The sequence below is a fragment of the Nocardia sp. NPDC005366 genome, from assembly GCF_040606855.1.
Classification (GTDB): Bacteria; Actinomycetota; Actinomycetes; order Mycobacteriales; family Mycobacteriaceae; genus Nocardia.
The window spans coordinates 1-46315 of sequence record NZ_JBEXFQ010000040.1 but is presented as its reverse complement, the minus strand read 5'-3'; the positions used below and the strand labels follow the sequence as shown (position 1 = coordinate 46315).

Genomic DNA, 46315 nt, shown 5'->3' with positions numbered 1-46315 from the left:
GCCGGCGGACTGCGGTTGGTTGGTGGGAGGTTGAGAAGATGTCATGGGGTGAGTAGATCACGCGCGCGCGCCACCTACCGATCCCAGGTTTCAGCGTCGGGTAGTCGGAGGGCACGCCTCGTCGGTCGATGGCGCGTGTCGGCCCCTGTTCCGACGTTCACGGGTGGATACCCACACGCCACGTCGGCAGGGTTCGAGTCGTCGCGTCCCCGTGTGCGCGTCGAGCCGAGACTCTCCGCGCATCGGTGCCTACACATCGACGTGTTGCCCAGTGACGCGGAACCAGACGGCGGCGAAGACGATCAGTACGGTTCCTACGGCCTCGAACAGGGCATCTCCGGGGCGATATGTTCCCGTTTTCGATTGAACGCGAAATCGGATTCGCGCCCGCAGAGCCTTTCGGCATCTGGGACTGGGCCGAAACGGCATCGAGGATGGGACATCAGAGGACGTTCTGCCCTTGGTTCAGCTGGGCGAGGAGGCCAGGCTTGATGGTGACGGATGCCGGATCCTTATGGATCAAACATTTCGAGAGGGAAGAACATGAAACCGTTGTCGGAATCGCTGATGGATCTCGCGGCCCGGGTGAAGCAGTTCGAAGAGTCGTCAACCGCGGCGCGGGAGAAGAACCGTGCCACGCTGCAGGCTCGGCGGGAAGAGTTGGGCGCGACCCTCGAGCACGAGGGGACCGAGTTCGAGAAGACCACGGCGGAACTGCGGGAGGCCGCGCAGAGTTGGTGGTCGGACACCAGGGAAGCCGTCGAACGTCAGATCGACGTGATGCGGGCCGACTTCGAGAAGTGGCAGGCCGAGATCAAAGCGCAGCGGGCGGAACGAACCGCCGAGGACGGCAAGACCGCTGAGCCGAAAACAGGGGTCGATCAAACACCGTGACATAGCCGTCGCGGCAGGCGATTTCGAAGCACTTCCCGCCGCGACCCAGGTGTCGGTTCGCAGGTATCTGTAGACCGACGACGACTTCTTTCGTCACGGTGAGCGCCGCCCCCGCCGGACCGGCGCTCACCCCGGGCCACCGCAGCGCGGTGGGGTGATCGAACTATGCCCGATCCGATAGCCAGGCGCGGGTTCGCTCAGCGTTGACGCCAGCTCAGCGGACCCGGCAGGTCGACACTGTTCTTCTTGCTGCGGGAGTTCCACGACCACGGGCCGATTTTGATGCCCCACGAGGACAGACCCGACTGGGTGAAATTGAACTTCAGCGGCCCGAAGGATTTGCGCTGACGAAATTTGATGGGCATGAGCAGCCTCCCTGACTCGGCCTTCAGAATAGCCGATCAGGTTATCCTCATGGCTTTCGCAGGTCAGGAGTGCCGCTACCGGATGTTCGATGAGGTGTTGTCCCGCAGGAGTTCTGGGTCGGCGAGGTCGAGCAGGATCCGCAGCAGGGCGTCGGGGGCGTCGCGCATGAGGTTGTGTCCCCCGTCGACGGCGTGGGTGGCCCAGCCGGTTTCGCCACGTAGGCGCTGGTAGACGGTGGTGAACGGGGACGGGGTTTCCCATCCGGCGGCGTAGACGTAGGTCCTGCGCCGAATGTGGGCGAGGTCGGTGGTGAGTTTCAACGGTTGCAGCAGCGAGGCCAGGGGGTGCGGTGTGGATCGCGGGTCGAAGAACGGCAGGGGGCGCACGGCGTCTCCGGTATCGACGACGTCGAGGTACCACTGTCTTTCGCGGTCGGATACGAGATCGAAGCAGGAGTCGCCGTGTCCGGGAACCATGGCGTCCACGTAGACAAGTGAGTCGACGCGGTCGGGCGCGCGATCGGCCGCGCCGGTGATGACCATGCCGCCGTAGCTGTGCCCGACGAGTACCGCGTCACGGATGTTCTCCGCTTCCAGCACGGCGGTGAGGTCCTGGATGTGTGTGTCGAGATTCACGAGCAGGTGCCGCAGGTGGCCGCGCTCAGCGATTCCGGTCAGCGTCAACGGCAGTACCCGATGATGGTGTCGGCGCAACTGCTCGGCGAGCTGGTCGAAGCACCAGCCGCCGTGGCACATTCCGGGAATCAGAACGAAGGTCGTCATCGAGAATCTCCTTGTCGGGATGGGTGATGCGGGCGTTCGTCGCGGCGATCAGTGCCGCGGCAGCACAGAGAATCGCCGTCCACGCCAACGTCGCGGCGGTATCGGTGCGGTCGGCGACGAGACCGGCCAGCCATGGACCCGCCGTTTGCCCGGCCGCGAACACGGTGGTGCATGCCGCGAGCGTTGGGGTCCAATCGGATTGGGCGGTGGTGTTCTTGACGAGGGCGGTGACGACGGCCGGGACGGTCATGAACGTCGCGCCGTACATGGCGGCGGAGACGACGATGACCGGCGGCGTTGGGGCCACCAGGGCCAGTGCCGCACTGCCGCCGAGGACGGACAACACCACGGCGAGCGTTCCGGCGCCGGACCAGTGGGCGATCGGCCACCTCCACAGCAGCGGAGCCGCGACCACCGCGAAACCCACTGTCAGCCATACGGTGACGACCTGCGCGATCGATGCGTCACGATCGGCGAGATAAGCGGACAGGAAGGTGATGTAGGTGATGTAGCCCGCCGCGAACAGCAGATACGCGAACATCGTCGCGCGCAACGGCCGCAGCCGCGTCCGACCGGCACCACCCGACACCGGCGACTCGCCGCCGCAACCGGCAGCACGCCAGCTCGCCACTGCCGCGAACCCCGCCGCGACCCCGAGCCCGAGCCACGCCGCTCGCCAGTGATCCCCCAGTATCGGCAGAGTCGCGCCGCTCGCGATGATTCCGAGCCCGGTGCCCGCGAAGTAGACGGTGATGGGCAGACCGGACCCGGCTTGAATGGCGAGATGCGATGCGATCACTCCGCCGCTGATGAATACGGCCGCGCCCGCCGCGCCCGCCACCGCCCTGGTGGCGAGGAGGAATAGATGGTCGGCGCAGGCAGCCGAGGAGGCGAGGGCCACAGCGGTCAGCGCCATCGCCGCCCGGAAGGTCGTCGCGGCGCCGAACCTGCGGGTGATCGCGGTGGTCACCACGGCGCCGAACAGGTAGCCGAATCCGTTGGCGGTTCCGAGCATTCCCGCCGCGGACAGGCTCCATCCGAGGTCGTCGCGCATGACCGGCAAGAGCAGACCGTAGGCGAATCGCGCGAACCCGAGCGCGGACGCGGTGCCGAACGCGAGGCGCGCCGCTTGCCATGTCGGCCCAAGCGATTCGGTCATCGCGAGAATTCGGGTGTCAGCCGATATTCGGTCTCTACCACGGGCTCATCCACACGAGACGGGCCGACTTCCGACATGACATCCCTTACTTAGAACCGATCAGTACGATCTCGCACGCTACCACCTCATCGAACTCATCGGTACCATCTAGGTCATGCCCGTTGCCAAAGGTTCGACTATCGACCCCGCTCGCACTCGCGCCACGATCATCCAAGCGGCCGGTCCGCTACTGTACGAGCGCGGACTGGATGGGCTCGGGGTGGCCGAACTGTGTACGCGGCTGGGAATTTCGAAGGAGACGCTGTATCGGCATTTCGGCACCAAAGACGGGCTTGTGCACGCCGTACTGCAAGCACGCAGCGACCAGGTGGTCACATGGCTGACCGAGGCGGCCGATTCCGCCGGTGAAGACCCTGCCGACCAGCTGACCGCGGTGTTCGATGCCCTCGGACAGTGGTATGGCGAACCGACATTTCGCGGTTGTGCGATGGTGAACGCCGCCACCCAGCACTACGACGACACCGTGCTGTCCATAACCGCACGGCATCTCACCCGGTATCTCGACCTGCTCACCGGGATCGCCGCCCGCGCGGGCGCCGCCGACCCGGCGACGCTGGGCCGACAGCTGCTCATGCTCGTCGAGGGCGCGACAATTCTCGCCGCACACCAAGGTTCGACAGGTGTCAGCGATCAGGCGCGCACCGCGGCGATCGCCCTGCTGTCCACGGCAGGCACGTAACTTTCTCGGCAGATCCCGCGCGAACGGTCACGATCGCCCACGAAGCCGGGCAGCGATCGGCGCGAATCCCGTTCGGTCGCACCACTGCCGACTTCCCCGAAGACGCGGGGCCGGACAGTCGATTCAGACGCGCTCTTTGGAACGCTCCCGCACCCGCAGCGCGATCGGCTTCTGCGTTTCGGCGAAGAAATCGTTGCCCTTATCGTCGACGACGATGAAGGCGGGGAAATCTTCGACCTCGATCTTCCAGACCGCTTCCATACCCAATTCGGGGTATTCGAGCACCTCGACCGATTTGATGCAGTCCAGGGCGAGCCGGGCCGCAGGACCGCCGATGGAGCCGAGATAGAACCCGCCGTGTTCTTTGCACGCCTTGGTCACCTGAGCCGAGCGATTGCCCTTGGCGAGCATGACGAACGAGCCGCCCGCCGCCTGGAATTGGTCGACGTAGGAATCCATGCGGCCGGCCGTCGTCGGGCCGAACGAACCGGAGGCGTAGCCTTCGGGGGTTTTGGCCGGACCGGCGTAGTAGACCGCCATCTCGCGCAGATATTCCGGCATGGGCTCACCCGCGTCGAGCCGCTCCTTGATCTTGGCGTGCGCGATATCGCGCGCGACAACGAGCGGACCGGTCAGCGAAAGCCGGGTCTTGACGGGGTATTTCGAGAGTTCACTACGAATCTCCGACATCGGCCGGTTCAGATCGATCTGCACCACGTCGCCGCCGAGGATGGAATCGGTCTGCTCGGGCAGATAGTGCGCGGGCTCGCGCTCGAGCTGTTCGAGGAACACACCCTCCGGGGTGATCTTGGCCAGCGCCTGACGGTCGGCCGAGCAGGAGACCGCGATGGCGACCGGGCAGCTGGCGCCGTGCCGCGGCAAGCGCACCACCCGCACATCGTGGCAGAAGTATTTGCCGCCGAACTGCGCGCCGATCCCGAAGGACTGGGTGAGTTCGAAGACTTCTTTCTCGAGTTCGATATCGCGGAAGGCGTGCGCGGCCAGCGAACCCTCGGTGGGCAGCGTGTCCAGGTAATGCGCGGAGGCGTATTTGGCCGTTTTGAGCGCGAATTCCGCACTCGTGCCACCGATCACGATCGCGAGGTGGTACGGCGGGCAGGCCGCGGTGCCGAGCGAACGGATCTTCTCGTCCAGGAATTCCAGCATCCTGGTGGGATTCAGAACCGCCTTGGTCTCCTGGTACAGGAAGGATTTGTTGGCCGACCCGCCGCCCTTGGCCATGAACAGGAATTTGTAGGACGGATGCGCCGGATCGCCCGGAGCCGAGTACAACTCGATCTGCGCGGGCAGATTGGTGCCGGTGTTCTTCTCGTCCCACATGGTGATCGGGGCGAGCTGCGAATAGCGCAGATTCAGCTTGGTGTAGGCGTCGAAGACGCCGCGGCTGATCCATTCGGCGTCATCGACCCCGGTCAGCACGCCCTCGGACTTCTTCCCCATCACGATGGCTGTGCCGGTGTCCTGGCACATCGGCAGGATGCCGCCCGCGGAGATGTTGACGTTCTTCAGCAGGTCGAGCGCGACGAAACGGTCGTTCCCCGAGGATTCCGGATCATCGATGATCTTGCGCAACTGCGACAGGTGCGCGGGACGCAGGTAGTGGCTGATGTCGTGCATCGCCTCGGCGGTGAGCAGCCGGAGCGTCTCGGGCTCCACCTGGAGGAATGTCCGTCCTCCGACCTCGGTGGTGCTCACACCCTCGGTGGTCAGCAGCCGGTACGGCGTGTCATCGGCGCCGATCGGCAGCAGATCTGAATAGCGGAATTCCGGCGCGGTCACGGATCGCTCTCCTTCGGGCGGGCCTGGGCTGCTGAGCCTGGCTGGTCACAAGCACAGCGAGCCTATCCACCGACCCTCGGCGACGGTGGGTAAGGCAACCCTACATCGCGGTAACCCTCGATAAAGGTTGCACGTTCAACCCTCGTGGTGCTACCTCTCAACCCAGGCAGTTGTCGCGGCCGAAACGCGGCCGCGACGATATCGATCACAGGTCAGAGTTTGGAGGGCTGCCGTGAGTGAGCGCAGCGAAGCGGTGTCGTGAACGAACCGCAATGGCTCGACGAAGTCGAGACACGCGCGTGGATGGGTTTCGTGCGCACGCGCGATCTCGTCGCCGCTGCGATCGGGCGCGATTCGGCGCGCGATTCGAATCTCACCTTCGTCGAATACTCGGTACTCGCCAATCTCGCGATCTCCCCCGACCATCGGCTGACCTTCGCGGATCTGGCCGAGAAATTGGAGTGGTCGCAGAGCAGGCTCTCCCATCAGATCACCCGCATGGAAAAACGCGGACTTGTCGTCCGGCAACCCATCCCGGACGACGCCCGCCGCACCGCCGCGCGATTGACCCCGCGTGGGGCCGAGGTGCTCGACACCGCGGCGCCCGCCCATGTGCGCAGCGTGCGCAGACATATGATCGACGCCCTCGACCGTGAGCAGCTCACCGCTCTGGCCGATATCTACGACGCGCTGCTCACCCACCATCGAAGACCCGCGGACGAGCCATGACTCAGTTCGCCGACGTCGCTTCCGCCGCCGCCGGAACACCCTCCGCCGCCGGAACACCCTCGGCGGCTGGGACACTCGCCACCGCCGCGGGAATTCCGAGCGCACGCTCGAAACCATCGGGCACGACGATATCGCCGCGATCCAGATCGGTCACATTCGTTTTCCGCAGACCGAGCAGCGCCGAATCGATGCCGCCGCGCAGGACGTCGAGCACGTTCTCCACGCCCGCCTGCCCATTGGCGGCCAGGCCCCACAGGTAGGCGCGCCCGATCATGACCGCGCGCGCGCCGAGGGCGACGGCCTTGACCACATCGCTACCGCGACGGATACCGCCGTCGAGTACCACTTCGATCTGCGATCCGACCGCGTCGGCGATCACCGGCAGCGCGCGGATGGCGGCCGGGGTGCCGTCGAGATTGTTGCCACCGTGGTTGGAGACCGAAATCGCGGAGACGCCCGCGTCGATCGCGCGGTGCGCGTCGTCGACCCGGATGACGCCCTTGAGCATGACAGGGCCGTCCCACTGGTCGACGATCCAGCGCACGTCGTCCCAATCCGGGGCGGGGGTGCTCATCCATTCGCCGTAGGCGCCGAAGAAGCCGGGCGCCGGACCGTCGCCGACGGCCATATTCGGGGCGGTCAGATCGGGGATGTGGCCGGAGCGCGCGTAGGTCGCCAGCCAGCGCGGCCTGGCCAGCGTCTGCGGGGCGAATTTGAGCATGGTGCGCAGGTCGAGCTTCTCCGGGATGACCGGGCTGCCCCAGTCACGCCCGTGCGAGAAGGACCAGTCCAGGGTGAGGATCAGACCGACCGCGCCCGCCGCCTTGGCACGAGCCATGCGCTGGACGAGGTCGTCCTTGCTGCCACACCAGTACAGCTGGAAGAAGGTCGCCGGATTGGCCGCGATGACTTCCTCGATCGGCTTACTGGCGAAAGAGCTGAGCCCCATCGCGATGCCACGCGCGGCGGCGGCGCGGGCCACGGCCACCTCGCCGTCGGGATGCACCGCCTGCACACCGGTCGGCGAGATCATCACCGGCATCGAAAGCTGCTGTCCCAGTACGGTTGTCGACTGGTCCCGGTCGCCGATCGAACCGGCGCAATGCGGGGCGAAGCCGAGTTCGGTGAAGGCATGCTGATTCTCGTCGATGGTCTGGCCGCGCTCGGAACCGGCGATCAGCGCGCCGTAGACGGATTTGGGTAGCCGTTTCTCGGCACGCCTCTGCGCCTCGGCGACGGTTTCGAACCAGGGATTCATCTGTGGATCCTTTCGGGTGCGGCCACCGGCCACCAGTGCCGGGTCGTCTCGTACAAGTCGGTGATCAGGTCGTGGAGCAGGGCGGTTCCGGCCTCGGCGGTCGCGCCGGTCGGGTCGCCGAGCACACCGTTGGGACTGACCGCGCGCACGCCGCCCGCGCGCAGCAGCGGCAGCACCTCGGCCAGCGCACGGGTGTCGCCCGGCTCGGTGCGCCCGGCGCGCACCGCGTTCGGGCGCAGAGCCAGCATCAGCGCGGTTTCCGCCCGGCCCGCGTGCGGATCGCCCTCGTAGCGGGGAAAGTAACCGCGCACGTCGCGGGATTCGGCGCGCAGCAAGGTCTCGGCGCGGCGCAACGGTTCCAGATTGCCGCCGTGTCCGCTCACCAGCAGGATCCGGTCGAAAGTCTCGGTGGCGGATCGGCACAGCTCGATCAGCACCAGTTCCAGCGCGGCCTGCCCGATCGACAGGGTGCCCGCGAAACCCGCGTGCTCCCCGCTGGATCCGTACGGAAGCGCCGGGGCGACGAGGATATCGGGACGACGCTCGGCCAGGCCCGCGCACAGCGCCACCGCGATATCGGTATCGGTGGACAGCGGCAGGTGCGGGCCGTGCTGTTCGGTCGCGCCGAGGGGAACGGCGAGGATCACACCGGGGGCCGCGCATTCGCCCGCCTCCGGCCACGTGAGATCCGCCACTTCCATGCTCGGAGATTAACGTCAGTCACTGACAAAATCAATAGGTTCGCGGCTGACATACTTCTCACGTGACGACATCGGGCACGACCACCGGCCGCGGCCGCCCACGCGGCACCAGCAAACGAGAACTGGAACTGATCGCCATGCGGCTGTTCAGCGACCAGGGCTTCGACAACACCACCGTCGAACAGATCGCCGCCGCGGCAGGTGTCAGCGGGCGCACCTTCTTCCGTTACTTCCCCACCAAGGCCGAAGTCCTGTGGTCACGATTCGACGACGAGGTCGCCAACCTGCGCACCGCGTTCGCCACCGTGCCCGAGGACGAGCCGATGATGACCGCGGTGCGCCGGGTCGTCGTCAACGCCAACAGGTATCGCGCCGAGGATGTGCCGGAGCTGCGAACGCGGATGCAACTGGTCGCGACCGTGCCCGCGCTCGCCGCGACGGCGGGAGCGCATTACGACGCGTGGGAACGCGCGGTCAGCGCGTTCGCGGCGCGGCGGCTGGGCGATACCGAGGACGGGCTCATTCCGCTCGCGGTCGGGCGCACGACGTTGGCGGCGGCGCGGGCGGCGTTCGACGCGTGGTTGCCACGGGCGGATGCCGATCTGACGGTGTACCTCGATCAGGCGTTGGCAGCGCTGGAGTGCGGGTTCGCGGTCGGGATCGGCGGCACGGCGTAGATCCAGTCCTCGCCGTCGAACCCGGGGCTGTCCAGATGCGCGGCCCGGACGAAACCCGCCCGCGTGGCCATCCTCTGCGATGCGAGGTTCGCGGGCCGGATTCTGGCGATCAACGGAATCGCGGGACCGGACTCGACAGCCAGCCGACGACCGCGCGGACAGCTTCGCCGGCGAACCCCCTCCCCCACGCCGACACAGCGAACCGGCAGAACTGTCGTCCGGCACCGGACGACGTAGCGACAGGCGGGCGGACCACAACAGCTCGGCTCCCCGATCGACACGCTCACCCACACCCTCGATCGTAGGTTCAACCAGATCAGAAAGTGTCGTCCGACCAACCCGGATTCCGAGCGAACCCTCGCGAACGCGGCACCGGCGCGGCGCGGGCGCCGGCTATCGGCGTACGCGCGAGTTCGAGATACATCGGGTACGAGGGTTACCCGCAGGTTTCGGGGGCGATCCCGGTGGGGTATGACTAGGCTCGGTATCGGCGAGCAGCCGCGCCGTACGATGATCCCGATTTACCCGTCGAAAGGGGCTGGAATTTCCATGTCCGAGGTGTCCATGAGCCTTTCGGCGGATTCGCTGCCCGCGGGACCGGTCGACAATCTGCTGCCACAGCTCGTCGAGCACCTGCGGCAGAATCGCACCGCCCTGCGGGAGGAATGGGCACGTCGTATCACCGATGCCCAGCTCCTCACGGCGATGACCCCGGAGGAGATCTTCTCCGAGGCGACCTCCGTCTACGACAACTACGTCGAGGTACTCGAGACCGGCAGCGTCGAGGCGCTGCAGGCCTACGCGCGTGACCTTTCCGAACGCATCATCCCGCGCGGGGTCGAGACCGACGAGGTTCTCGGCATCGTGCTGCTGCTGCGCGATGTGCTGGCGCGCTCGCTGTTCGAGAAGTACCAGTCGAATTTCGAACTGCTCAACTCCGTCCTCGACGCCTACGAACCGGCCGCCAACCGCATCGCGAGCACCGTCGCCATCTCGTTCGTGCAGGAACGCGAACGCGTCATCCGCCAGCAGCAGGAAGCGATCCGCGAACTCTCCACCCCCGTGCTCCAGGTGCGCGAGCAGCTGCTGATCCTGCCGATCATCGGCGTGCTCGACAGCCAGCGCGCCCGCCAGCTCACCGAACAGCTGCTGCGGGCCATCCGCGCCAACCGCGCCAAGGTCGTCGTCATCGACATCACCGGTGTTCCGACCATCGATTCCACGGTCGCCAACCACCTGGTGCAGACCGTCGACGCCTCCGGCCTGATGGGCGCCAACGTGATCATCACCGGCCTGTCCTCGGAGATCGCGCTGACCCTGGTGACCATCGGCCTCGACCTGTCCAAGATGAATGCCGTCGGCGACCTCCAGGGTGGCATCGAAGAAGCCGAACGTTTGCTGGGCTACGAGGTCACCCGCGTGACCGACCGGCCCATCGAACGGGACGGGCGCTGATCGGTCGCGCTGATGCCGGTACCCATACTGAAGCAGGGCACGTATCTCATCGCGTCGGTGCAGTCCGCCCTGACCGACGCGGATACCGAACGCCTGCAAGACGATTTGATGAAACAGGTCAGCAAATACCGAGCGCACGGCATCATCGTCGATGTCACCGCGATCGACGTGATGGATTCCTTCGCGGCGAGATCGCTGCGTACCATCGCGCATATGACGCAGCTCCGCGGTGCCGAAACGGTGATCGTCGGTCTGCAACCCGAAGTCGCGTTCGCCATGGTGCAACTGGGGCTCACATTCGAAGACATGCACACCGCCCTCGACCTCGAGGAGGGCCTTGCGTGGCTGGATCGCAAGGCTTCGGGACGTCGCCAGCGAGACGGTCGTGACAGTGGCCGCTGAGAACATGGTGATCGCGGTCAAGGTGTCGGGGGACATCGTGACCGCACGTCAAGCCGGACGGGAATTGGCGGCACTGCTCGGCTTCTCGCTCACCGACCGGACCATGATCTCCACGGCGATATCCGAAATCGCCCGCAATATCACCAGTTACGCGGGCAGCGGCGAAATCCGCTTACTGGTCGACGACCGCGAGGGTCGCCAGGCACTGGTGGTCCAGGCCGAGGATCAGGGGCCGGGCATCCGGGATATCGCCCGCGCCCTGGACGACGGCTACTCCACCGGTCGTGGACTCGGACTCGGACTGCCGGGCGCGCAGCGCCTGATGGATCGGCTCATCGTCGATTCCGCACCGGGCCGGGGCACGTTGGTGGAGATGTGGAAGTGGGTGCCCAACGGTGCGTGACGACGGGATCATCGGCCGGATCGAGTGGGCGGTGGCCGGTCGAGCACTCCCCGGGCAACACGTCTCCGGTGATCGCTGCGTGGTACTCGACGCGGGCGGCGGCGGGGTGCTGTTCGCGGTGCTGGACGGTCTCGGGCACGGCGCCCCCGCCGCCGACGCGGCCGACCGTGCGGCACAAGTTCTTTCGGAGAATCGGGCCGAACCCCTCGACGTCCTGATGGTGCTGTGCCACCGGGCGATGGCCGACACCAGGGGCGCGGCGGTATCGCTGGCCCTGTTCGGCCTCGGCGACGAGATCCGCTGGCTCGGGGTGGGCAATGTCGAGTCCAGGGTGCTCAGCGCGAGCCCAGCCGGACTCACCGTGCGTGCCACCGTGCTGCTCACCGGCGGGATCGTCGGTTACCGGCTGCCGCAGAACCTGCAACCGCAGACCGTTCATGTGCGCCCCGGCGATCTGCTGCTGATGTCGACCGACGGCATCGTCGCCGAATCCGCGGAAAGTATCGACCTCTCCAAATCCACCGCCGACATCACCGCCGAAATCCTGTCCCGGCATGCCAAGGACACCGACGACGCCCTCGTGCTGGCTGCCAGGCACCGGGGCGGGACATCGGGCGGGGCGCCATGACGACAAGTGGGGCGCAGATATGACGTCGGTCCTCGCCGCTTTCCTCGACGCCTATACCAACGCGCTACGGCGGCACCTGGATTCGCCCACCCACGCCACCCTGTCCGAGGGTTACGAACTCGGCAGGCGGGCGCTGGTCGAAGACATCAGTCTGCTCGACCTCACCGAACACCACTTCCGCCTCGTCACCGCCGCCGAAAAAGCCGCCGCTGAAAATGCCCCATCGGCGGCCTCGGACACCGCCGATCCCCGACTCGCCGAGGCAGCCCTCGAATTCCTGTTGCAGACGCTGGCCGCGCTGGATATCGCCACCCGCGGCTACCTCGACGGCACCAGGCGCTACGAGCAACAGCGTTCGCGCGCCGACGATCTCGCCGGTCGCGACGCCTTCCGCACGGCACTGGTCGAATCACTCCAGGACGGCTTCTTCGTCGCGGACGCGGACGGCAGCATCATCGAAGTGAATTCGGCGTTCGGCGCGCTCACCGGATACGGCGCGGCCGATGTGCCCTATCCGCTGCCACATCCGTGGTCGGTGCCCTCCGGACCGCGCTATCCCGATCTCGGCACCGAGGCCCAGCGTTTCGTCATCCCCATCCGCCATCGCGACGGACGGGATCTGTGGCTGGCGGTCAGCACGAGCGCCTTGATCGAACCCGAGAACAACGAGCAGATCTTCGTCGGCACCATTCGCGACGTGACCGCCGAACACGACGCCCAGGCCAGGGATCAGGCGGCGTCGCGGCTGGCGACCGCGGTCGGCTCGGCCACGAGCGTCGTCGAGGTACTCGCGGTCGGACTGGACGAATTGCGGCGCACCGTCGGCGCGGAATCGGCGGTGGTCTCGGTCTGGCCGAAGCACAATACCGGACCCGAGGTCTACATGTCCGGCGCCATCGAGCCGGGCACCAGCAATACCCGAGGCCCGGTATTGGACGAGCGCGCCCGCACCCTGTTGGAACGGGCGCGGCACAGACCCGCGCGAAGCCTGGCCGCGATTCCGGAGGGCGCGCAGAGTTCGGAGGGCATCGTCGCCCCCCTCGGTGAAACCGGCGATGCCGCACTGTGGTTGCGCTTCGCCGCGCCGCGCGCCGTCACCGCCGCTGATTGGACGATGTACTCCCTGCTCATCGGGCACCTCAGCTTGGCGGTGCAGCGGGCGCGCAACTTCGATCAGGCCCGCTCCACCTCGCTCACCCTGCAGCGCGCCATGCTCGGCCCGATCGAATTGCCGCCCCGATTCTCGGTGCATTACGAACCGGCGCTGCCGCCGCTCGAGATCGGCGGCGACTGGTACGACGTGGTGCCGTTGAAGAACGGGACCATCGGTGTCGTGGTCGGCGACTGCGTCGGGCGTGGACTGTCCGCCGCCGTCGTCATGGGCCAATTGCGCACGGCCGCAAGGGCTCTGCTGCTTCGGGAGACCGGCCCCGCCCAGTTGCTCTCCGAGTTGGACACGGTGGCGAGCCGGATTCCCGGCGCGATGTGCACCACCGTGTTCGCGGCGGTGCTCGATCCGCAGCGCGGGGTGATCCGCTACAGCAGCGCGGGCCATATGCCGCCGATCCTCGCCGACGTCGGCGAACGGGGCCGACTGCTGGAGGACGGCCGTTCGGTGCCCCTGGCGACCTTCGAGATGCCGCGTCGACCGGAAGCGACCGCGACACTGGCCCCGGGGTCGACCATGGTGTTGTTCACCGACGGCCTGGTCGAACAGCGCGGCGTCGATATCTACGACGGTTTCGACCAGATCGCCGAAGTACTCGCTGCCACGCCGGGCAAACTGCCGCGCGAGGTGGCCGACGCGGTGCTGTCGCGACTTCGCCCCGCCGCCGGATACGACGACGACGTGGCGATGGTCGTGTATCGCCAGCCACCCGCGCCGCTGCATCTCACCGTCGCGGCCCATGCCGATCAGCTCGCCGGGTTGCGCCGCGGTCTCAAAGGTTGGTTCGCCGCGGCGGCGGTGCCGCACGATCTCGCCTCGGATCTGGTCGCGGCGGCGAACGAGGCCTGTAGCAACAGCATCGAACACGCCTACCGTGACATGGACGGCGAGCACGAGGTCGAGCTGACCGCGACCTGCGATACCGAGACGGTAGCCATCGTCGTCACCGACACCGGCGCGTGGAAGCCCCGCTCCGCTGATCCGGGTACTCGCGGTCGTGGCATCGATATGATGAGCGCGCTCACCGAGAAACTGGATATCGAGCACACCGAATCCGGCACGACGGTCCGTATGTCGATCACCCTGCCCGCGATCAAATCGCCGGTCGCGAATCCGCTGCGGGGCACGCACCGGCGCATGGCAGGCTGATCGGCGCGGGTCAGCCTGCTGTCCACGGCCGTAATTTCTCCGGATTGCGGATCGCCCAGATGCGGGTGATCCGGCCGCCGGTGATGTCGAAGGCGTAGACCGACACGATGGTGTCGCCGAGTTGCGCCACCAGGCCGGGTTGGCCGTTGACCGTGCGTTCGAGCAGCGTCGTCTCGGGCGCTCGGGCGGCGATGTCGATCCAGGCGCGGGCGATCCGCTCGCCGCCCTCGATCGGGTGGAGGAAGGCCGGAGCCAGACCGCCGCTGTCGGCGGTCGCGGTCGCCTGCGGATCGAGCACACCGATCAGGGCCTCGATATCCCTTGCCTCCCAGGCCCGTTTGAAATCCCTGACCACCTCGGCCCGCTGGGTTCTCGACGGACCCCGCGACGTGCGGATGCGGCGGCGCGCGGAGGAGGCGAGCTGGCGGCAGGCCGCGGGGGTGCGCCCGACGATGTCGGCGACCTCGGCGAAGGAGTAGCGGAATACGTCGTGCAGGACGAACGCCACCCGCTCGGCCGGGGTCATGGCATCCAGCACGACGAGAAAGGCCATGCTGATCGACTCGTCGAGGGTGACCCGGTCGGCGGGATCGACGGGGGCGGGACCACCGAGCCATTCGGAACGGTCGGGTACCGGCTCCGGAATCCATTCGCCCACATAACGTTCCCGCCTGGCTCGCGCCGAGCCGAGCAGATCCAGGCAGATCCGGCTGGCGACCGTCGTCAACCACGCGCCGGGCACGGCCACATCCTGGCGCCGCGACTCGGATAAGGCGTACCAGCGCGCGTAGGTCTCCTGCACCACATCCTCGGCCTCGGCCAGCGAGCCGAGCAGCCGGTAGGCGAGATTGATCAGCTGACGGCGTTCGCTGATCACCGAGCGCGGTCGCGGATCGGTCATGATGTCGGCTCCTTCGGTCGATGCGGTCCTCACCGAATTGACGAAATTGCGACCCGAACTGTGAGACGGCCTGACATTCCGGCCCGCTGTGTCGTCGGACGGTCATGACCACATCCAGCAGAGCGGGAGTTCCCGACATGATCAGTATCGGCATCATTCTCGGCAGTACTCGGCCCAACCGCAACGGTCCGCAGGTCGCCCAGTGGGTGTTGGACACGGCATCGCGGCGCGGCGACGCCGAGTTCGAACTGATCGACCTGCGCGACCACCCACTACCGCATCTGGACGAGCCGGTGGCGCCGATGCTCGGCCCCTCCGTCCATGAGCACACCCGGGCCTGGGCCGAGCAAATCGCCCCGTTCGACAGCTTCGTGATCGTCACCCCCGAGTACAACCACTCGGCCCCCGGAGTGCTGAAGAACGCCATCGACCACCTGTTCGCGCAGTGGGCCGACAAGGCGGTCGGATTCGTCTCCTACGGCGCCGGGGGCGGCGTTCGCGCGGTGGAGCATCTGCGGAATGTCTGCGGCGCCCTGCGCATGGCCGTCGTGAGCCACCAGGTCGCGATCTCGGTACTCACCGATTTCGAGAACTACACCACCTTCACACCGGGCGACCGTCACACCGCCGCCTTGAACACGCTGCTGGATCAGGTCGTCGCATGGGGCGCCGCGCTCGCGCCGCTGCGCCAGCCCAGCGCCGAAACCACGCTCGCCCATTCCTGAGGAGCCCGACATGGTGACAGCACACGACTTCCGACTACTCGCCGACCGCGTCGAGATCCAAGCGCTCGGCGGCGAATTCACCGACGCGGTGATGATGCGCGATTTCGACCGCCTGGCATCACTGTTCACCGACGACGCGGTTCTGCGCATCCCCGACGCGGGCATCGAAATCGCGGGCCGCGCGGAATTCCGGACCACAATGCGGCTGATGCAGGACGCCTGGGAGTATTTCGTGCAGCACACCCATCCCGGCGCGATCGACATCGACGGCGATACCGCTACCGGCCGCGCCCACATCTGTGAGCTCGGCCGGTTGAAAAGCGGCGATTCCCATATGAACTACGCGATCTACCACGACCGCTACCGGCGAACGGCCGACGGGTGGAAGTTCACCGAACGGGTCTACCGGATCCGATACCTCGACAATTCGCCACTACCGGGCTCACCGCCGACAGAGCACGGACTCGGTGTGGACGTATCCGCGGAGGAATCGCGCAGGTGACGAGCCGGCCGCGGGCGTTCCTCGGCGGGTCGATGACCCTTGTCCTCGACGCCGCGCCCATGCCGGGTGGCGGCGCTTCGGACACGGCTCAGGAGTAGTCACGGGGTGTGCAGGGATGTGTCGATAGCGCGCAGTTGTTCGGGTTCGACGGCACGCAGAACCGCGAGGGACGCTGTGACGGCCAGGTCGCTCGCCGCGCCGATGTCGGCGCCCGCGACGATAACCGCGCGGTAGGCGATATCCAGGCTGATGCCGAGGAGCATGGTCGCCAGTGTCTCCGCACCGCCGTGAATGGGTGTTCCGCGTTCGGCGTAGTTGGCTCGCAACCGTTCGGCGATACGCGGTTCGAGGGCGGCCGACAGCCGACGCCCGGGATGGGTGTCGTCGTATCTGTTGTCGAGCAGGACGCGGAAACCTTCGGGGTTGCGGCGCGCGTAATCGAACAGCGACTCGACCGAATAGATTGCCCGCTGCCCGTATTGCATTGTCTCGCCGCGGTCGTAGATCTCGAACATCCAGGTGGTCAGTGCGGCGAGCTCTCGCTCGATCACAGCGTCGACGAGTGCGTCGCGCGAGCCGAAGTGGGCGTAGAGCGTCATCCTCGAGGTATCGGCGCGCTGGGCGATCGCGTCCATCGTGGCTCGGTCGACGCCGACCTCGGCGATCACCGCGCACGCCGCATCGAGCAGTTCGGTGTCGGTGGGGCGGTTGCGGGTACTGCGGCGCGCCGTCTTTCGGCGATCCGGATGCCCGGTTCCCGTCACGCTCCCTCCCTTGCTGCGTCGACGTTTGTCGTGCGTGCCGTTCGTGGCGGTGCTACTACTGGTCGGGCCCAGCCATCGGGTAGGGGTTCCCGGTCGGGTCGCCCGTTGGTTGTGCGAGATTGCCGAAGTAGGCCGCCTCGACCATATCGCGGCGATCACGAAGCTCGGTCGCCGAGCCCGACAGAGCGGCCCTGCCGTGATGGAGCACGACCGCCGAATCGGCGATCGACAACGCCAGTTCGATGTGTTGTTCGACCAACACCACTGCCATGTGCTGGTCGTCGGCGATCACACGCAGTCGCGGCAGCAGGTCCTCGACCGCGATCGGCGACAGTCCGAGGCTGAGTTCATCGATGAGCAGTATTTTCGGTGCGCACAGCAGCGCTTTCGCCAGTGCGAGCATCTGTTGTTCGCCGCCGGAGAGTGTGCCGCACCGGCGCGAGCGCATCGACCCGAGCTTGGGGAAGTAGTCGAGGACGTCATCGATGGACGGGCCGTGTTTGCGCCGGCCCAGGCGCAGGTTGTCATCGACCGACAATCGGTGGAACACGCCGCGGCTGTCGGGTACCAGGATGACGCCGCGGCGCGCGTTGCGTTCGACGCGTCGGTCCAGAGGCTCGCCGAGCGCGGTGATGGTGCCCGAGAGCAGCGGAAGCGCCCCGACCGAGGCGAGCAGGGTTGTGGTCTTGCCTGCCCCGTTCGGTCCGAGGAGCGCGAGAATCTCGCCGGAGCGCACCTGGGCGTCCAGATCGCGCACCGCGGGGACGCCGCCGTATCCGACAGTGAGCCCTTCGATACTCAGGGCCGGCTTCGCCACGGACAGCGGCGATTCGGCTGTCGCCGGGCTGGTCATTCGGTCTCTCCTGCCGGTCGGGCGGCGGTCGCCAGTGGTGCCTGGTCGTTGTCGCCGGGCTGGGCGGTGCCCAGATAGGCGGCGATCACGCGGGGGTCTTCTCGGATTCGGGCAGGCTCCCCGGCGGCGATGACGACGCCGAAGTCCAGAACATACAGTCGCGCACAGATGTCGAGGACCAGTGACATGTCGTGGTCGATGAGCAGCACGCCGATGCCTGAGGCCGCGACCCGCCGCAAATGGCGGCCGAACTCCCGGCTCTCGTGGGTGTCCAGTCCCGCGGCGGGTTCATCGAGCAGCACCACCCTGGTGCCGCCGACCAGCGCGCGCGCCACGCCGACCAGTTTCTGCTGGCCGAGCGTCAGCTCGCCGGGACGCCGGGCGGAGACGCCGGGCACGCCAACCAATTCCAGTGCCGCTTCGATAGTCTCACTCGGCAGCGCGGAACCTCCGACGATGTCGGAGAACAGGGTGCGCAGACCGGTCGGCTGTACGGCGACGGCAAGGTTCTGCGCGACCGTCAGGTCCCCGAACAGCTCCCCCGCCTGCCATGTTCGGGCCAGCCCGGCTCGGCGGCGTCGATGCGGGCCGAGCCGATCGAGCGCGGCTCCCGCGAGTGTGACCTGTCCGGTGGCCTCTGTGAATCCGGTGACCGCGTCCACGAACGTTGTCTTTCCCGCGCCATTGGGTCCGATCAGGCCCACGATCTCACCGGAGTCGACGGCGATGTCGATATCGGTGTTGGCGACGACACCGTCGTAGTGCACCGATAGCCCGTGCGTGCGCAACAGGGGCGCCACATTCTCAGACATGCGCTGCTGCCTCCTTTCCCGCGTCCGCGACGCGTTCGCCGGTCGGCTCGCGGCTGGGCCGACGCGAGAGAACCGATCCGATGGACTCGATCCCCGAGGCGACCGCACCCGCGATGCCGACGGGATTGAGCACGGCCATCAGCAGCAACACTCCCGCGGCGATGAGGTCGTAGTATTCGCCGAGTTCGAGAGTCTGGTTGAGGAACACGTAGCCCACACCGAGCGGGCCGACCGTTCCGGCGAGGAACGCGCCCGAGACGGAAGTGATACCGCCGACGTAGGTCATCGCCAATACCGTCAGTCCGATCATCACGGTGAACGAACCCGCCGAGAGCTGGCCTCTGCTGTAGCCGATCAGGCAGCCGCCGATACCCGCGAGGAACGCCGAGACGGCGAAGCCGAGTAATTTCGTTGCCGCGACGTCGATTCCCACCGATGCCGCGGCGCGTTCATTGGAGCGCACCGCCAACAGCGCACGGCCGGTCGCGCCCCCCATGATCCGCATCACCGCCAGCGTGCAGATCGCCACGACCACCAGGACCATCAGCGAAAAGCGCAGGGTCACAAGGTCGGTGCCCTCACGGACCCCCAGGTCGATGCCGAAGATGGTCGGGTCGGCGATGAGGTTGCCCTGTGCCGGGGTCAGCGAAGGGTTGTTGAACACGAAGCTCTGAATCGCCAGCGCGGCGGCCAGCGTCACCACCGCCAATTGGGCGCCACGGATGCGCAGTGCGGGCACCCCGACCAGGACCCCCAACGCGGTGGCGGTCAAGGCAGCCGCGATCATGCCGAACGGAAACGGCACATGCCAACTGTCGGACAGCTTCGACAACGCGAATCCCGCCGTGCCCGCGAAAGCCATACTGGCCAGTGAGATCTGACCGAGGTACCCGGTCAACAACACCAGCGACAGTGCGATCAGCGACAGGATGATCGAGGTGACGACGCCGTAGCGCCATGTTCCCGTTGTCGCGACGATCGCGAGGACGGCGATCGTCACGACCACCAGGGTCGGCGCGATCCGGATCCGCGGGATGCGCACGGCGGGCATCCTGACCGCCCCGAGCGAGCCGCGAGCGGGAATCCGGCCGCCCAGCAGGAACAACGCGATCACGACGATCACGAACGGCACCGCGTCGCCGAGTCCGGCTTGCGCCCAATTCGGCAACCAGTCCTTGGTGTCGATCCACAGGACGACCGCCTGGAAAGACCCCAGCGCCAACCCCGCCGCGCAGGCGACGGCGAACGACGACAGTCGCCCGACCAGCGCCGCCGCCAATGCCGGAATCACATAGAACGTGTAGCTCGTCTCGTTCAGCCCGATGGTGAACGCGGCGAGCACCCCGATGAGCCCGCAGGCGGCGCCGGTCAACGTCCACACGATCGCGGCGAGCCGATCGGGCGAATATCCGGTCAAGCGTGCCGCGAGTTCGTCTTCGGAGCCCGCGCGAGTCGCGATACCGGCGGTGGTGAGCGTGAAATAGGCCCGCACACCGACCGCAACGGCGATCGCGACCGCGGCCAGGACGAGATCGGAGACGTTGACCATCGCACCGGCCACCGTCACGGTGTTCTCCGGCAGGATCGGTGCGGCGAAAAGGTTTTCGGTGTCGAACCGCAACCCCACCAACGCCTGGATGAACAACATCAGCCCGACCGAGGCGACCACCTGTGCCAATACGGGCGCGTGGCGCAGCGGCCGGAACACCACCAGATGCGCCAGCAGCGCCCATGCCGCCGCCGAGGCGACCCCCAACGCGATCGCCGCCGTCATCGGCGTCGGATGATCTTCGCTGCCGAGCGCGATGCTGCCGATCGGCAGGACGAACGTCCCGTCGGTGCGAAGCGCCGCCACGACATAGACCGCCCACAGCGCGAACGCGCCCTGCGCGAAATTGATGATTCCCGTCGCGGCGTGCACGCCTACCAGCGACGAGGCCAGGACCGCGTACACCGCGCCGGTCGACAGGCCTAGAAAGACGAACTGCAAGAACTGGCCCATGTGCCCTGATTTCTGTGGATAGCCGAGGCCGTGGTCGACAGGCCGCCGCAGGCGCGGGCGGCCTGCCGACCACGGTCACCCAGGTCGATTACGCTGCGCCCGGGATCAGCTTCAGAACCTCGGGGCTCGGGGTGATGAACCCTCCGGAAACCGGGGTGGTCTTCTTGTCTCCGGTCACCTCGAACAGCAACATGTCCGTGGTGCAGTTGGGTGTCGTGGCCTTGCCGCAGGTCAGTTTCGGGCCGAGGAAGCTCTGATAGTCGGTGAGCCCCTTGAGCGCGGTGAGGATCGCAGGCCCGGTGAACTCCGCCGGGCGCGCCGAGGTCAGCGCCTGAGCGAGATCGACGAATGTGGCGAAGGTGCCGTACGCGTAGAACCCGGCCGTCCCACCGGCATTGTCGATGAATTGCTGCGCCGTCTTCAGATTGGTTTTCGCCGGCTCGGGAGCCGACTCGATGGCGGGCGGCAGCCACACCGGCGAATACGTCTGAGCGCCGACGGCCTGTGCCCCCATGACGTCGATGAATTCCGTGCACGCCGCGAGAAATACGGTGCCGGAATACTTTACCGACCTCAAGGCTTGGGCCAGCTTGTTACAGGTGTTGTCGTTGGGCGCGGTCATCAGACCGCCCGCGGCGGGGGAACCGTCCGCGATCGTGGACGCGAGTGCGGTGAAATTCGGTCCGGCGGGCGGGTAGTAGGCGCTCTTGACGTCGATGCCCAACTGCTTGCCCAACGGCGTGAGAAGGTTGTCGAACACCTGATGCGCTTGGGGCAGGTCGGAGTTGACCAAGGTCAACGAGGTCTTCCCGGCCTGCTTGAGCGATTGCAGGAACCCGACCAGGAATGCCGCCGCGGGCGGGCCGAAGAATACGCGGTTCTCGGTGACCGCGCCGGTCGCGGTATTGAAGGGAATCTGGCCGACCAGCGGAATTCCCGCGGACGTCAGGATCGGCATGGCTGCCGACGATTCGGCGTTGTAGCCGTCGACCGCCGCCACCACACCGGCCTGCACGAACTGGTTGGCGCAGGAGATCGTCGACTCCGGCGAGGTGTTGTCGATACCGCAGTCGACGACCTCGATCGGGCGGCCGTTGATGCCGCCGATCTGGTTGTTGATGTACTCGAGCGCCGCGTTCTTGCCCGTTGTCACACCCGCCTGGGTCGCCGGGCCCTTCGACGGATTGAACAGGCCGAGCTTGATCGGCGCACCGGATGCCTTGATACCCGGCGTAATCGCGGTCGTGTTGCCGCCCGCATCGGAATTGTTGTTGTCGCTACATGAAACGACGGAGAACACACACGCGGCGGCTAACGCCGCCGCGGCGATTCGGCCGGTTTTGATACCCATTCTGAATGCCTCTCCAGGCCGGGCGTGCCAGCGATCAACATCCGGCCATCCCGTCGAGCTACACATTTCGACGCCGGATCGCACGTTCGACGATTTCCGGCGACCCGATCTCGATTGTGATCTGGGCCACTAGAAGCTAACTCAGCCTTACACGAGTGTCAAGCTGAATCCCGCCAGCTATTTCCAGGGTGAAATACGAGGCGAGATGCCCTGTCCGCGTAGTCGGCCGGGAATCCGAGCCCGGTCTACCGCGCCCCGGCCGCGGACGGCGCAAGGCCGACAGCGATGAGCGGATTCCTTCTGCGGCATGTTCGGCCCGGTCCTGCGATCCGATTTCAGCGGCGAGACGGCTCGGTTATGGTGAGACTATTAGAGCTTATGTTGTCTCACGACGTGAAGGAGCCTGACCATGCCGAGGGCCGACCAGACACGACCTATGACCGACCATCCGTTCGATTTCTATTACGCGCCGGACAAGGAGTTGCGCCCGGCACCCCCGCGTGCCAGCGACTCCTCCGGTCTATGGAAGCGCCCCTGCGAACTGGTCCTCTCGTCGTGGTTGACGGTGGCCGAGCAGCCCGCCGACACCGAACTCAATCGCCTTTTCGCCGACCACTTCTGGCAGGGCGACGAGATGATGGACGCCGTTGTCGAGGCTTTCCGTGCGACCGGCATGGAGCGCGGGCGCGCGATGTTGGACCAGGCTCTCATCCACGGCATCGACAGCGTCGAGGATGCCCCGCAGGCGTTGTCGGACCTCTTCCGAAGCCTGGACAACCCGCCCGAATGGCACGATCCGGACCAGTGGGAGCGGGGTCGGCGGCTGTGGACGGATTCGTCCTTCTCGGGGAAGCTGTGCATGGCTGTGCTCGATTTCATGGCCACATTCGTCGGGGAGGAAGTGTCGAGCGCGGTCGGAGCGACCGGCCGTTACGTGGGCGACTTCGCGACACGAAACCTCGAGACGAACCTGTGGTTCGCCGCCATGGCCGAACCCGATGCGGTGCAACGCAACTCACCACGGTTCCATGACACGATCCGAGTCCGGCTCATGCACTCCCAGGTCCGGGCCGGACTACGGCGTTCCTGGGGTGACGAGCATTTCGCCCATCACGGCAACCCTATTTCGAACACCTCGATCATGGGCGCTTCGTTGTCGTTCGGTTTGTTCCCGCTGCTGCTCGACCACGCGCACGGCCGCACCCACACGCGCGACGAACTCAACGACGTGACGATGTACTGGGCATACATCGGCTATATATTCGGCGCGGCAGAAGAATTGGTCCCGAGAAACCTCGACGACGCGTTGGCTGCCCTGCACTACCAATTCAGCACCATCGGCGGGCCGTCGGACTGGACCGCGTCGATGGCCGTGGCCGCCACCGAGCACTTCGGCGGCCACGGCCTGAAAACGCGAATGAGAGTGGCGGCTGCTGCGCCGGTGCTCGGCGTGATCGCGTACTTCAGCGGCGCACCGGGTGTGCGAGCACTGTTGCGGGACACACCACTTCGGGCCGTTCGTATCCAGCCGTGGGATACCGTCACGAAGTGGATCGTGGCGACGAACGTCACCGTCCGCAGAATCGGCGACCGGCTTCCCGGCTCCGACCGTCGCGCTCGCCGCCGACTCGATAGAGGCGACTTCTTCTGGCGGTTGGTGGTCTGGCACACCCGGCATACCTCCGCGAAGAAAGGCGTGACGTCGACGCGCTACACCCACCACAACGACACCGCCGCCACCGCGATCGGGTGCCCCATCGCCCGACCAGCCGGTTGAGCCGGTCTCGGTGCTGTCGGTACCGGAGGGCAAGTCGGTGCCGGAAGGCTGGTACTCGATATCCGACGACACCGAGAATGCCGTAAGTCGGTGTGCTCAATGAGGGCGGATGAGGTCGAGCGTGCCGAGATCGCGGATCGCCTCGCACCCACGGCGCAGCATGACTGCCATCATCTCGTCACCGCGCTCGGTGGTCGAGGCGAACGCGCAACCGAGCGTCGAGATCAACGGCACCTGCAACATGCCGAATCGGTAATCCTGCCAACATGTTTGCCGGTCGTACCCGGTGATCCCGTACTCCAGCAGCGCGTCGTGGTAGCGGTCGACGAGATCGGCTTCGCTCTCGCGCCGCGCGTCGGGAAGCAGGCTGGTACCGAGGAAATAGGCGAGATCGCGAGCGGGCAGCCCGACGCCCATGGTCTGCCAGTCGACCACGCTCACCGCGCCCATGCCCGCGTCGAACAGCAGATTGTCCAGCCGGTAGTCACCGTGCATGAGCGAGAACCGTTCCCGCTTGTCCAGCAGCCACGGCGTGACGAGTCGCATGGCGGCGGTGAGAGTCTCGCGGTCGCCGACGGCGAGCCGTTGACCGAGTTTGTCCAGGACGATGTCGGCGGCCATCCGGGAGATCTCGCCGAGCCCTTCGGACGCGCCGATATCCCCCGGTTTGGGCATCGCGCATTCGGTGAGCGAAAGCCAGTGGGGATCACACCAACTCGGCCCGTGCAGACCGGCCAGTGCGGTGACCGCCAATTCCGCGTCGTCGGCGCCGCACCCTGCCAGCTGGTCGCCCTGCACCGCGGGGGTCAGATCGGCGAGCAGCAGGGCGAATTCGCTCCCGTCGTCGTTGATGGCGCTGAAGTAACAGCGCGGGGTCGGCACACTCAGGCCCGCCGCCGCTTTCGCGTAGAACGCGACCTCGCTCACGTACCCGAGCACGACCCCGGCCCGCACCGCGTCATCGAGTACGGGAAGTTTGATCACGAATGTGGCGGGCAGGTCGCCCGGATCGGAAAGGTAGGTCGGCGTGACGCGGTACGTCGCGCCGGTCTGGCCGGTGCCGACCGGTTGGACGTCGACATCGCCGATGGTCACCGCGGTGTCGGCGGTGCTCAACGCGGCGGACAGCCACGCACCGGTCACGTCGTCGGGTCGGCGCGGAATCGTCGCGGGTGCGGTCATGGCGCTCACATTCTCTCGAAGCGCCTGGCGGCGCGATGGATCGGCGATACGGCGGCCGGGGCTCGTGTCATGGGCCGACCGCTCGCTCGCGATAGGCGGTGACGATCGGTTCGAGTTCGTCGGGGGTGCAGCCGTGCAGGATCACCGCGTCTGCGCCGTAGTCGAATTCGTGGCGGATCCGCCCCACGCAGCGCGCGGCGGAGCCGGTGGCCGAGGGTTCCAGCCATTCCTCGGGCAGGAGCGTGGCGATATGCTCGATCTGTTCCGTCGATGCCTTGTGGTCGATGCCGCCCGGAATCGCGGTGACGACCGGGTCGGCCCGGAAACGTTGCAGGACAGCGGGATCCCAGTCATTGGTTCGGACGAGTAGATCGCCGTAGCCCTGGAGATAGGTCGCCAGGCGCGCGACGGTCTTCTTCAGCCGCAATTCCTCGGGAAGATGATCGCCGACGGTCGCCAGACACGACCACACCCGCACGGCGTCGGGGTCGCGGCCCGCCTGCTCGGCCGCCTTCTTCACGATGTCCACACTGCGGCGCAGCGTGTCGGGGGTGAAATAGGTGTGCAGGATGACGTCGTCGAAGGCTCTGCCGCCGAGGGCGAGCGACCGGGGACCGAAGGCGACGAGACCGAGGCGGATATCCTCGTCGAAATCCGGATCGAGGAAGAGCATCTGGTATCTGCCGATCGGTCCGTCGTGGCCGATGATGACCTCCCCGCGCCACAGCCTGCGCATCACCTGCGCGAAATCCTCCATCTGGGCCGTGGTCACCGCGGGCACGCCGAACGCGGCGTACATGGCCGCGACGCCGCGCCCGATGCCGAGGGTGAACCGTCCGCCGGACAGCCGGTGCATGGTCGTCGCCCATGATCCGGTGATGAGCGGATGGCGGGTGTTGTGATTGGTCGCGGCGGTGGCGATCCGCATGCGCTCGGTGACCGCGCACGCAGCACCCACCAGCGAGGCCGCCTCTTTGACATTCCAGCGTTCGGAGATGAACGCGGTGCCGAAGCCGAGTTCCTCACCCCGGCGGGCCTCGTCGACCAGGGTCCGCGGACCCGCACCGCCCGCGCCCGCCAGCAGGTAGTAGCCCAGTTCATCGAGTACGCGCGGACTCATCGGGCGACTTCCCCGACGGCGAACCCGCCGACAACCGAGGGAACTGGGAATGTGGCCTGCGTCATGAGCGGCCTTCCATGTGAAGTAGTTGACACTCGTCAAATAAGTTAGTTGTCGAGCGTCTAATATCGCAAGGGTGCCTTCGCCGACCCCACGACTGACGCAGCCGGAGCGCGTCGAGATCTCCAACCGCCGACTGGTCCGAGCGGCGTTCGAATTGATCGCCGAAAAGGGATGGGAAGCGACGACGGCCGCCGAGATCGGCAGGCGCGCCGGTTACAGCCGCGCCATGGTCCACGCCCGCTACGGCAGCAAGGACGCCGTACTCGAAACCTTCTTCCGCGACGACTACGTCGAACGGCTCGCGCCCGATCCGCGGCCGGACGCCACCGGACTCGAGCGCGCCGTCGCCCATTTCGACCGCGTCGCCCAACTCCACGGCGAAGATCCCGACTTCCTGCGCGGGATGTTCATCGCGGCGTTCGAGGCGGTCAAAACCACCTCAGGCCTTCGCCCCCGCGTGCGGAGTTACCTGCGGCACGGAACCGGCGGGGTCGAGGCGGGCCTGCGCGACGGGATTCGGGACGGATCGGTCCGCGCCGATATCGATATCGAACGCGCGGCGGCCGATATCGCCACGGCGATATTCGCGGTCGCCTACCGATGGACGGTATTCCCCGACGAGTTCGATCTGATTCCGGAGCTGGAATACGTTCGGGCCCGGCTGGTCCGGACCTACGGCCGGAACCGGTAGTCCGATCACAGCGGCGCGGTGTTCCACCACTGGTCGTAGATCTCCTGCCCGGTGTGGTGATCCCAGTTGACATCGATGATCGCCCAGGCGCGGTCCGGATCGTCGAAACGCAGGGTGAGCAATCCGGTATTGCCGCCCGGATAGTAGCTCCACCGCACCTTGCCGGAACCGGACGGACGGGTCCAGGCCGTCTCGCGGGTGGTGTCGTTGTCGATATTGGTCTGGAAGGTCGAATCGCGACGCGGATCTCCGCGGCGGAAAGACCATACGTAGTAGTGGATTCCGTTGTCCTGCGTGCATTCGAGCGCGGGCGCTCCCCCATTGTTGAGGACGTTCAGGTCGGTGCAACGCGCACCCTGGTAGCCGGAATCGGCGGGCGCGGCGGGCAGCAGGGCCGGAAACAGCGCGACGAGTTCGTTATCTCGTCCCCATGCTGTGACCTTCGGGGCGGTGGTCGTCACCGACGGCGGCGAGGCGGTGACGGACGCGGCGGTCGGCGGGTCCGAGACGGGAATCCCACTGCCGGACACAGTGTTTCCCAGCCCGGTGGTGATCGCGACCGCGAGCGCGACCACCCCGAGTACGACCGACGCGCCGATCGCGGCGGCGACGGCACGGGACCGGCGGCGCCCCGCGGGCGGCGGCGCGGGGGTGACAACCGGGGGTCGTACGTCCGGGGGCGGCGGCGGTGGCGGGGTGAGCGCCCGCGTCACGGCGGCGGCGAAGGCCCCGCAACTGTCATAGCGTTCGGCAGGGTATTTGGCCATCGCGGTCGCGACGACCTCGTCGAGCGCGGGCGGCAGCGACGGATCGGACCGCGACGGTCGCGGCGGCGGTTCGGCCAGATGCGCGTGCAATACCGCCGCGGGCGAGGTGCGGATGAATGGCAATGTGCCGGTGAGCATCTGGTACAGCGACGCGCCCAGCGCGTAGATATCGGCCCGATGGTCGACGGTCTCACCGCGGATCTGCTCGGGCGCGGCGTAGCCGAGGGTCGCGATCAGCGCGCCCGCCGCGGTCAGACCGGTGCTGTCGTCTCGGCTGCGCGCGATCCCGAAATCGGTGACGAATATCTGGTCGCGCCCGTCGGAGTCGACTCCGACGAGGATATTGGCGGGTTTGACGTCGCGATGGAGCAGTCCGCGCCGATGGGCGGCGTCGAGCCCCGCCGCGGCCTGCGTGATGATCGCCGCGATGCGCGGCAACGGCAGCGTCCGGCGACCCCCGGCGATCAGATGGGAGACGTCGGAGCCCGCGACATACCGCATCGAGATCCACAGCGCGTCGTCCTCGCTGCCCCGGTCGTAGATCTCCACGATATTCGGATGATCAAGTCGGACGGCCAGTTCGGCCTCCCGTTCGAAACGCGTGCGGAATTCCGGATCCGCGCCGACGGAGGTGTCGAGTACTTTGAGGGCGACCGAGCGTGGTAGCCGAGGATGGCGGGCCAGGTACACCACACCCATTCCGCCCGCACCGATCGTCCGCTCGATCCGGTATCCGGCGAATACCGTCCCGCTCCGCAGCACCATAGTTCGTCCTGTCCCAGCTCAGATCGGCGCGCCGACCCACCATCGGTCGAAGAGATCCTGGCCGCTGCTCCCGCCCGACGCGGCGACGGTGCAGAAATTCCTGGACCGATCATCGAACGCTACTTCCAGCAACCCGAAACCGGCGATACTGTCGATCGACCATCGGACCGTACCGCTGCCCGAGGTTCGCACCCACCGCTGCTCGCGCACTTGCGCGCGTCCGGAGGTGTCGGGGGAATAGGTTCTCGCCCGCTTCAGCGGATCACACCGGACATTGACATTGATACCGCCGTCGTCGGCGGCGGGACAGTGCAGCCACGAACCGGCGTCGTCGTTGACCGCGCACCGCATCCCCTGGTATCCGGTGCCCTCGGGATCGCTCGGCAGCAGACGCGGGAAGATGTCGACGACGAAAGACGCGGCGCCCCACGGCGACGCCGCCGGGGTGGTCGGTGCCGGAGAGGAAGCCGCCGACGCCGATGACGGCGCCGGGGTCGATGAGATCGGGCCCGCGACGGGAGAACTCGGCGATCCGGTGACCGCCCGCACGACGACGGCGGCGGCGATCACCGCCACGACCACCAGCGCCGACAGCGCGATCAACGCGGGACGGAGGCGGCGTCCGACGGGGGGCGGCGGCGGACTCGGCGTCGGCGGGCGATCTGGCGTGTTCGGGATCCGCGGCCCGTCGAGCGCGCGGATCGCCGCTGCCGCCAGCTCACCGCAACTGCCGTATCGGTGCGCCGGATTCTTCGCCATGGCCCGTGCGACGACCTCGTCGAGGGCGACAGGCAGCCGGGGGTCGGCCAGCGAGGGTCGCGGTGGCGGCTCGTTCAGGTGCGCGTGAATTGTCGCGCCCGGCGCTCGTCGACCGAAAGGTACGCTGCCGGTAAGCATTTCGTATAGCGTGCAGCCGAGTGCGTAGACGTCGACACGGTGGTCGAGCGGGGCTCCGCAGAGTTGTTCCGGTGCGGCGTAGGCGAAGGTGGCAGGCACCGATCCCGCGGTGGTGAGCGAACCGGAGGCGTCGAGCGATCTGGCGATGCCGAAATCGGTGATGCGAACCGTGTCCGACCCGTCGTCGGCGGCGGAGACCAGGATATTGGCCGGTTTCACATCACGGTGCAGCAGTCCGCCGCGATGCGCCGCGTCCAGGCCGCGCGCGGCTGCCTCGATGATGCGCACCGTCCGGTGCGGCGGCAGCGCCGCGGGGCCCCGCCTGATCAATTCGGCCGCGTCGACACCGTCGACATAGCGCATGGCGATCCAGAGCAGGTCGCCTTCGGCGCCCCTGTCGTAGATCGACACCACATTCGGATGTTCGAGCCGCGCGGCGAGTTCGGCCTCCCGCTCGAAGCGCGCCCTGAACTCCGCGTCGGCGGCGAGTCCGGAGTCGAGGATCTTCACCGCGTCCCTGCGCGGCAACCGCGGATGCTCGGCCAGGTACACCGCACCCATACCGCCGGAACCTATTCGCCGGACGATGCGATACCCGGCGAAGACCTCGCCCGGACCCATGGACACCGCGCCTGCTCCTCCCTGCCCGTGAACCACCGGCAGCCTCAGTCGCGGCGGCCCTCGCGGAAGTAGCGGATCGGCCCGAAGAAGTTCACGGCAATCACGAAGGCCCACTTCACTTTGCTGCCGTTGACCTTCTCGGCCGGACGCATCGCCAGATCCGCCCACGCCGTCGCCGCCAACGACAACTGCACGCTCGCGAGAACCAGAACGACAGTCTGCTGCCACGGCGCCAATTCGGCGAACTTCTTCTTCCGCAATCTCCGCGCCGGCGTGGCCTGGCTCATCGTTCCTCCTGGTGTGGGCGACGAGCGTGACCTCCACGCTCGATACCATTATTGCTACAGCACCGCGCAGGAACACCGCCCGCTCAGTACGCGCCGTCTCCCTCGGCGACGGCCCGCACGGTCTTGGCGATGATCCGCAGATCCAGCAGCATGGACCAGTTCTCGACATAGGACAGATCGAGTTCGACCGATTCCTCCGGAGCCAGATCGGAACGGCCGCTGACCTGCCATAGGCCGGTGACGCCCGGCCGGACCAGCAGACGCCTGCGGGTAACGCCGTTGTAGGAACGCACCTCGCGGCGCACCTGCGGGCGGGGGCCGACCACGCTCATGTCGCGGCGCAGCACGTTGAAGAACTGCGGAAGTTCATCGACGCTGTATTTGCGCAGGAACCGGCCGACCGGGGTGACCCGTGGATCGTTCTCGAGTTTGAAGAACAACGGATTGCCGCCGTTACCCGCGATCAGCGCGGCGATCTCGCGGTCCGCGTGCACGTACATACTCCGGAATTTGATCATCCGGAAAGGTTTGCCGTCCATACCGATTCGCTCTGAAAGGTAGAAGACCGGACCTTTGCTGGTGAGTTTCACGACGACGGCGACGACCAGCAGCGCGGGTGCGATCAGGGTCAGCGCGAGCGATGCGAAGCAGATGTCGAAAACGGCCTTGCTCAACGAGAGCGCGCGATCGTATCGGGGCTTCTCGATATGCAGCATCGGCATACCGGCCAGCAGTTGACTCGACATCCTGGTACCCGAGATGTCCATGACGCCGGGCGCGACGATGAGCTCGGCGCCAACGGTGTCGAGATCCCAGGCCAGGCGGCGGATATCGTGCGGGCCGAGCCGGTCGGTCGCCATCACGACGACGGTGTCCGCGCCGGTGCGACGGGCCGCGCGCACGACCGAACGGTCGTCACCCGCCACCGGGATCTCCCGGTCGCCGACCCGGATCGTCGCGGGTGCGCCCGGATCGGGACCGGTCGCGGTGCACACTCCGACCACGTCATAGCCGTGCAGGTGATCGCGCGAGAACGCGGCGGCGATGGCGCGCGCCGCGTCGGGTCCGCCCACCACGAGCACCGAATGTCGATAGCGGCCGAGGGCTCGGCTCCTGGCGGTATGGCCGCGCCACATCATCCGGGTCGCCGCCAGACCGGCCAGGCCGAGCGGCAGCGCGACGGTGAGATAGTCGTAGGTCGCCTCGACCCGCAGCGCCAGCGAGACGATCGCGATCAGCCCGAACAGATGCAATGTCGCGGAGACCAGGCGTCGATACTCCGCACCGCCCGCGCCGACCGTGCCCCTGGAGCGGGAGTCTTTCCAGCCGAGCAGGATGGACCAGGCCACCACGATGCCCACCGAGAGCACGGTGTTGGGGAGGTCGAGCGCTGGATCCCAGACCAGCGGCCGAGGGGAGGAGGTGCCGAGGGCGAACAACTGGGCGAACAACACCGATACCGCCACCACGATGACGTCGGTGACGACGATGCGGCGCAGGTAGTTGGTGCGCCAGTCGCCCCGTTCGCCGGGACGGGCGACGTGCGGGCGCGAGCCGACCGCGCCACTGGGGACAGCCAGCTCGAAAACCATGAGAAGCACCTGCTCGAAACTTGAACCGTCGCATTTTTCCGCGGCCCGCGAGGCGTCGCGGAAATCCCTTGGGCAGCACGTCCGGCGACGTTGTGCGGAGACGATTCGAAGCCGGGCCGATCTGTTGCGAAAGTATTGCTCTCCGCGCCGGTTCCGCACAAGTGATGGGAGGCAGCTCACAATGACGGCGAGTTTCGGTACACACAGATCGGGTACGTGCGGACAACATGAGGCGTCGGCAAGATCATCCCCCGCGTCCGATCCCCGCGCGCGGGACCGTCCTGCGGTAACTGAGAACATGCTGTTCACCCGGGGATCGATGAATTCGGAGACCCTCCGACTCGCAATCGCGGCGCGCGGATGCTAATTTTTCCCGGTCGGCAGAGGAGTCAGCTTCTCGGACTTCGGGGCGCCGCCGATATCGGTTGAGTTTTCGAGTGGAGCCGCGTGCGTTGTCGTTTGTGTGACTCGGTCCGGTTGTCGAGCGTTGTGGACCTCGGAGCCACACCTCCGTGTGAGAAGTTCCTGTCCGCAGCCGAACTCGACCTGCCGGAACAGACCTATCCGCTGCACCTGCGGGTCTGCGCGGACTGCCTGCTGTTACAGATACCGGCGCTCATCACCCCCGAGGACACCTTCACCGAATACGCCTATTTCTCCTCCTATTCCGACAGTTGGGTCCGCCACGCCGCGACCTTCGTCGACGAGGCGATCACCCGGCTCGGACTCACCGCGGACTCGTTCGTGGTCGAGGTCGCCAGCAATGACGGCTACCTGTTGCGCAGTGTGGTCGACGCCGGTATCGGCTGCCTCGGCATCGAACCCTCGGTCAACGTCGGTGCCGCCGCGCGCGAAGCCGGGGTGCCCACCGTCACCGCCTTCCTCGACGAGGCGCTCGCGGCGAGGGTGCGCGCCGAACACGGACCCGCCGACCTGGTGGTGGCGAACAATGTCTACGCCCACATCCCGGATCTGCGCGGTTTCACGCGGGCGTTGCGGACGCTGGTCGCCGAGGACGGCTGGCTCTCGATAGAGGTGCACCACGCGCTGAATCTCGTGCGACACGGTCAGTTCGACACGATCTATCACGAGCATTTCCAGTACTACACGCTCCTGTCGGCCCAGCGCGCGCTCGCGAGCGCCGGACTGGCGGTGGCCGACGTGACCGAATTGCCCACACACGGCGGATCGCTGCGGATCTGGGCGCGCCCGCGGGCGGTGGCCGAACCGACCGAACGGGTGGCCGAACTGCTCGCACGAGAAGCAGCCGCGGGACTGCACGATATCGAGGGATACGCGGCGCTGCGCACCCGCGCCGAGACCGTGCGCCAGGATCTGTTGCGCTTCCTGCTGGAACAGCGCGCGGCCGGGCGACGGGTGGTCGGCTACGGAGCGCCCGGCAAGGGCAATACGCTGCTGAACTACTGCGGCATCCGGCCCGATCTGCTCGAGTACACGGTGGACCGCAACCCGTACAAACACGGCCGCTACACCCCCGGCACCCGCATCCCGATCCATCCGCCCGAGCGCATCGACGCCGACCGCCCCGACGTGGTGGTGGTACTGCCGTGGAATCTGGAATCGGAGATCACCGCACAACTGCGTCATATCGGCGAGTGGGGCGGGCGATTGGTCTATCCGATGCCCACCGTGCGGGTCATCGACCCGAGCGTCATCGGCCCCGACGTCGTGGAGGTCGTCCCGGTATGAAGGTCGTGCTGTTCTGCGGCGGGTATGGAATGCGTATGCGCCACAGCGATACCGATGTGGTGCCCAAACCGATGCAGATGGTCGGCCCGCGCCCGCTGATCTGGCACGTCATGCGGTACTACGCGCATTTCGGGCATCGGGAGTTCATCCTGTGCCTGGGGTACGGGGCCCACCACATCAAGAATTTCTTCCTCACCTACCAGGAGACGATGTCGAACGATTTCGTCATTCGCGGCGGAGCGGTGGAACTGCTCGGCTCCGATATCGCGGACTGGACGATCACCCTCGTCGACACCGGGGTCGAATCGGCGATCGGTGAACGGCTGCGCCGGGTGCGCCCGCACCTCGACGGTGACGAGATGTTCCTGGCCAACTACTCCGACGTCCTCACCGACGCGCCGCTCGACGACATGGTCGGCAGACTCCGCGAGTCCGGCGCCGCCGCCTCCATGATGGTGGTGCCGCCGCAGTCCTCGTTCCACTGCGTGGAGATGCGGCCGGACGGCGAGATCAAGGAGATCACGCCGGTGGCCCAACTCCCGATCTGGGAGAACGGCGGATACTTCGTCCTCACGCAGGAGATCTTCGATCATCTGCCGCCCGACGGCGATCTGGTGGAGGACGCCTGCGGCGCGCTGGCCGCGCGGGGACGACTGCTCGGCTACCAGCACTTCGGATTCTGGAAACCCGCCGACACCTTCAAGGAACGAGCCGAACTCGACGCGGGCTACCACCGTGGCGAGCGGCCGTGGATGGTGTGGGAGCGGCCCGCGCCGTGATCACGCTGACGACCGCGCCGCTGCGCGAGATCGCGGTACTGGGCGCGCACTGCGACGATATCGCCATCGGCATGGGCGCGACCCTGCTCACCCTGACCCGCCGCCATCCCGGCCTGCGGGTCCGCGCGCTCGTGCTGTCGGGGGGCGACACCCCGCGCGCCGAGGAGGAACGCGAGGCGCTGGAAGCTTTCTGCGGCACCGCCGATCTGGACCTGACGGTGCTCGACGTGCCGGACGGACGCGCCCCCGCGCACTGGGCGGCGGTCAAGGACGCGGTGGCCGCGTTCGGCCGCGGCATCGAGCCCGAGGTGGTGTTCGCGCCCCAGCGCGGCGACGCCCACCAGGATCACCGCACCCTCGCCGAACTGGTGCCGACCGAGTTCCGTAACCATCTCGTCCTCGGATACGAGATACTGAAGTGGGAGGCCGACACCCCGAAACCGGAACTCCTGCATCCGGTTTCACCGGAGATCGCGGCCGAGAAGGCGAGCCTGCTCATGCGGTGCTATCCCTCGCAGGTCGGCCGCGACTGGTTCGACGAGGCGGCGTTCCTCGGCCTGGCGCGAATCCGAGGGGTGCAGTGCCATGCCGCGTACGCGGAGGGTTTCGTGATCGACAAGGCCGTCATCGAGTTCGGAGGAATGTAGCGGATGCGTGTACTCGTCACCGGCCATCAGGGCTATCTCGGCACCGTCATGGTGCCGGTCCTGCGCGCGCACGGCCACGAGGTGACCGGTCTCGATATCGGCTATTTCGCCGACTGCGTGCTGGGCGCGGCGCCACAGGATCCGCCCGGCATCGCGACCGATCTGCGCGATGTGACCGCCGCTCAGCTGGCCGGATTCGACGCGGTGATCCACCTGGCTGCGCTGTCGAACGATCCGCTCGGCGCGCTGGTCCCGCAGGTCACCCACGACATCAACCACCACGCCTCGGTGCGGCTGGCCCGGCTGGCCAAGGACGCGGGCGTCGGCCGGTTCCTCTACGCCTCCACCTGCTCGGTCTACGGCGCGGCGGGCAGCGGACTGGTGGACGAGAGCGCCCCGCTGCGCCCGCTGACCCCCTACGCGCAGAGCAAGGTCAGGGTCGAGGACGATCTGGTGGCGCTGGCCGATTCCGGTTTCAGCCCGGTATTCCTGCGCAATGCCACCGCTTTCGGATTCTCGCCGCGCCTGCGCGCCGATATCGTGCTGAACAACCTCGTCGGTCACGCGGTGCTGGACGGGGTGGTCAAGGTGCTCTCCGACGGGACCCCGTGGCGCCCGCTCGTCCACGCCGAGGACATCGCGCGCGCGTTCGCGGTCTGCCTGGAAGCGCCGACGGCGGCGATCCACTGCCGGGCCTACAACATCGGCACCGAGACCAACAATCTCACCGTCGCCGATATCGCCGAGGCGGTCGCCGATGTAGTGCCGGGCGCGCGGGTGCTGATCACCGGGGAATCCGGGGCCGATCCGCGCTCGTATCGCGTCGATTTCGCCGCCGCCCGCCGCGAACTCGGGTTCGAGGCGCGATGGAGCGTGGCGGACGGGGCCGATGAGCTCTACACCGAGTACCGCGACCGCGGTCTCACCGCAACGGATTTCGCCGAACGTTTCGTGCGCCTGGCCCGGCTGCGCGAACTCGGGGAACGCGGCGATATCGATGCCGAGCTGCGTCGGACCGACCGCGCCGTGGCATCGGCCCCGGCGCACGGGAGCGCACTCCTGTGACCGTCGTCGCGGCGGCATGCAGGGCGTGCGGCGGCCGGGATCTGGAGACCGTGCTCGACCTGGGCCGCATGCCCGCCGCCGATCATTTCCCGCCCGCGCTGTCACCGGTTCGGCAGGACGAGGCGGCCTACCCGCTGTCCATGACGCAGTGCCGCGCGTGCGGGCTCGCCCAGCTCGGCCGAGACGATACCGACACCGCCGAGCCGCGTGGCCTCGAGCCGCGCGCGCTGCGCGAGCAGGCCGCCGACGCGGTCGCCCTGGTCGCGGCGGCGGGGTTGCTGCGCGGGCGGACGGTGCGCGAATTCGGCAGTCCGCACGGCGGGAGCTGGCTGGGCCTGCTGGCCGAACGCGGCTTCACCCCCACCGAGGGTCCGGCCGAGGTGGTGCTCGACAGTTTCGGGTTGATGCACGAACCGGATCAGCGCGCGGCGTTCGCCGCACGGGCCGCCGCCACCGCGCCGGGAGGGGTACTGCTCGTGCAGTACCATTCGCTGCACACCATCGTGGCAGGAGAACAGTGGAATGCCTTGCGGCACGGTCACTTCGCGTACTACACACTGGCCGTGCTGCGCGGATTGCTGCGCGCGGCCGGTATGTCGGCGCGGGCCGCGTGGGAATTCGATCTCTACGGCGGCACGGTGCTGATCGCCGCCGTCCACGATGCCACCGCCGTCGATGATGCCACCGCCGTCGATGACGCCACCGTCCAGGATGCCACCGTCCAGGATGCCACCGTCGGTGATCCCGTCTGGGCCGACGAGGAGTCACTGCGGCGCGTGCTCGAGCGCGAGGCCGGTATGGACGATCCCGCCGTCGTGCGCGGACTGCAACACGCGGCCGACCGCAACACCGCCGCGTTGCGCCACCGGCTCGAAGAGCTTGCCGCGCAGGGGTCGACGGTCTACGCCTACGGCGCGGCCTCTCGCGCGGTGGCGTTGCTGTGCCGCGCGGGTGTGCACCGAGGTTTGCTGGCGGCGGTGGCCGACGCCTCCCCCGCCAAGCAGGGCAGACGGATGCCCGGCACGGATGTGCCGATCATCGGTCCGCTCGAACTCGTCGCGGCCGACCCGGACCGGGTCCTGCTGACGATCCCCGATCTGCGCACCGAGGTCGAGGAAATGTATCCCGAACTGGCCGGACGCTGGATCATCGACGAGCCGTCCGCGATATCCGGGGAGCGGCCGATCCGATAGCCCACAGGTAGGGGTGGTACCGATGTGAGGTCGACCACGTGCGGTGAATTCGGGTTCTCACCGCCGGTAATTCAAGATAGCTTTTCTATTGCTCTGCCGACTTTTTATTCGGAATGCACAGGGCACCACATGACGAGGGCAGTATGAAAGTTCCCGGGACGCGACCGCGGCAAGAGCGGTCGGCACACTCCCGCCGCACCGATTCGGCGTGTCGGACGCGATTCCTCCTCTGCCAGGCCGGATCGCCCGCCGAGGTCTCCCGCGAAACGTGATGTCGGCGCATGGTTTCCACATCACGTCGACCAACAGTTCACATCATTTGCCGCCATATTGCTGAATTAATTCTTATCCCATGAAAAGGAGGGGAAGTGGTCAGCCTTTCGGTCTGTGTCCCCGCCTACGAGGCCGGACGCACGCTGGAGCCGACCCTGCGCTCGATTCTGAGCCAGGACGCCGACTTCGAACTGCTGGTACTCGACAACGCGAGCACCGACGCCACGGGAGATATCGCCGCGTCCTTCGACGACCCGCGGCTGCGAGTGGAGCGCAACGAGACCAGCCTGCGGATCGGCGACAACTGGAACAGGGCGATCCGGCTGTCCACCGGCGACCTCGTGAAAGTGGTCTGCGCCGATGACATCCTGCTGCCGGGCTCGCTGACCGCCCAGCTCGAGGTGATGCGCGATCCCGCGTTCGCGATCAGCTCCTCACGATTCCAGGTCATCGATGAATGCGGCTCGCTGGTCGAAACCGATCTCGGGCTGCCCGGCCTGCACGGCGTGCACAGTTCGCGGTCGCTGGCCCGCACCATCGTGCGGCGCGGACCCGCCGATTTCGGACCGACCGCCGCCGCGATGTTCCGTCGCGAGCATTTCGACCGGGTCGGCGGATTGCGCGGGGACCTCGTCTTCCCGATGGATGTCGACCTGTTCGCCCGTGTCGGGCAGTTCGGCCTGTTCTACGGACTCACCGAAGTCGCCGCGGCATGGCGGGATTCCACGTTCAATCTGTGCAGCCGGACCTCGACGTTCAGCAAACTCACCGAACTGCTGCGGTTCCATCACCGGCTCGCGCGCGATTGCCCGCGCCTGCTCTCGCCACTGGACGTGGCCGTCGGCGATATGCGCCTGGCGCGCACGGCACTGCATCGACTGCGGGTGCGTGCCACCGCGCTGGCGCTGACAGGATGGCGGCGATGACCGAATCCGATATGCCGTTGCGGGTCCATATGACCGGGTCGGAATGGTTCGGCTCGGCGCCCGGCGGGTTGAACCGCTACTTCACCGATCTCTACAGCGCGCTCGCCGCCCGGCCTGATGTCGCGGTCACGGCCGCCGCCTTCGGCACACCGCCCGAGGGCGGGCGGTCCTGGGGGCCGGTCGGCGGGTCGACCTGGCGGCGGGCGCGCGCCGCCTACCTCGACCGCGCGAGGCCGGGTCCGGTGATCCTGGACAGGCATTTCGCGCTGTACGGGCCACCCGCGCGCGGCGGGCATCCGCTGGTGGTGCATTTCCACGGTCCGTGGGCGGCCGAGAGCCGGATGGCGGGCAGCGGCGCGCTGGCCGTCCGCGCCAAATTCGCGATCGAACGAGCGCGGGCCGCGAGCGCCGACCGTTACGTGGTGCTCTCCGAACATTTCCGCGACCTGCTCGTCACGGAGTACCGGATTCGGCCCGAGGCCGTGCGGGTGCTGCCGCCGGGCGTCGACCTGGCGCGTTTTCGTCCGCGCGAAGCCGAGCACGCGGCAACGGGGCCGGTCGTGCTGTGCGTGCGCAGGCTGGAGCATCGGATGGGGATCGACGTCCTGCTGCGCGGCTGGCCATCGGTGGTCGCGGCGCGCCCGGAGGCCCGGCTGGTGATCGTCGGCACCGGCACCGCCGAGGCGGCGTTGCGCGAACAGGCGGCCCCCTACGGCGACACCGTCACCTTCGAGGGCAAGGCCACCGACGACCGGCTCGCGCAGTTGTACGCGAGGGCCGCATGCACGGTCGTGCCCTCGGTGGCGTTGGAGGGTTTCGGGCTGATCGCGCTGGAATCACTCGCGGCCGGACGCGCGCCCATCGTGACCGACTGTGGCGGACTTCCGGATTCGGTGCGCGCGCTCGACCCGTCGCTGATCGTCGCGTCCGGCGACGCGGAGGCGCTGGCCGCACGGCTCGCCGCCGCCCTGGACGGAGAGATACCCGATCCGGCACGGTGCCGCGCGCACGCGCGAACCTTCTCCTGGGCCGCCGCCGCCGAGCGGCACGTCGCCATGTACCGGGAGCTGACCGGATGATCACCGCCGTGTTCCTCACCCACACCGCCGCGCCGTCCGGGGCCGAACTTGCGACGCTGCGGCTGCTCACCGCGCTCGACCGCGGTGACGCGGTGCACGCGTCGATGCTGCTCACCGAGGACGGACCGCTTGTCACGCTACTGCGCCGCCGGGGGATCCCGGTGACGGTGTGGCGCAACGACTTCGACAGCCGATCACTGACCATCGCCGGGTCGGGGCCGCTGCGCCTGATCCGCGGCGCCGCCGAATTGGTGCGACTCGGTCGCGGCCTCGGCACCGCCGTCGCGGACGCCGGGGCCGATGTCCTGGTCGCGCAGAGCACCAAAGCGCTGCTCATGGGCGCGATCGCCGCGCGCCGCGCCGGGGTGCCGCTCGTCTGGCAGGTACACGACCGGATCTCCGGTGAATATTTCGGCGGCCCACTGGCATTCGGACTGCGCGTACTCGGCTGGCTGGCGGCGCGAGGGGTCGTCGCCAACAGCCGTGCCACCCTGCGGACGCTGCTGACCCGAGGCAGGCCCCACACCGTCGCCTATCCGGGACTCGAGCCGGGCCCCGCGGTCGAGCGCGCCGCCCAGCCCGCCCCGGAGGCGGTGCGGATCGTCATGGTCGGCAGACTCACCCCGTGGAAGGGCCAGGACGTACTGTTGCGCGCCCTTGCGCTGCTGCGGCAGCGGCCCCTGTCTGTGCGATTCGTCGGCGGCACCTTCTTCGACGAACAGAACTACCGCGCCGAATTGGAAAGGCTCGCCGCCGAACTCGCGGTGCCGGTCGAATTCACCGGCCATGTCGACGATCCGAGCGCCGCATTCGCCGAGGCGGATATCGCGGTGCACTGTTCGGTGACCGCCGAACCGTTCGGGCAGGTCGTCGTGGAGGCGATGCGGGCGGGCTGCGCGGTCGTCGCGGCGGACGCCGGCGGTCCCACCGAAATCGTTCGCCGGGACCGCGACGGACTGCTCGTGGCGCCGGGGGACGTGTCCGCCCTTGCCGCGGCGCTGGACCGGCTCATCGCCGACCCCGCGCTGCGCACCCGGCTCGGCGCGTCCGCGCGAGAGCGCGCCGCGGACTTCGGTATCGAGGCGACCGCGGAGGCCGTGACCGGTCTGCTCGACACCGTGCTGCGGCGACGCGCGTCGGATTCGGCGGCGCCGCGATGACCCTGCCCACCGAACGCACGGTTCCCATCCGGATCCGCCCCCGCTACTACCCGGTCTCGCTGGACGGGCTGCGCGCGCCCGAATACGATCCGCCGACCGAAGTCCTGCCGGTTCAGTACATCGACCCGCCCACGGTGAAACTTCCCGTCCTCACCGTAGACCTGTGGGACGGCACGCCGCCGGGTACGCCGGCCGGATTCGGTTCGACCCGCACTCGCGAACTGCTCGGCGTCCTGCGCGATATCGCGTACGTGAGTTTCGGCAAATACGGCCAGTACCTGGTGACGGTGGCGACGCTGCCGATCATCGCGCGCGTGCTCGGCGCGTCGGGACTGGGTCTGCTGGCGATCGGCATGTCGTCCTACTTCCTCGGCTCGCTGATCGTCGATCTCGGGATCACGTCCTTCCTCGCGGCGCGGGTCCAGGAGACGGGAGTGCGCCGGGACTCGGTGAACCGCACGCGCGGAACATATCTCGCGATCCGCTCGTCCCTGCTCGGCGTACTCGGGCTCGCGCTCGCCGTCGGCACGGTCGCCGGTGCGCCGGAACATCTGCACATGATCCTGCTCGGACTGTTCGTCGGCGGTTTCTGGGCGATGTCGGAGGACTGGGTACTGATCGGGCAGGGCCGGTTCGGGGCGTCGACCGTCTACCAGGCGGTGGCACGTCTGGCCTATCTCGGTCTGCTGCTGGTGGCGCTGCCGCACTGGCCGACCGCCACGGTCGCGCTGCTGTGCCTGCTCGCGTCCGCGACCGTCAGCGTGTTGCTGACCTGGTGGGACACCTGGCGTGGTTTCGGCCCGCCGTCGAAGCCGCGCGAGGTGTTCGCGATGCTGCGGGTGGCCGCGCCCGTCGTCGCCGGCAGGCTGATGACGACCAGTTACGGCCAGGGTTCGGCCACGGTCTACGGTTCGGTGCTCGACGCGATGTCGCTCGGCCTGTATTCGGCCTCGGACCGGCTGGTGCGCGCGGTGCAATCGATGCTGGACCCGATCGGGTTCGCGCTGCTGCCGCGCATGGCCAAGCGCAGCGGCGAGCAGCGGTTCTGGCCCGATGCCAGTCGCGCGCTCGCGGCCTGTGTCGTCGTGGCCGGTGTGGCGTGCGCGGCCCTGTGGTTCGCCGCGCCGACGGTGGTCACGCTGGTATTCGGCCAGGAATTCGACGGCGCGGTCGCGGTGCTGCGGCTCGAGGTGCTGATCCTGCCCGCGACCACGGTGACCTCGTTCGTAACCACCGCGGTGCTCCCGGTACGGCAGGACACCGTCGGTGTCCTGATCGGCGCGGTGATCGGCACGGTCGTCGCGGGTGTGGCGCTGCTGCTCGCGGTGCGCACCCATTCGGTGTGGACCCTGGTCGGCGGCATCGTCGCCGCCGAATGCGCGGTCGCGCTCTGGTATCTCGCGCGCATGCGCGGACTGCGCGTGCGAGAGCGCGCCGCGGCGCGCTCGATCTCGGAAAGGGAGACGCGATGAAGATTCTCTTCGTCGGCGACGACTGGCTCGGAAGTAACGCCCGCTCGCTCGCCGAGGGTTTTCGGCGAATCGGGCACGAGGTCATCATGGTCGACTCGACCACAGCGACACTGCCGCCACGTCTTTCGCCGTCGTGGATGTACGCCAAATCGCATGAGCAGCGGGCCCCGTGGACGGTGGAGCACGTGCACACCCGCATCGAGCGCGCCGCGTCCGAACTCCACCCCGACCTCGTCTTCGCCTTCAAATCGGTCTACCTCGACCAGCGTCGCCTGCTCGATATTCCGGCGCGGCTGCACGTGCACTACAGTCCCGACGACGTCGCCAACCCGGTGAACACCACGCGGGCGTACCTCGCCAACGAGTCGCAGTGGGATCTGGTGGTGACCACCAAACGGCACAATGTGCCCGAACTGCTCGCCCGCGGCGCGAAGGAGGCACTCTTCGTGCGCAGTGCCTACGACCCCGCGTGGCACCATCCGTGCGCCCGGCGCACCACCAGGCAGTACCTGGCCGGATTCATCGGGGCGTGCAGGCCGGATCGCCGCGACGGCATGGTCTCGCTCGCACGGACCTACGGCGCGCAGTTGCTGGTATGCGGTCCGGGCTGGCGGCGGGTGCGACAGTTGCGCACCACCCGTGCCGAGGTGGCGGGCCCGGTGTACGGCGAGGATTTCTCGATGACAGTGGCGTCGGTGACCGCGAATCTGGTGCTGCTCAATTCCGACAACCGCGATACCCACACCTGCCGCACCTTCGAAGTGCCTGCCGCTGGTGGCCTTTTCGTCGGCGAACGCACCGACGAGCACGCCGAATTGCTCGAAGACGGCGCGGAGGCGTACCTGTTCTCCAGTCGCGACGAACTCGACGAGATCCTCGAACGCTGCACGCTGTACCCGGATCAGGTGGCCAAGATCGCCGAAGCCGGCTACCGCAGAATCATCGACGGCGGCCACAGCTACGCCGATCGAGCCAGGGAGATCCTCGGTGCGCTGGACTGAACGCGCGGTGCTGGCGTGACGGTACCCGCCCTCAACCCCGAAATCCTCGTCATCATCGCGGCATTGGTCGCGATGGTGGTGGCCGCCGCGCTGACCTCCGGCGTGCTGCGGGTACTGCTCGTCGCGCAGGCGCTGTACTGGGCGATGTCGTACGTGGCCCGCCCGGTGGTACTTCTCGCGGTCCTTCCCGCGCCGCGCTTCGGGGATAACGTGGCCGATCCGCGGCTGGCGGACCTGGGCTACGACGTGGCGATCGGCGAGGTACTGCGCCCGGTGGCCTTCGGCCTGTCCGTGTACGCGCTGATGATGCTCGGCTATGTGCTGTGGGCGCGACGGCATCGGACACCGCGCGTCGCCGTGCTCGCGGGCGACCCGGATCTGACGACCACCCTCGGCGTGCTCTACGTACTCGGCACCCTGGCCAGGCTGGCCGCCGTCGCCACCGGCGCGGCGGGCGGCGCGGGCGAGGTGCAGAGCGCGTCGCCGATATTGAGCCTGCTGACCATGCCCGCCACCCTCGGCGCGATCGGGCTGATCGTCTTCTTCAGGTCCGAGCGCCCCGTGAACACCGGGCTGCTGCTCGGCATCCTGACGCTCGGCGAGTTGTGGTGGACCACGGCGATCCAGTCCAAGACCCCGGTGCTCGGCGCGGCTCTCGCGATCGCGGTGCGGTTCGCGCTCACCGGCTGGTCGCGGGCGAAGATCGCGGGCATCGGGGTCGTTTCGATCGCCGGTGTCGGGGGATTCGGCTGGCTGCAATCGCTGAAATCGACGCCCTATCTGCGCGCCGAGGCGATGATCGTCGACTCCGCCTACCCGGAGCCGGTGCGCCCGTTCCTGAGTCTGCTGCGCCGGTTCGATCTGCTCGAGGCCGCGACCGACGCCTACTACATCGGCCCGTCCTCGTGGCTTTCCCCGAGTGAAGTAGTCGGCCACCTCGCGCGCAGCATGATCCCCGGCCAACTGCTGTCGGAGCCGAAACTGCAATCGGGCACCGCGTGGGCGAGCGAGGTGCGCGGCGCGTCGGTGGATATGAGTCAGGTCTCGGTATCACTGGCCGAAGGCAATGTGAACGAGGGCTATGTGATCGCCGGAACCTCCGGCGTCGTGATCGGCGTCGCGTTCACCGCCGTGCTGCTCGTCGGGTGGTCGCGAGCGCTGTACTCGCGACATCTGACGGCGGTGATGTTCGGCATCGCGCTGATCGAGGTTCCCGTGGTCTTCGAACGCGGAATGCTCGGCAGCGCGGAAACTCTCGGGAAATATCTGCAGGTCGTCGTCCTCGCCTGGCTCACCTATCTGGTGGTGGTCGAGTGGCGACGGTATCGGGAACGGACGACCCCGACCGGGCTATCAGCGCCCGCGGCCGTGGGAAGCAAAGGAAGCGAATAATGGGATTTGTCGACTATCTGCGTATCGCGCGCCGACGCTGGGCGGTCCTGCTGGCCGGGCTCGTGCTGGGGGTCGCGCTCGCGGCGTTCCAGATCCAGTCGACACCGAAGACCTACGCCGCGTCGAGCACGATGTACATCTCGATGGCGACCGGCACATCGGTCGCCGATTCGTACCAGGGTGGTCTGGCCGCGCAGCAGCGCGTGCGCTCCTACCTGGAACTCGTCTCCAGTGACGCCGTGGTGGATCGGGTGATCGGGCAGCTCGGGCTGCGGCTGTCGAGGGACGAGGTACGGGGCAAGATCACCGCCGACGCCCCGCCCGCCACCACACTGCTGACGGTGACGGTGACCGACGCCGATCCGGAGCGGGCGCGCGTGCTGACCGACGAGGTCGTCTCGCAATTCCGCGCACTGGTGGACGATCTGGAAACCATCGAGCGCACGGCCGCGCCCGCCGCCCGGGTCGCCGTGGTCGATCGCGCGCAACGCCCGACCGACCCGAGCGGACCGCAGTCCAGCCGCACGCTCGCCCTCGGCATCCTCGCCGGGCTGGTCCTCGGCGCCGCCGCCGCGTTCGTCTGGGAGCGGCTGGACCGCACGGTGCGCACCGCCGCCGAACTGGAGGGGCTCGCACCGATACTGGGTTCGGTGACTCCCGGCGCGGAATCGGAGACCGAGGAACTGCGCGCGCTGCGGGCCCTGCTGCCGGAGAAGGCGAAAGCCGTGCTGATATCGGCCATCGGCCCTCGGCCCGCGCCGAATGTGGCCGGTGCGCTCGCGGAGACGTTCGCCGCGACCGGGGAACGGGTGCTGCTGATCGATGCCTCGGCCGGGCGCACCGTCATCACCGCCGCCGATGTCGTGCGGTCCGACGCCGCCTCGGGTGTCGCGGACAGCCAGTCCGACTGGCAGGCGCACAACGGGCAGGCCGGCACCGGGATACCGGTGGCCGTCGGTGTCACCGATTCCGGCGAGATGCTGTTCGAGAACGCGGCGCAGCAAACGACCGTCCTCGATCTCCGCAAGATCCCGGCGAGGCCGCCGGTCGGCAACGGCGGCGCTACCGCGCATACCGCCCCGCCGCACACCGCCCCGCCGCATACTGCCCCGCCGCACACCGCCTCCGTGCCCACCGGCGGGCTCGGCGCGCTCCTGCGTGGCGAATCCGCCTTCGCCGACGCGGTACTCGCGCCCGGCGAGCACTCCTATTCGCTGCTCCCACTCGGCGACGCCGATCCGCGCACCTCGGATCTGCTGGCCTCGGCGCGATTCGACGCCGTGCTGACCGAGGCCAGGACACGGTTCGACCACATCGTCGTCGCGGCTTCGGGCACCGACGCACTCGCGGTCGCGTCGAAATGCGATGCCACCGTCGCGGGCGTCGAATTGCCCGCGGCGAATATCGACGGCGTCACCGCCGACCTGACCGCGCTGACCGGCGCGGGCGCGACGCTCACCGGAGTCGTCACCGTGCTGGTTCGCCGCCGCTGGGGCCGCCGCGTCGTACCGGAACACCGATGACGGCGCGGCAGGCGGGATCTCGGCGATGAGCGGGGTGGGACGCCGCCATCTGTTCGCGGCGGGCCTCGGCGCCGCCGCGGTCCCGCTCGCCGCGTGCGGACCGGTCCCGCCCG

General features: G+C 67.7%; 43 protein-coding genes. 25 read left to right on the top strand and 18 right to left on the bottom strand.

The features are described 5' to 3' along the window. Positions 1–543: 543 nt before the first annotated feature. A complete protein-coding gene (locus tag ABZS43_RS31815; protein WP_355039685.1) occupies positions 544–894 on the top strand; it encodes a hypothetical protein in 351 nt (116 codons plus the stop codon). Positions 895–1091: 197 nt separating this feature from the next. Here the strand turns inward: ABZS43_RS31815 and ABZS43_RS31810 are convergent, their stop codons facing one another. The 3 genes from ABZS43_RS31810 to ABZS43_RS31800 form a co-directional block, all read right to left on the bottom strand. After that, the gene (locus tag ABZS43_RS31810) at positions 1092–1259 is read right to left on the bottom strand and encodes a DUF4236 domain-containing protein (RefSeq protein ID WP_355039684.1); all 168 of its coding nucleotides are present in this window, start codon (positions 1257–1259) and stop codon (positions 1092–1094) included. 75 nt (positions 1260–1334) lie between these two features. Further along, complete coding sequence (locus ABZS43_RS31805) at positions 1335–2015, bottom strand: alpha/beta fold hydrolase (protein WP_355039689.1); 681 nt, start codon at positions 2013–2015, stop codon at positions 1335–1337. Beyond that, on the bottom strand, positions 1921–3201 hold the full coding sequence (locus ABZS43_RS31800) for a YbfB/YjiJ family MFS transporter (RefSeq protein WP_355039683.1): 1281 nt from the start codon (positions 3199–3201) through the stop codon (positions 1921–1923). Before ABZS43_RS31800 ends, ABZS43_RS31805 begins: the two co-directional genes overlap by 95 nt. Positions 3202–3355: 154 nt before the next feature. Here ABZS43_RS31800 and ABZS43_RS31795 point away from each other — a divergent pair, with 154 nt between their 5' ends. Further along, positions 3356–3940, top strand: coding sequence for a TetR/AcrR family transcriptional regulator (locus ABZS43_RS31795; RefSeq protein WP_355039682.1), 585 nt, complete (start codon positions 3356–3358; stop codon positions 3938–3940). A gap of 123 nt (positions 3941–4063) precedes the next feature. Here ABZS43_RS31795 and ABZS43_RS31790 read toward each other — a convergent pair whose 3' ends face one another. Further along, positions 4064–5740 (bottom strand): fumarate hydratase, encoded by a 1677-nt coding sequence (locus ABZS43_RS31790; protein WP_355039681.1) that lies wholly within the window; start codon positions 5738–5740, stop codon positions 4064–4066. 258 nt (positions 5741–5998) lie between these two features. Here ABZS43_RS31790 and ABZS43_RS31785 point away from each other — a divergent pair, with 258 nt between their 5' ends. After that, positions 5999–6469, top strand: a complete 471-nt coding sequence (locus ABZS43_RS31785; RefSeq protein ID WP_355039680.1) for a MarR family winged helix-turn-helix transcriptional regulator — start codon at positions 5999–6001, stop codon at positions 6467–6469. A gap of 1 nt (position 6470) precedes the next feature. Here the strand turns inward: ABZS43_RS31785 and mftD are convergent, their stop codons facing one another. Both mftD and mftE read right to left on the bottom strand, forming a co-directional pair. Continuing rightward, entirely contained in the window at positions 6471–7727 is a 1257-nt protein-coding gene (gene mftD, locus ABZS43_RS31780) for a pre-mycofactocin synthase MftD (protein ID WP_355039679.1), read from the bottom strand. Further along, complete coding sequence (gene mftE / locus ABZS43_RS31775) at positions 7724–8428, bottom strand: mycofactocin biosynthesis peptidyl-dipeptidase MftE (protein WP_355039678.1); 705 nt, start codon at positions 8426–8428, stop codon at positions 7724–7726. The genes mftD and mftE overlap by 4 nt, the downstream gene beginning before the upstream one ends. 62 nt (positions 8429–8490) lie before the next feature. On the opposite strand from mftE, the gene mftR reads away from it, so the two are divergent. From mftR to ABZS43_RS31745, 6 genes are all read left to right on the top strand, one after another. Further along, entirely contained in the window at positions 8491–9105 is a 615-nt protein-coding gene (gene mftR / locus ABZS43_RS31770) for a mycofactocin system transcriptional regulator (protein ID WP_355039677.1), read from the top strand. A gap of 549 nt (positions 9106–9654) precedes the next feature. Next, complete coding sequence (locus ABZS43_RS31765) at positions 9655–10560, top strand: STAS domain-containing protein (protein WP_109527097.1); 906 nt, start codon at positions 9655–9657, stop codon at positions 10558–10560. Positions 10561–10572: 12 nt separating this feature from the next. Beyond that, positions 10573–10962 (top strand): STAS domain-containing protein, encoded by a 390-nt coding sequence (locus tag ABZS43_RS31760; protein WP_109527096.1) that lies wholly within the window; start codon positions 10573–10575, stop codon positions 10960–10962. A gap of 4 nt (positions 10963–10966) precedes the next feature. Continuing rightward, a complete protein-coding gene (locus ABZS43_RS31755; protein WP_355039688.1) occupies positions 10967–11365 on the top strand; it encodes an ATP-binding protein in 399 nt (132 codons plus the stop codon). Beyond that, positions 11358–11993, top strand: a complete 636-nt coding sequence (locus tag ABZS43_RS31750; RefSeq protein WP_355039676.1) for a SpoIIE family protein phosphatase — start codon at positions 11358–11360, stop codon at positions 11991–11993. The genes ABZS43_RS31755 and ABZS43_RS31750 overlap by 8 nt, the downstream gene beginning before the upstream one ends. A gap of 19 nt (positions 11994–12012) precedes the next feature. Then, entirely contained in the window at positions 12013–14310 is a 2298-nt protein-coding gene (locus ABZS43_RS31745) for a SpoIIE family protein phosphatase (RefSeq protein ID WP_355039675.1), read from the top strand. A 10-nt stretch (positions 14311–14320) separates the two neighbouring features. Here ABZS43_RS31745 and sigJ read toward each other — a convergent pair whose 3' ends face one another. After that, positions 14321–15211 carry an RNA polymerase sigma factor SigJ gene (gene sigJ, locus ABZS43_RS31740; protein ID WP_355039674.1) on the bottom strand — a complete coding sequence of 297 codons (891 nt, stop codon included), beginning with the start codon at positions 15209–15211 and terminating at the stop codon, positions 14321–14323. Positions 15212–15315: 104 nt separating this feature from the next. Here sigJ and ABZS43_RS31735 point away from each other — a divergent pair, with 104 nt between their 5' ends. Both ABZS43_RS31735 and ABZS43_RS31730 read left to right on the top strand, forming a co-directional pair. Further along, a complete protein-coding gene (locus tag ABZS43_RS31735) occupies positions 15316–15936 on the top strand; it encodes an NAD(P)H-dependent oxidoreductase (protein ID WP_355039673.1) in 621 nt (206 codons plus the stop codon). A 10-nt stretch (positions 15937–15946) separates the two neighbouring features. Then, positions 15947–16438, top strand: a complete 492-nt coding sequence (locus tag ABZS43_RS31730; protein ID WP_355039672.1) for a nuclear transport factor 2 family protein — start codon at positions 15947–15949, stop codon at positions 16436–16438. 98 nt (positions 16439–16536) lie between these two features. On the opposite strand, the gene ABZS43_RS31725 is transcribed toward ABZS43_RS31730, so the two are convergent. The 5 genes from ABZS43_RS31725 to ABZS43_RS31705 all read right to left on the bottom strand — a co-directional run bounded on the left by ABZS43_RS31725 (position 16537) and on the right by ABZS43_RS31705 (position 22220). Beyond that, on the bottom strand, positions 16537–17202 hold the full coding sequence (locus ABZS43_RS31725; RefSeq protein ID WP_355039671.1) for a helix-turn-helix domain-containing protein: 666 nt from the start codon (positions 17200–17202) through the stop codon (positions 16537–16539). Between the two features lie 55 nt (positions 17203–17257). Further along, positions 17258–18055, bottom strand: a complete 798-nt coding sequence (locus ABZS43_RS31720; RefSeq protein ID WP_355039670.1) for an ATP-binding cassette domain-containing protein — start codon at positions 18053–18055, stop codon at positions 17258–17260. Further along, positions 18052–18867, bottom strand: coding sequence for an ATP-binding cassette domain-containing protein (locus ABZS43_RS31715; RefSeq protein ID WP_355039669.1), 816 nt, complete (start codon positions 18865–18867; stop codon positions 18052–18054). Before ABZS43_RS31715 ends, ABZS43_RS31720 begins: the two co-directional genes overlap by 4 nt. Then, positions 18860–20869 (bottom strand): ABC transporter permease, encoded by a 2010-nt coding sequence (locus ABZS43_RS31710; RefSeq protein ID WP_355039668.1) that lies wholly within the window; start codon positions 20867–20869, stop codon positions 18860–18862. Before ABZS43_RS31710 ends, ABZS43_RS31715 begins: the two co-directional genes overlap by 8 nt. Positions 20870–20957: 88 nt before the next feature. Beyond that, positions 20958–22220 carry an ABC transporter substrate-binding protein gene (locus ABZS43_RS31705; protein WP_355039667.1) on the bottom strand — a complete coding sequence of 421 codons (1263 nt, stop codon included), beginning with the start codon at positions 22218–22220 and terminating at the stop codon, positions 20958–20960. Between the two features lie 436 nt (positions 22221–22656). Here ABZS43_RS31705 and ABZS43_RS31700 point away from each other — a divergent pair, with 436 nt between their 5' ends. Continuing rightward, positions 22657–23997, top strand: a complete 1341-nt coding sequence (locus ABZS43_RS31700; RefSeq protein ID WP_355039666.1) for a DUF2236 domain-containing protein — start codon at positions 22657–22659, stop codon at positions 23995–23997. Positions 23998–24093: 96 nt separating this feature from the next. Here the strand turns inward: ABZS43_RS31700 and ABZS43_RS31695 are convergent, their stop codons facing one another. Both ABZS43_RS31695 and ABZS43_RS31690 read right to left on the bottom strand, forming a co-directional pair. Further along, positions 24094–25179 (bottom strand): aminoglycoside phosphotransferase family protein, encoded by a 1086-nt coding sequence (locus ABZS43_RS31695; protein ID WP_355039665.1) that lies wholly within the window; start codon positions 25177–25179, stop codon positions 24094–24096. A gap of 67 nt (positions 25180–25246) precedes the next feature. Beyond that, positions 25247–26299, bottom strand: coding sequence for a TIGR03857 family LLM class F420-dependent oxidoreductase (locus tag ABZS43_RS31690; RefSeq protein WP_355039664.1), 1053 nt, complete (start codon positions 26297–26299; stop codon positions 25247–25249). A gap of 136 nt (positions 26300–26435) precedes the next feature. On the opposite strand from ABZS43_RS31690, the gene ABZS43_RS31685 reads away from it, so the two are divergent. Then, entirely contained in the window at positions 26436–27053 is a 618-nt protein-coding gene (locus ABZS43_RS31685; RefSeq protein ID WP_355039663.1) for a helix-turn-helix domain-containing protein, read from the top strand. A gap of 5 nt (positions 27054–27058) precedes the next feature. Here ABZS43_RS31685 and ABZS43_RS31680 read toward each other — a convergent pair whose 3' ends face one another. The 4 genes from ABZS43_RS31680 to ABZS43_RS31665 all read right to left on the bottom strand — a co-directional run bounded on the left by ABZS43_RS31680 (position 27059) and on the right by ABZS43_RS31665 (position 31982). Further along, the gene (locus ABZS43_RS31680; RefSeq protein ID WP_355039662.1) at positions 27059–28585 is read right to left on the bottom strand and encodes a serine/threonine-protein kinase; all 1527 of its coding nucleotides are present in this window, start codon (positions 28583–28585) and stop codon (positions 27059–27061) included. A gap of 18 nt (positions 28586–28603) precedes the next feature. After that, positions 28604–30103, bottom strand: coding sequence for a serine/threonine-protein kinase (locus tag ABZS43_RS31675; RefSeq protein WP_355039687.1), 1500 nt, complete (start codon positions 30101–30103; stop codon positions 28604–28606). Between the two features lie 44 nt (positions 30104–30147). Further along, positions 30148–30390 carry a hypothetical protein gene (locus ABZS43_RS31670; protein WP_355039661.1) on the bottom strand — a complete coding sequence of 81 codons (243 nt, stop codon included), beginning with the start codon at positions 30388–30390 and terminating at the stop codon, positions 30148–30150. An 83-nt stretch (positions 30391–30473) separates the two neighbouring features. Then, positions 30474–31982 (bottom strand): sugar transferase, encoded by a 1509-nt coding sequence (locus tag ABZS43_RS31665; protein ID WP_355039660.1) that lies wholly within the window; start codon positions 31980–31982, stop codon positions 30474–30476. A 447-nt stretch (positions 31983–32429) separates the two neighbouring features. On the opposite strand from ABZS43_RS31665, the gene ABZS43_RS31660 reads away from it, so the two are divergent. The 12 genes from ABZS43_RS31660 to ABZS43_RS31605 all read left to right on the top strand — a co-directional run bounded on the left by ABZS43_RS31660 (position 32430) and on the right by ABZS43_RS31605 (position 46202). Continuing rightward, complete coding sequence (locus ABZS43_RS31660) at positions 32430–33692, top strand: class I SAM-dependent methyltransferase (protein WP_355039659.1); 1263 nt, start codon at positions 32430–32432, stop codon at positions 33690–33692. After that, positions 33689–34471, top strand: a complete 783-nt coding sequence (locus tag ABZS43_RS31655) for a glucose-1-phosphate cytidylyltransferase (RefSeq protein WP_355039658.1) — start codon at positions 33689–33691, stop codon at positions 34469–34471. The genes ABZS43_RS31660 and ABZS43_RS31655 overlap by 4 nt, the downstream gene beginning before the upstream one ends. Next, positions 34468–35118, top strand: a complete 651-nt coding sequence (locus ABZS43_RS31650; protein ID WP_355039657.1) for a PIG-L family deacetylase — start codon at positions 34468–34470, stop codon at positions 35116–35118. The genes ABZS43_RS31655 and ABZS43_RS31650 overlap by 4 nt, the downstream gene beginning before the upstream one ends. 3 nt (positions 35119–35121) lie before the next feature. Continuing rightward, entirely contained in the window at positions 35122–36183 is a 1062-nt protein-coding gene (locus ABZS43_RS31645) for an SDR family oxidoreductase (RefSeq protein WP_355039656.1), read from the top strand. After that, complete coding sequence (locus ABZS43_RS31640; protein ID WP_355039655.1) at positions 36180–37376, top strand: methyltransferase domain-containing protein; 1197 nt, start codon at positions 36180–36182, stop codon at positions 37374–37376. Before ABZS43_RS31645 ends, ABZS43_RS31640 begins: the two co-directional genes overlap by 4 nt. Before the next feature lie 368 nt (positions 37377–37744). Beyond that, positions 37745–38575: a glycosyltransferase family 2 protein gene (locus tag ABZS43_RS31635; RefSeq protein ID WP_355039654.1), complete on the top strand. Its 831-nt coding sequence runs from the start codon at positions 37745–37747 to the stop codon at positions 38573–38575. A 29-nt stretch (positions 38576–38604) separates the two neighbouring features. Continuing rightward, entirely contained in the window at positions 38605–39654 is a 1050-nt protein-coding gene (locus tag ABZS43_RS31630; protein WP_355039686.1) for a glycosyltransferase family 4 protein, read from the top strand. Then, positions 39651–40814, top strand: coding sequence for a glycosyltransferase family 4 protein (locus tag ABZS43_RS31625; protein WP_355039653.1), 1164 nt, complete (start codon positions 39651–39653; stop codon positions 40812–40814). Before ABZS43_RS31630 ends, ABZS43_RS31625 begins: the two co-directional genes overlap by 4 nt. After that, entirely contained in the window at positions 40811–42286 is a 1476-nt protein-coding gene (locus ABZS43_RS31620; protein ID WP_355039652.1) for a lipopolysaccharide biosynthesis protein, read from the top strand. The genes ABZS43_RS31625 and ABZS43_RS31620 overlap by 4 nt, the downstream gene beginning before the upstream one ends. Then, positions 42283–43287 carry a glycosyltransferase gene (locus ABZS43_RS31615; protein WP_355039651.1) on the top strand — a complete coding sequence of 335 codons (1005 nt, stop codon included), beginning with the start codon at positions 42283–42285 and terminating at the stop codon, positions 43285–43287. The genes ABZS43_RS31620 and ABZS43_RS31615 overlap by 4 nt, the downstream gene beginning before the upstream one ends. Positions 43288–43302: 15 nt before the next feature. After that, positions 43303–44679: a hypothetical protein gene (locus tag ABZS43_RS31610; RefSeq protein ID WP_355039650.1), complete on the top strand. Its 1377-nt coding sequence runs from the start codon at positions 43303–43305 to the stop codon at positions 44677–44679. Next, positions 44679–46202, top strand: a complete 1524-nt coding sequence (locus ABZS43_RS31605; RefSeq protein ID WP_355039649.1) for a hypothetical protein — start codon at positions 44679–44681, stop codon at positions 46200–46202. The genes ABZS43_RS31610 and ABZS43_RS31605 overlap by 1 nt, the downstream gene beginning before the upstream one ends. Positions 46203–46315: the final 113 nt, after the last annotated feature.

Coding starts and splice junctions, on each gene's coding strand:
- ABZS43_RS31730 (WP_355039672.1), top strand. CDS start 15,947: ATGGTGACAGCACACGACTTCCGACTACTCGCCGACCGCGTCGAGATC.
- ABZS43_RS31800 (WP_355039683.1), bottom strand. CDS start 3,201: ATGACCGAATCGCTTGGGCCGACATGGCAAGCGGCGCGCCTCGCGTTC.
- ABZS43_RS31720 (WP_355039670.1), bottom strand. CDS start 18,055: ATGACCAGCCCGGCGACAGCCGAATCGCCGCTGTCCGTGGCGAAGCCG.
- ABZS43_RS31710 (WP_355039668.1), bottom strand. CDS start 20,869: ATGGGCCAGTTCTTGCAGTTCGTCTTTCTAGGCCTGTCGACCGGCGCG.
- ABZS43_RS31815 (WP_355039685.1), top strand. CDS start 544: ATGAAACCGTTGTCGGAATCGCTGATGGATCTCGCGGCCCGGGTGAAG.
- ABZS43_RS31745 (WP_355039675.1), top strand. CDS start 12,013: ATGACGTCGGTCCTCGCCGCTTTCCTCGACGCCTATACCAACGCGCTA.
- ABZS43_RS31625 (WP_355039653.1), top strand. CDS start 39,651: ATGATCACCGCCGTGTTCCTCACCCACACCGCCGCGCCGTCCGGGGCC.
- ABZS43_RS31810 (WP_355039684.1), bottom strand. CDS start 1,259: ATGCCCATCAAATTTCGTCAGCGCAAATCCTTCGGGCCGCTGAAGTTC.
- ABZS43_RS31690 (WP_355039664.1), bottom strand. CDS start 26,299: ATGAGTCCGCGCGTACTCGATGAACTGGGCTACTACCTGCTGGCGGGC.
- ABZS43_RS31655 (WP_355039658.1), top strand. CDS start 33,689: ATGAAGGTCGTGCTGTTCTGCGGCGGGTATGGAATGCGTATGCGCCAC.
- ABZS43_RS31630 (WP_355039686.1), top strand. CDS start 38,605: ATGACCGGGTCGGAATGGTTCGGCTCGGCGCCCGGCGGGTTGAACCGC.
- ABZS43_RS31795 (WP_355039682.1), top strand. CDS start 3,356: ATGCCCGTTGCCAAAGGTTCGACTATCGACCCCGCTCGCACTCGCGCC.
- ABZS43_RS31760 (WP_109527096.1), top strand. CDS start 10,573: ATGCCGGTACCCATACTGAAGCAGGGCACGTATCTCATCGCGTCGGTG.
- ABZS43_RS31675 (WP_355039687.1), bottom strand. CDS start 30,103: ATGGGTCCGGGCGAGGTCTTCGCCGGGTATCGCATCGTCCGGCGAATA.
- ABZS43_RS31620 (WP_355039652.1), top strand. CDS start 40,811: ATGACCCTGCCCACCGAACGCACGGTTCCCATCCGGATCCGCCCCCGC.
- ABZS43_RS31670 (WP_355039661.1), bottom strand. CDS start 30,390: ATGAGCCAGGCCACGCCGGCGCGGAGATTGCGGAAGAAGAAGTTCGCC.
- ABZS43_RS31735 (WP_355039673.1), top strand. CDS start 15,316: ATGACCACATCCAGCAGAGCGGGAGTTCCCGACATGATCAGTATCGGC.
- ABZS43_RS31645 (WP_355039656.1), top strand. CDS start 35,122: ATGCGTGTACTCGTCACCGGCCATCAGGGCTATCTCGGCACCGTCATG.
- ABZS43_RS31705 (WP_355039667.1), bottom strand. CDS start 22,220: ATGGGTATCAAAACCGGCCGAATCGCCGCGGCGGCGTTAGCCGCCGCG.
- ABZS43_RS31700 (WP_355039666.1), top strand. CDS start 22,657: ATGACCGACCATCCGTTCGATTTCTATTACGCGCCGGACAAGGAGTTG.
- ABZS43_RS31805 (WP_355039689.1), bottom strand. CDS start 2,015: ATGTGCCACGGCGGCTGGTGCTTCGACCAGCTCGCCGAGCAGTTGCGC.
- ABZS43_RS31765 (WP_109527097.1), top strand. CDS start 9,655: ATGTCCGAGGTGTCCATGAGCCTTTCGGCGGATTCGCTGCCCGCGGGA.
- ABZS43_RS31695 (WP_355039665.1), bottom strand. CDS start 25,179: ATGACCGCACCCGCGACGATTCCGCGCCGACCCGACGACGTGACCGGT.
- ABZS43_RS31755 (WP_355039688.1), top strand. CDS start 10,967: ATGGTGATCGCGGTCAAGGTGTCGGGGGACATCGTGACCGCACGTCAA.
- ABZS43_RS31680 (WP_355039662.1), bottom strand. CDS start 28,585: ATGGTGCTGCGGAGCGGGACGGTATTCGCCGGATACCGGATCGAGCGG.
- sigJ (WP_355039674.1), bottom strand. CDS start 15,211: ATGACCGATCCGCGACCGCGCTCGGTGATCAGCGAACGCCGTCAGCTG.
- ABZS43_RS31615 (WP_355039651.1), top strand. CDS start 42,283: ATGAAGATTCTCTTCGTCGGCGACGACTGGCTCGGAAGTAACGCCCGC.
- ABZS43_RS31605 (WP_355039649.1), top strand. CDS start 44,679: ATGGGATTTGTCGACTATCTGCGTATCGCGCGCCGACGCTGGGCGGTC.
- ABZS43_RS31665 (WP_355039660.1), bottom strand. CDS start 31,982: ATGGTTTTCGAGCTGGCTGTCCCCAGTGGCGCGGTCGGCTCGCGCCCG.
- ABZS43_RS31715 (WP_355039669.1), bottom strand. CDS start 18,867: ATGTCTGAGAATGTGGCGCCCCTGTTGCGCACGCACGGGCTATCGGTG.
- mftD (WP_355039679.1), bottom strand. CDS start 7,727: ATGAATCCCTGGTTCGAAACCGTCGCCGAGGCGCAGAGGCGTGCCGAG.
- mftE (WP_355039678.1), bottom strand. CDS start 8,428: ATGGAAGTGGCGGATCTCACGTGGCCGGAGGCGGGCGAATGCGCGGCC.